This window comes from Variovorax sp. FW301-JW7 (assembly GCF_058788795.1).
Window position 1 is genome coordinate 391,868 of the sequence record NZ_JBYTBC010000004.1, and the last position, 55,719, is coordinate 447,586.

Below are 55,719 nucleotides of genomic sequence, written 5' to 3' on the forward strand. Positions count from 1 at the left end.
AGCCGGCAGCCTCCGCGTCGGCCGAGGGCGCGCTGCTGCACTGGAACCAGCCCGCCGTGCGCGCCAACTGCCCCGACCGCCCGGGCTTTCTCTGGGTGCAGGCGGTCGAAGGGCCGTCGTGCATCCGCTACTTCGCGAGCCGCGACATCGACGACGCGCGCATCGCCATCGTGCAGTTCTCGGGCGACCGCGACAGCGTGATGAACCAGTCGCCCACGCGCATTCCCGGCAACACCGAGCCGCTGCGCACGCTCGACGCACAGGCCGCGGGCGATCGCGCGGGCATGCCGTGGATCTTCATGGCGCGCCCCGGAACCTACGGCTCGTCGGGCGACCACCGCCGGCGGCGCGAGGCGGTGGAGTTCCATGCGCTCGATGCGGCCCTGGAGGCGCTGATGCAGCGCCACCGGCTGCAGCGCGTGGTGCTCTTCGGCCACAGCGGCGGCGCCACGGCCGGCGCCGCGCTGCTCACGCTCGGGCGCACGCGCGTGGCCTGCGCGGTGCTCACCTCGGGCGCGTTCGACCTGCTGGAGCGCGCGCGGCTGCTCGGCCGCTCGAAGGACGGGCGCACCGACACCACGGGCAGTTCGCAGGTCTACGACCCGCTGGACCATGTGGCCGGCATCCCGCGCGACCCGCAGCGGCGCATCGTGCTCATCGGCAACCCCGACGACCGCAACACGCCGTTCGCGCTGCAGCAGCGCTTTGCCGATGCGGTGCGCAAGGCAGGCCACCGCGTCGAGGTGATGACCTACGCGGCCGAGCCGCCGACCTTCCACGACTTGAAAGACCGCATCGGCCTGCGCACCGCGTCGCAGTGCGCGCGCGAGGCACTGCAGTCGCAAGAAGCCCGATGACCCTCACCTCGCGCCCCTTCGGCGCCATGCCCGACGGGCGTCCCGTCACCGAATACACGCTCGACAACGGCCACGGCCTGCGCCTGAGCGCCATCCACCTCGGCGGCATCGTCACCGCGCTGCACGTGCCCGACCGGCAGGGGCGCAGCGCGAACGTGGTGCTGGGCTTGCCGTCGCTGGCCGACTACCTGAAGCCGCACCCGCATTTCGGCACCATCGTCGGCCGTTACGCGAACCGCATCGCGGCGGGCCGCTTCACGCTCGATGGCACGGCTCACCAATTGGGCCTGAACGACGGTGTGAACACGCTGCACGGCGGCGCCACCGGCTTCGGCAAGCGCTACTGGGAGATCGTGCCGGTGCCTCACGAACTCGCCCTCGAACTGCGCTACACCAGCGCCGACGGCGAAGAGGGCTACCCCGGCGAGGTGCAGCTGACGGTGCGCTACACCTTGAGTGCCACCGCCAACACCTGGCGCATCGACTACCGCGCCACCACCGACCGGCCCACGGTGCTCAACCTGAGCCACCACGACTACTTCAACCTCGCCGGCAGCGGTTCGGTGATGGACCACGTGCTGACGCTGCCCGCGAGCCGCTACTGCCCGGTGGACGCCACGCTCATTCCGCTCGGGCTGGGCGAGGTGGCCGGCACGCCTTTCGATTTCCGCACGCCGACGCGCATCGGCGAGCGCATCCGCGAAGGGCACGAACAGCTGCTGCGCGCGCACGGCTACGACCACAACTGGGTGCTCGATCGCAGCGGTGCGGGGCTGGCCTTGGCCGCACGCCTCGCCCACGAGGCCTCGGGCCGCGTGATGGACGTGCACACCACCGAGCCCGGCGTGCAGTTCTATTCGGGCAACTTCCTCGACGGCAGCCTGCTCGGCAGCGCGGGCGCGAGCCTGCGCCAGGGCGACGGCCTGTGCCTGGAGACACAGCACTTTCCCGACGCGCCGAACCGGCAGGAGTTTGCGTCGACCGTGCTGCGCCCCGGCGAGGTGTTCGCCAGCGCGACCGAGCACCGCTTCGGCATCGGCTGACCACGGATCAGCGCTGCGGGCTCTGCACCGTCGCCGCGACGATCCGGCGCACCACCGGCAGCACCACGAGCAGCGACGGAAACGCGGCCAGCCACGACACGCCCCATGCGGCCATCCACATCTGGAAGAGGCCCGAGGCCAGCCCCACGCTCTTGAGCGTGGAGATGCCCGCCACGATGCACGACATGAAGATCGACAGCAGGAAGGGCATGGCGATGCCCGCATAGCGGGCCGGCAGTTTTCTTGTGGTCATGGTTGGGCAAGCTCCTGGATGTGGTTGTTCAAGGTGCGCGGACGGGGTTGCAGCCCCTCTGAGTCGTCGGCGCCGATCACCGGCACGGTGGGTCTGTGTCGTTGTTTCATGGAATGATTCCTTCGTTTGTGGCCATGCGGCCTGCGACCGCGAGGCCTCGAAGATACGAACGGCAGGCGCCATCGGGAAGCCACGCGCGCCGCCATAGACCTTCATCCAGACCGAGAGAATCCATGGACCAGATTCAGGACATCCGGGCCTTCGTGGCCATCGTCGACCACGGCAGCCAGAGCGCGGCGGCCCGGCACCTGGGGCGCTCGGTGCAGTCCATCAGCCGCTCGCTGAGCGTGCTCGAGCGCAGCCTCGGCGTGCAGCTCCTTCGCCGCACCACGCGGCAGTCGTCGGTCACCGAGGTGGGGTTGGCCTACCACCGCCGCGTGCAGGCCGCGCTGGCGGAGTTCGATGCGGCGGCCGTCGAGGCCAGCAGCCAGCTCGCCTCGCCGCGGGGCCTGCTGCGCGTGGCCGCGCCGGTGCAGTTCGCGCCGGCCTTCGTGGTGCCGCTGATCGGCGCGTTCATGCAGCGCTACCCGGACATGGAGGTCGAACTCACGGCTTCCGACCGTTTCGTGGACCTGATCGAAGGCGAGCTGGACCTGGCCATCCGCATCGGCGAGCTGCCCGATTCCGAACTGGCGGCCAAGCCGCTCGGCGAGCTGCGGCTGGTGGTGTTCGGCTCGCCGGCGTACTTCGCGCGGCACGGACGGCCGCAGCGGCCCGAAGACCTGGCCGACCACCAGTGTGTGGTGCGCACCACGCACGGCAGCGATGCGCACTGGCCCTTCACGGTCGACGGCACGCTGCAGCGCGTCAAGGTGACGGGGCGCTTCCGGGCCGACAACACGGCCGCGATCTATGCGGCGGTGCTGAGCGGGCTGGGCTTGTTCTTCACGCCGCTGTGGCAGATCCGCGACCTGCTCGACAGCGGGCAGGCCGAACTGGTGCTGACCGAGTTCGAGTCGCCGAGGATTCCGGTCCACGCGGTGTGGCCCTCATCCCGCGGCAGCTTTGCGCGGGCCCGGCTGTTCGCCGATTTCGCGGCGGCGCACCTGCCGTCGCTGCAGCCGCGCGAGGGCGCCTAACCGGCGAACAGCGCCGCCGGCACGCCCGGGCTGTCGATGCGCACCGAGAAGAGCCCACCGGCCAGCGGCTCGCCCTGCAGCTGCTCTTCGGTGCGGCCGTTGCGCGCCGTCGTGATGTAGAGCGTCTGCATGTCGGCGCCGCCGAAGGCGCAGTCGGTCACGTTGCTCGCGGGCAGCGCGATGCGGCACAGCTCGGCGGCGCTCACCGGGTCGTGGCAGGTGACGCAGGCGCCGTCCCAGTGCGCGATCCACAGGCGGCCGGCCGCGTCGGTGGTCATGCCGTCGGGCAGGCCGTCGCCCTTCGGGAAGCGGTGCCACACGCGCTTGTTCGACACCGTGCCGGCGTCCATGTCGAAGTCGTAGGCATACAGCTTGTTGATCGCCGTGTTGTTGAAGTACATGGTGCGGCCGTCGCCCGACCACGTCGGCCCGTTGGTCACCTCGAAGCCGTCGTCGTGCCGGGTGCAATGGCTGTCGGCGTCGAAGCGGTAGAGCGCGCCGGTGGGCGCCTTGCAGTCGAAGTCCATGCTGCCGGCCCAGAAGCGGCCGCGGCTGTCGCACTTGCCGTCGTTGAAGCGGTTGCCGGTGCGCTCGGGTTCGGGCTGGTGCAGGTAGCGCGGCTTCGCGGTGTCGCCGGGCGCGGTGGTGTCGAACAGCGCGAAGCCGCGGCGCAGCGTGAGGAACAGGCCCGGCGCCGATGCGCGCTCGGAAATCGCGGTGATCTCTTCGTCGAAGTGCCAGGTGCGCTGCGCGCCCGTGGCCGGGTCGTAGCGGAACAGGCGCGGCTGCAGGATGTCGATCCAGTACAGCGTCTGCTCGCGCACCGACCACAGCGTGCCTTCGCCGAGGTCGGCGGCGGCGGACCAGAGGCATTCGGGCGTGCCGAGCACGCGGGGCGCTGCGAGCGGCGAAGAAGGGGCGCTTGTCTCTTGCATGTTCATTTGTTCTTTCTGTAGGTCATGTCGCCTTGACGCGGCGGATCGTATCAAGGCATATTGATAATAGAAATGGAAAATAATTGCATTGATTGATATGTGTTTTGCAATGTCATGAGATGCCCCCTGGAGACCTTTTCTTGAATTCCCCCCAGCTTTCCATCCATCCCAGCCTGAAGGGCCGCACCGTGTTCGTCACCGGCGGCGGCAGCGGCATCGGCGCGGCCATCGTCGCTGCTTTCGCAGCGCAGGGCGCGCGCGTGGCCTTTGTCGATATTGCAGAAGCTGCCAGCGCGGCGCTCGCCGCGCAGATCGCCGGGGCCGGCCACGCCGCGCCGTGGTGGCGCGCCTGCGACGTGCGCGACATCGGCGCGCTGCAGCAGGCCGTGGCCGATGCGGCCGCCGAGCTCGGCGACTTCGCGGTGCTGGTCAACAACGTGGCCAGCGACGACCGCCACACGCTCGCATCGGTCACGCCCGACTACTACGACAACCGCATGGCCATCAACGAGCGGCCCGCGCTGTTCGCGATCCAGTCGGTGGTGCCGGGCATGAAGCGCCTGGGCTTCGGCTCGGTGATCAACCTCGGCTCCACGGGCTGGCAGACCAAGGGCTCGGGCTACCCTTGCTACGCGATCGCCAAGTCGTCGGTGAACGGCCTCACGCGCGGGCTCGCGGTGGAGCTGGGCCGCGATCGCATCCGCATCAACACCGTGTCGCCCGGCTGGGTGATGACCGAGCGGCAGGTGGCGCTGTGGCTCGACGACGAGGGCGAGAAGGCGCTGCACCGCAACCAGTGCCTGCCCGACAAGCTGATGCCGGAAGACATCGCGCGCATGGTGCTGTTCCTCGCGTCGGACGACGCGAAGATGTGCACCGCGCAGGAGTTCACCGTCGACGCGGGCTGGACCTGATCAGTCCATCTCGAGTTTGCGGCCGTAGACGCTCATGCTGGCGGTCTTCAGCGCCTTCATCATCACCTTCGCGGCCGGCGACAGCAGCCGGTCGGTGCGCGTGATGATGCCGAAGGCGTCCATGTGGCAGGGCATGTCCAGCGGCAGCAGCGACACGATGCCGTGCGCCGCGTAGTAGCGCGCCACGTCGGTCGCCAGCACCGCGACCATGTCGCTTTGCTGCAGCATGCGCGTGATGAACAGCAGCGCCGGGCTCTCGATGATGTTGCCCGGCGGCGCCAGGCCTTCCTCCTGGAACATCAGCTCGAAGCGGTGGCGCAGCACGCTGCCCGCGGGCGGCACGATCCAGCCGGCGCCCACCACGTCGCGCAGCGTGAGCCCGCTCACGCCCAGCAGCGGATGGCCGGGGCGCACCAGCGCGCACACGGGCTCCTCGGTGAGCGCCTCGTAGCGCAGCTGCGACTTGTCGTGCTCGGCGAACAGCCGCGCCACGAGGATGTCGAGCTTGCCCTGCTCGAGCCGCTCGAGCAGCACCGGGCTGGTCTCGATCTCCAGTGACACACGCAGGTCGGGCTGCTCGCGCTTGACCATCGCCACGGCCGGCGGCATCAGCGTGAGGCCCGGCGCGGTGATGGCGCCCACGTTCACCTGGCCGAGGCGTCCGGCCTTCAACGCGGTGAGCTCGTCGTGCGCCTGGTTCAGGCTGGCCAGCGCCACGCGGGCGTGGCGGATCATGGTTTCGCCGTACCAGGTGGGGCGCATGCCGCGCGGCAGCCGGTCGAACAGCGGCACCTCGAGCACGTCTTCCAGGTCTTTCAGCAATTTCGACGCGGCGGGCTGCGTCATGTTGAGCACCTGCGCCGCGCGGTGGATGTTGCCTTCCTCGGCCAGCGCCACCAGCAACAGCAGCTGGCGGGTCTTGAGGCGGGCGCGGATGAACCAGTGGTTGTAGGTGTTCATGAAGAGGCTGCGAACGAAGGTCTGACGGGGTTTTCCAGAATCCACCGATTGATATGCATTTTGTCTAAAAAACGATTGGATCGATATCGAAATCGTTTCTAGACTCCCGCCCCAGTCCCATCACAACAGAGACAAGGCAACGCCACGGTGATCCACGGCGAGCTTCGGCAGAGCGTGCGCCAGTACATCAACGGCCGCTGGGAAACCAGCGCGACCACCGGTGTCAGCGTCAATCCATCGGACACCAGCGAAGTGGTGGCCGAGTACGCACGTGCCGACCGGCGCCAGGTGGAGCTGGCGGTCCGCGCGGCCAGCGAGGCCTTCGTGCACTGGAGCCACAGCACGCCGCAGCGGCGCGCCGACGTGCTCGACCGCATCGGCGCCGAGCTGCTCGCCCGCAAGGACGAGCTGGGCCTGCTGCTGGCGCGCGAGGTCGGCAAGACGCTGCCCGAGGCCGTGGCCGAGGTGGCGCGCGCGGGCCAGATCTTCAAGTTCTTCGCGGGCGAGGCCCTGCGCGGCGGCGGGGGCGAGAACGTGGCCTCGGTGCGCGCCGGCGTGCAGGTCGACGTGACGCGCGAGCCGGTCGGCGTGGTGGGCCTCATCACGCCATGGAACACGCCCTTCGCGGTGCCGGCCTCCAAGATCGCCGCGGCGCTGGCGCATGGCAACAGCGTGGTCTTCAAGCCGGCCGAGCTGGTGCCGGCCTGCGGCTGGGCGCTCGCCGACATCATCGGCCGCGCCACGCTGCCGGCCGGCGTGTTCAACCTCGTGATGGGCAGCGGGCGCGAAGCGGGCCAGGCGCTGGTCGACAGCGCGCTGGTCGATGCGCTGAGCTTCACCGGCTCGGCCGCCAACGGCGAACGCGTGCTGCAGGCCGCCACCACACGGCGCGCCAAGGTGCAGCTGGAGATGGGCGGCAAGAACGCGCTGGTGGTGCTGGCCGATGCCGACCTCGACCGCGCCGTCGACTGCGCGGTGCAGGGCGCCTACTTTTCCAACGGCCAGCGCTGCACGGCGTCGAGCCGCCTCATCGTCGAAGCCGCCGTGCACGACGCCTTCGTGGCGCAGCTGCGCCAGCGCCTGAAGACACTGAAGATCGGCCACGCGCTGGAGCGCGGCATCGACATCGGCCCCGTGGCCGACGAAGAGCGGCTGGCGCAGAACCTCGCGTGGATCGACATCGCACGCGAGGAGGGCGCCGAGCACGTGTGGGGCGGCGAAGCGCTGCAGCGCGCCACCGCCGGCCACTACATGAGCCCCGCGCTCTTCCTGGCCCAACCCGAACACCGCATCGCGCGCGAAGAAATCTTCGGGCCGCTGGCCTGCGTGCTGCGCGCCGACGACTACGACGAAGCGCTCGCGCTGTGCAACGACACGCCCTTCGGCCTGTGCGCAGGCCTCTGCACCAACTCGCTGAAGCACGCGATGCACTTCAGGCGCCATGCCGTGGTCGGCATGACGATGGTCAATCTGCCGACCGCGGGGGTGGACTTTCATGTGCCCTTCGGTGGCCGCAAGGGGTCGGGCTACGGGCCGCGCGAACAAGGGCGCCACGCCGCGGAGTTCTACACGACGGTGAAGACCGGCTACATGCTGGCCTGAGCTGAAAGCCAACGGTTCTCGAACGGTTTCTTAAAAGCAAGTCAACAGAAGGAGACATCCCATGACCATGAATCGCCGCACCCTCAACACCGCGCTCGCCGCCGCAGCCCTGGGCAGCCTGCTGCCCGTGTCCGCCCTCGCGCAGAAGAAGCTCGTGCTGGGCTTCGCGCAGGTGGGCGCCGAGAGCGAATGGCGCACCGCCAACACCGAGTCGATCAAGTCCTCGGCCAAGGAGGCGGGCATCGAGCTCAAGTTCTCCGACGCGCAGCAGAAGCAGGAGAACCAGATCAAGGCCATCCGCTCGTACATCGCGCAGAAGGTCGACGTGATCGCGTTCTCGCCCGTGGTCGAGTCGGGCTGGGAAACCGTGCTGCGCGAAGCCAAGGCCGCGAAGATTCCGGTGGTGCTGACCGACCGCTCCGTGAACACCAAGGACGACTCGCTCTACGTGACCTTCATGGGCTCCGACTTCACCGAGGAAGGCCGCAAGGCCGGCCGCTGGCTGGTCGAGAAGATGAAGGACCAGAAGGGCGAGGTGAACATCGTCGAGCTGCAGGGCACCGTGGGCTCGGCCCCCGCCATCGACCGCAAGAAGGGCTTCGAGGAAATCATCAAGGCCGACCCGAAGTTCAAGATCACCCGCTCGCAGACCGGCGACTTCACGCGCGCCAAGGGCAAGGAGGTGATGGAAGCCTTCCTCAAGGCCGAGGGCAAGAAGATCAATGTGCTTTACGCGCACAACGACGACATGGCCATCGGCGCGATCCAGGCGATCGAAGAAGCCGGCATGAAGCCCGCGAAGGACATCACCATCATCTCCATCGACGGGGTGAAGGGCGCCTTCGAAGCCATGATCGCCGGCAAGCTCAACGTGTCGGTCGAATGCAGCCCGCTGCTCGGGCCGCAGCTCATGAGCGCGGTGAAGGACATCAAGGCCGGCAAGACGCTGCCCAAGCGCATCGTGACCGAAGAAGGCATCTTCCCCATGGAAGTCGCCGCCAAGGAATTCCCGAACCGCAAGTACTGAGGACCGACCGACATGAAACGCAACTTCCTCAAGGCCTCGCTCGCGGGCCTGGCCTTCGCCGTCGTCGGCTTCGCGCCGCTGGCCCACGCGCAGGACAAGGGCCTCATCGCCATCTCGATGCCCACCAAGTCGTCGGCGCGCTGGATCGCCGACGGCGCCAACATGGTCAAGTACTTCAAGGACAAGGGCTACAAGACCGACCTGCAGTACGCGGACGACGACATCCCGAACCAGCTCGCGCAGATCGAGAACATGGTGACGAAGGGCTCGAAGGTGCTGGTGATCGCGGCCATCGACGGCACCACACTCTCCGACGTGCTGCAAAAGGCCGCTGACAAGGGCGTGAAGGTCATCGCCTACGACCGGCTCATCAAGGGCTCGAAGAACGTCGACTACTACGCCACCTTCGACAACTTCCAGGTCGGCGTGCTGCAGGCGCAATCCATCGAAACCGCACTGGGCCTGAAGAGCGGCAAGGGCCCGTTCAACATCGAGCTGTTCGGCGGATCGCCCGACGACAACAACGCCTTCTTCTTCTACAACGGCGCGATGTCGGTGCTCGACCCGTACATCAAGAGCGGCAAGCTCGTGGTGCGCAGCAAGCAGATGGGCATGGACAAGGTCGGCACGCTGCGCTGGGACGGCGCAGTGGCGCAGGCCCGCATGGACAACCTGCTGTCGGCCTACTACACGAAGGACCGCGTCGATGCGGTGCTGTCGCCGTACGACGGCCTCTCCATCGGCATCCTGTCGTCGCTCAAGGGCGTGGGCTACGGCTCGGGCTCGCAGCCGATGCCGGTGGTGTCGGGGCAGGACGCGGAGATTCCGTCGGTCAAGTCGATCCTGCGCAAGGAGCAAAGCTCCACCGTGTTCAAGGACACGCGCGAGCTGGCCAAGGTGACGGTCTCGATGGTCGACGCCATGCTCTCGGGCAAGACGCCCGAGGTGAACGACACCAAGACCTACAACAACGGCATCAAGGTCGTGCCCTCGTACCTGCTCAAGCCGGTGAGCGTGGACGGCTCCAACTGGAAGCAGGTGCTGGTGGACAGCGGCTACTACAAGGAAAGCCAGGTCAAGTGAGCCCGGCCGGCGAAGCGCGCACGATCCTCGAGATGCGCGGGATCACCAAGACGTTCCCGGGCGTGAAGGCCCTGAGCAACGTCAACCTCGCCGTGCGCGCGGGGGAGATCCACGCGGTGGTCGGCGAGAACGGCGCGGGCAAGTCGACGCTCATGAAGGTGCTGAGCGGTGTCTACCCGTGCGACTCATACACCGGCGAGATCCATTTCGAGGGCGAGCTGCGCCGCTTCAAGGGCATCGCCGACAGCGAGAAGCTGGGCATCATCATCATTCACCAGGAGCTCGCGCTGGTGCCGCTGCTCTCGATTGCCGAGAACATCTTCCTGGGCAACGAGATCGCGAGCGGCGGCGTGATCGACTGGTTCGCCGCCTATGCGAAGACGCGCGAGCTGCTCGCCAAGGTGGGCCTGAAGGAGCCGCCCACCACGCTCGTGACCGACCTGGGCGTGGGCAAGCAGCAGCTGGTGGAGATCGCCAAGGCGCTGGCGAAGGAGGTGAAGCTGCTGATCCTCGACGAGCCCACCGCGAGCCTGAACGAGAACGACAGCGATGCGCTGCTCGCGCTGCTGCTCGAACTGAAGCGCCAGGGCATCGCGTCGATCCTCATCTCGCACAAGCTCAACGAGATCGCCAAGGTGGCCGATTCGATCACCGTGCTGCGCGACGGCGCGACGGTGGAGACCATGGACTGTCGCGGCGCGCCGATCAGCGAAGACCGCATCATCCGCGGCATGGTGGGCCGCGACATGGAACACCGCTATCCGCAGCGCTCGCCGAAGATCGGCGAGACGGTGCTGGAGGTGCGCGACTGGCGCGTGCACCACGCGCTGCATGCCGACCGCGAGCAGATCAAGGGCGTGAACCTGCAGGTGCGCCAGGGCGAGATCGTCGGCATCGCGGGCCTCATGGGCGCGGGGCGCACCGAGCTGGCGATGAGCGTGTTCGGCAAGTCGTACGGCCAGCGCATCAGCGGCTCGGTGCTGATGCACGGCAAGCCGGTGGATGTGAGCACCGTGCGCAAGGCCATCGACCACGGCATCGCCTACGTCACCGAAGACCGCAAGGGCCTCGGGCTGGTGCTGGAGGAGGGCATCCGCAAGAACATCAGCCTCGCGAACCTCGATGCGATTTCCGAACGCGCGGTGATCGACGACGGGCGCGAGTTCAAGGTGGCGAACGACTTCAAGAAGGCATTGAACATCCGCTGTTCGGGCGTCGAGCAGCTGGTGGTCAACCTGTCGGGCGGCAACCAGCAGAAGGTGGTGCTGAGCAAGTGGCTCTTCACCAAGCCCGAGCTGCTGATATTGGACGAGCCCACGCGCGGCATCGACGTGGGCGCCAAGTACGAGATCTACACCATCATCGACCAGCTCGCGAGCGAGGGCAAAGGCATTCTCATGATTTCTTCCGAACTGCCCGAGCTGCTGGGCATGTGCGACCGCATCTACGTGATGAACGAGGGGCGCTTCGTGGCCGAGTTCACCGCGGCCGAGGCGTCGCAGGAACGCATCATGCATGCCATCGTGAGCGCGGGGAGTTCTGTCCATGTCGCTGCCTGAAGCCAACGCGGTGCAGGGCGCCGCTCCCGTTGCCTCTCCGAAGCTGCACGTAGGCTTCCTGAAGAACAACCTGCGCGAGTACGGCATGCTGATCTCGCTGGTCGCGATCATGGTGCTGTTCCAGGTGCTGACCGACGGCACGCTGCTGCGGCCGCTCAACCTCACCAACCTGCTGCTGCAGAACAGCTACGTCGTCATCATGGCGCTGGGCATGCTGCTGGTGATCGTGGCGGGGCACATCGACCTGTCGGTGGGCTCGGTCTGCGGCTTCATCGGCGCGCTCGCGGCGGTGCTGATGGTGGAGTACGAATGGCACTTCATACCGACCGCGATCATCAGCATCGCGGCCGGTGCGGTGATCGGCGCCGCGCAGGGCTGGTTCGTGGCGTTCCGCAAGATCCCTTCGTTCATCGTCACGCTCGCGGGCATGCTGGTGTTCAAGGGGCTCACGCTGGCGCTGCTGGCGGGGCAGTCGGTGGGACCGTTTCCGGTCGAGTTCCAGCGCCTGAGTTCGGGCTTCATCCCCGATTCGCTCGGCGGCGACACGGTGCGCACCACCTCGCTGATCGTGGGCGCGCTGGCGGCTGCGGCGCTGGTGTTCTTCAAGCTGCGCGGGCGCGCCAAGCTCAAGGCGCATGGCATGGAGCAGGAGCCCTACGCCTTCTTCCTCGTGAAGAACCTGTTCTTCGCGGCGATCATTCTTTTCTTCAGCTACCTGCTCTCGACCTACAAGGGCCTGCCCAACGTGCTGGTGGTGATGGCGGTGCTGATCGTGGTGTACGACTTCGTCACCAACCGCACGACCATCGGCCGGCGCATCTATGCGCTGGGCGGCAACGAGAAGGCGGCGCGGCTGTCGGGTGTGAAGACGCAGCGGCTGGCGTTCCTCACCTTCGTGAACATGGGGGCGCTGGCGGCGTTGGCGGGGCTTGTGTTCGCGGCGCGCCTGAACACGGCGACGCCCAAGGCGGGCCTGGGTTTCGAGCTCGATGTGATTGCTGCCTGCTTCATCGGCGGCGCCTCGGCCTCGGGCGGCGTGGGCCGGGTAATGGGCGCGGTGATCGGCGCCTTCATCATGGGCGTGATGAACAACGGCATGTCGATCCTGGGCATCGGCATCGACTACCAGCAGGTCATCAAGGGGCTGGTGCTGCTGGCGGCAGTGTTCGTCGACGTCTACAACAAGAACAAGTGAACGCATGACCGACAGCGGCATCCCCCCCGTGCTGGAGTTGCGGGGCATCCACAAGCAGTTCGCCGGCATCCCGGTGCTCAACGGCGTGCAGCTGAAGCTCTACCCAGGCGAGATCCATGCGCTGATGGGGCAGAACGGCGCGGGCAAGTCCACGCTCATCAAGGTGCTCACGGGCGTGCTGCCGTCGAGCGGCGGAGAGATGTTTCTCGATGGCCAGGCCATCCGGCCCGGCTCGCCGCTGGAGGCGCAGAAGCTGGGCATCAGCACGGTCTACCAGGAGGTGAACCTGTGTCCGAACCTCTCGGTGGCGGAGAACGTGTTCGCGGGGCGCTATCCGCGCTGCGGCGCGATGCAGGGCTTTCGCATCGACTGGGCGGCGGTGAACCGCAGGGCTTCGGAGCTGCTGGCGCGCATCGGGCTCGACATCGACGTGACGCGCTTGCTGTCGAGCTATTCGGTCGCGGTGCAGCAGATGGTGGCGATCGCGCGGGCGCTCGGTGTGTCGTCGAAGGTGCTGATCCTCGATGAGCCGACTTCGAGCCTGGACGATGACGAGGTGGAGAAGCTGTTCGAGGTGCTGCGGCGCTTGCGCGGCGAGGGCCTTGCCATCGTCTTCGTGACGCACTTCCTGAACCAGATGTACGCGGTGTCCGACCGCATCACCGTGCTGCGCAACGGCAACTGGGTGGGCGAGTGGAAGGCGGTGGACCTCGGTCCGCAAGCCTTGATCGCGGCGATGCTGGGTCGCGAGTTGGCGGCGCAATCGGCACGACCTGCCGCGCTGCCTGCATTCGACGAGGCCGCGCCGGCGCTGCTGCAATCCGAAGGACTGGGGCAGGCGGGGCAGTTGCAGGCGACCGATCTGCGCGTGCGTGCCGGCGAGGTCGTCGGCATCGCCGGCCTGCTCGGCGCGGGCCGCACCGAACTGGCGCGCCTGCTGTTCGGGCTCGAATCACCCGACCGTGGCGTGCTGAAGATCGACGGTCGCTCCGTCAGTTTCTCGAACCCGGCCGATGCGATCCGCGAAGGCCTTGCGCTGTGCCCCGAAGAGCGCAAGACCGACGGCATCGTGGCCGAGCTGTCGGTGCGCGAGAACATCGCGCTCGCGCTGCAGGCCCGGCTCGGCACGCGGAAATTTCTCTCGCACGCCGAGCAGACCACGATGGCCGAGCGCTTCGTCGCCTCGCTGGGCATCAAGACCGCGAGCGTCGAAACGCCCATCGGCCTGCTCTCGGGCGGCAACCAGCAGAAAGCCATGATCGCGCGCTGGCTCGCGACCGAGCCGCGCCTCCTGATCCTGGACGAACCCACGCGCGGCATCGACGTGGCGGCCAAGCAGGAAATCATGGAAGAGATCCTGCGGCTCGCGCGCGCGGGCATGGCGGTGATCTTCATCTCGTCGGAGATGAGCGAAGTGGTGCGCGTGGCGCATCGCATCGTGGTGTTGCGCGACCGGCAGAAGGTGGGTGAGCTACCCGGTGGTTCGACTGAGGACGAGGTCTACGAAATGATTGCCGCCGCATGACGCGCCACGATCTCTCCTCTTGTTTCTCCCTCCCCTTCCGGGGGAGGGTCGGGGTGGGGGCTCGCGGCCTTCACCGCCGCGCAGCATCAGAGGCCGCGTGCCCCCATCCCAACCTTCCCCCGGAAGGGGAAGGAGCAAGGCGGAAGACATGACGCGCCTTTCATCCCTCATGCAGCATCGGCTTGCATGGCCGGTCATCACGCTGCTGCTCCTGCTCGCCATCAACACCGCGTTCAACGCGAGCTTCCTGCACCTCGAGTGGCGCGACGGCCATCTCTACGGCAGCCTGATCGACATCGTGAACCGCGCGGCGCCGCTGGTGCTGGTGTCGCTCGGCATGACGCTGGTGATCGCCACGCGCGGCATCGACATCTCGGTGGGCGCGGTGGTGGCCATCGCGGCGGCGGTCGCGGCCTGGATGATCGGCGGCTCGGTGTCCAGCGACGTGAGCCGCTTCCCGATGCCGCTCGCGATCCTCGCGGCGCTGGCCGTCGCGCTGCTGTGCGGCCTGTGGAACGGGTTGCTGGTCGCCAAGGTCGGCATGCAGCCGATCATCGCGACGCTGATCCTCATGGTGGCGGGGCGCGGCATCGCGCAGCTGGTCGCAGACGGGCAGATCATCACGATCTACTACAAGCCCTTCTTCTTCCTCGGCAGCGGCTACCTGCTGGGGCTGCCGTTCTCGCTGTTCATCGTGGCGGCGGTGTTCGCGCTGCTGTACCTGGCGATCACGCGCACGGCGCTCGGCCTGTTCATCCAGGCGGTGGGCATCAACCCGACGGCCGCGCGCGTGGCGGGCATCCAGGCGCGGCGGCTGGTCGTCGGGGCGTATGCGTTCTGCGGCGTGTGCGCGGGCGTGGCGGGGTTGCTGATCAGCTCGAACGTGAAGAGCGCGGACGGCAACAACGCGGGCCAGCTGCTGGAGTTGGATGCAATCCTCGCGGTCACGCTCGGCGGCACGGCGCTCACGGGCGGTCGCTTCAGCCTCGTGGGCAGCGTGATCGGCGCGCTCATCATCCAGACGCTGACCTACGCGATCTACTCGCTGGGCGTGCCGCCGGAAATCAATCTCGTGGTGAAGGCGGTGGTGGTGTTCGTGGTGATGCTGATGCAGTCGCCGGAGTTCCGGGCGGAGGTCCGCACGCTGGTGCAGCGGCCGGCGCATGACGGGGGCAGGGCATGAGCGCGGTGATCGACGCCAACGCGGCACCCTCACCCCAACCCGCTCCCGCAAGCGGGAGCGGGGGCAAGAAGGGGCTCAATCCGAAGTACCTGCCGCTCACCGCGACCATCTCGCTGTTCGTGCTGATGGCGACGCTGGGCTCGGTGTTCTACGACGGCTTCTTCTCGGCGCAGGTGTTCCTCAACCTGCTGATCGACAACGCCTTCCTCATCGTCGTCGCGGTCGGCATGACCTTCGTGATCCTGTCGGGCGGCATCGACCTGTCGGTGGGATCGGTGATTGCGCTCACCACGATGGTGTCGGCCTCGCTGGTCGAGAAGCACGGGTGGAGCCCGGCGGTGGTGATTCCGCTGGTGCTGGCGATGGGTACGGCGTTCGGCGCGTTCATGGGGCTGCTCATCGAACGCTTCCGGCTGCAGCCCTTCATCGTCACGCTCGCGGGCATGTTCCTCGCGCGGGGTCTGTGCTACCTCATCAGCATCGACTCGATCAGCATCACCAACGCGTTCTATTCGGAGGTCTCGCAGATCCGCATTCCCATCTGGGGCGAGGCCTCGGTGTCGGTCAGCGCGGTGATCGCCATCGCCGTGCTGCTGGCCGCGGTGTTCATCGCGCACTGCACGCCGTTCGGGCGCGCGGTGTATGCCATCGGCGGCAGCGAGCATTCGGCCATGCTCATGGGCCTGCCGGTGCGCCGCACGCTCGTGGGCGTGTACACGCTCTCGGGTTTCTGCTCGGCGCTGGCCGGCGTGATCTTCACCTTCTACATGCTCTCGGGCTACGGCCTGCATGCGCTCGGGCTGGAGCTCGACGCCATCGCGGCGGTGGTGATCGGCGGCACGCTGCTCACGGGCGGCGTGGGCTACGTGGCGGGCACGCTCTTCGGCGTGCTGATGCTCGGAATCATCCAGACGCTGATTTCCTTCGACGGCACGCTGAGCTCGTGGTGGACGCGCATCGTGGTCGGCGCGCTGCTCTTCGTGTTCTGCCTGCTCCAACGCTTCTTCACCTCGCGCGCCCCGCGCCGCTGACCATTTCCCCATGACAAAGAAACTGCGCTCGACCGAATGGTTCGGCTCCGCCGACAAGAACGGCTTCATGTACCGCAGCTGGATGAAGAACCAGGGCATCCCCGACCATGAGTTCGACGGCCGCCCCATCGTCGGCATCTGCAACACCTGGTCGGAACTCACGCCCTGCAACGCGCACTTCCGCAAGATCGCCGAGCACGTCAAGCGCGGCATCTCGGAGGCGGGCGGTTTTCCGGTCGAGTTCCCGGTGTTCTCGAACGGCGAATCGAACCTGCGGCCCACCGCGATGCTCACGCGCAACCTCGCGAGCATGGACGTGGAAGAAGCGATCCGCGGCAACCCGGTCGATGCGGTGGTGCTGCTCACGGGCTGCGACAAGACCACGCCCGCGCTGCTGATGGGCGCGGCCAGCTGCGACATCCCGGCCATCGTGGTCACGGGCGGGCCGATGCTCAACGGCAAGCTCGACGGCAAGGACATCGGCTCGGGCACGGCCGTGTGGCAGCTGCATGAATCGCTGAAGGCGGGCGAGATCAACCTGCACCAGTTCCTCTCGGCCGAGGGCGGCATGTCGCGTTCGGCGGGCACCTGCAACACGATGGGCACGGCCTCCACCATGGCCTGCATGGCCGAGGCGCTGGGCACCTCGCTGCCGCACAACGCGGCGATTCCGGCGGTTGATGCGCGGCGCTACGTGCTGGCGCAGATGTCGGGTGCGCGCGCGGTGCAGATGGCCAAGGACGGGCTCACGCTGTCGAAGATCCTCACGCGCGAAGCCTTCGAGAACGCGATCCGCGTGAATGCGGCCATCGGCGGATCGACCAATGCGGTGATCCACCTGAAGGCGATCGCGGGGCGCATCGGCGTCGAGCTCGAGCTGGAAGACTGGACGCGCATCGGCAGCCACACGCCGACCCTCGTGGACCTCATGCCTTCGGGGCGCTTCCTCATGGAAGAGTTCTATTACGCGGGCGGCCTGCCCGCCGTGCTGCGCCGCCTCGGCGAGCACGGGCTGTTGCCGCACCCCGGCGCGCTCACCGTCAACGGCCAGTCGCTCTGGGACAACGTGCGCGAGGCGCCGAGCCTGAACGACGAGGTGATCCGCCCGCTCGACAACCCGCTGATCGCCGACGGCGGCATCCGCATCCTGCGCGGCAACCTGTCGCCGCGCGGCGCGGTGCTCAAGCCCTCGGCCGCCACGCCCGAGCTGCTGAAGCACCGTGGCCGCGCCGTGGTGTTCGAGAACCTGGAGCACTACAAGGCACGCATCGTCGATGAAGACCTCGACATCGATGCGAGCTGCGTGATGGTGCTGAAGAACTGCGGCCCCAAGGGCTACCCCGGCATGGCCGAGGTCGGCAACATGGGCCTGCCGCCGAAGCTGTTGCGCCAGGGCGTGAAGGACATGGTGCGCATCTCCGACGCGCGCATGAGCGGCACGGCCTACGGCACGGTGGTGCTGCACGTCGCACCTGAAGCGGCCGACGGCGGGCCTTTGGCTGCGGTGCGCGATGGCGACTGGATCGAGCTCGATTGCGATGCGGGGCGGCTGCACCTGGACATCAGCGACGAGGAACTGGCGTCGCGGCTCGCGTCGTTGTCCGCCTCCGATGCGCAGCCGATGAGCACGCGCGGCGGCGGCTACCAGAAGCTCTACGTGAACCACGTGCTGCAGGCCGACGAAGGCTGCGATTTCGATTTCCTGGTCGGCTGCAGAGGCTCGGCCGTTCCCCGTCACTCCCACTGATCACACGTCATGACCCCCCGATACCGCGGCATCTTCCCGGTGGTGCCCACCACCTTCACCGAACAGGGCGCGCTCGATCTGGAGAGCCAGAAGCGCTGCGTCGATTTCATGATCGACGCGGGCTCCGACGGCCTGTGCATCCTGGCGAATTTCTCCGAGCAGTTCGTGCTGTCCGACGAGGAGCGCGAGGTGCTCACGCGCACCATCCTCGAGCACGTGAAGGGCCGCGTGCCGGTGATCGTGACCACCACGCACTACAGCACCCAGGTCTGCGCCGAGCGCAGCCGCCGCGCGCAGGCGATGGGCGCGGCGATGCTGATGGTGATGCCGCCGTACCACGGCGCGACCTTCCGCGTGCCCGAGCCGCAGATCCACGAGTTCTACGCGCGGTTGTCGGATGCGGTGACGATTCCGATCATGGTCCAGGACGCACCCGCGAGCGGCACAGTGCTGTCGGCACCGTTCCTCGCGCGCATGGCGCAGGAGATCGAGCAGGTTGCGTATTTCAAGATCGAGACGGCCGGTGCCGCGTCGAAGCTGCGCGAGCTGATCCGCCTGGGCGGCGACGCCATCGAAGGGCCCTGGGACGGCGAAGAGGCCATCACGCTGATGTCCGACCTCGATGCCGGTGCGACCGGTTCGATGACCGGCGGCGGCTACCCGGACGGCATCCGTCCGATCATCGAAGCGCACCGTGCGGGCGACCGCGACAAGGCTTTCGCGCTGTACCAGCAGTGGCTGCCGCTCATCAACTATGAGAACCGGCAGGCGGGCCTGCTGGCTTGCAAGTCGCTCATGAAGGAGGGCGGCGTGATCGTTTGCGAGGCGCCGCGGCATCCGCTGCCGGCGATGCACCCCGCAACGCGCGCGGGCCTGATCGAGACGGCGAAGCGGCTCGATCCGCTGGTGCTGCGCTGGGGACGATAGCGAGTTTGCTGTCCTCCACGAAGTACGGTGTGAGGATCTCCGTCAGCCAGTTCATCACGGCGAGCACGCGCGGCGCGAGCTGGCGCCGGTTGACGTACACCAGCGACACCGGCATCGGGCGCGCGCTGAACGCCGGCATCACCTGCACGAGCGAGCCGGCCGCAAAGCCGCGCAGCAGGCCGGCGATCGGCGCCTGGATCAGCCCGAGGCCCGCGACCGCCGCGGCGTTGTAGGCGTCGGTGCCGTTCACCGTGACGGTGGCGCGCACCGGCTGCATCCGGTAGCGGCCCTGGGCCGCGTCGAAGTACTCCCAGCCTGCGTCGTTCGGCGAAAGGGTCTGCGCGAAATGCACGATGCGGTGCTGCGCGAGGTCGGCGAGCGTCTGCGGCGTGCCGTGCGCCTGCAGGTAGGCGGGACTCGCGGCGTTGGCCATGCGCATGAACCCGAGCGGTCGGGCGACGAGTTCGGAGTCGCCCAGCACCCCCACGCGCAGCACGCAGTCGAAGCCCTCGTTCACGAGGTCGACGCGGCGGTCGGTGGTGCTGATGCCGATCTCCAGCGCGGGATGCCGCGCGAGGAATTCGGGCAGGCGCGGAATGACGAGGTCGCGCGCCACGGTGGCCGGCAGATCGATGCGCAGACGCCCCGTGAGGCCGCCGGTGTTCGCGCGGAACATGGTGGCCAGTTGCTCGCCTTCGGCCAGGTGGTCCTTGCAGCGCTCGAGAAAGCGCGTGCCGTCTTCCGTGAGGCGCACGCTGCGCGTGGTGCGCTGCAGCAGCCGTGTGCCCAGGCGCTCTTCCAGTTGCTGCACGGCCACCGAGACGCGGGCACGGGTCAGGCCGAGCTGGTCGGCGGCGCGGCTGAAGCTCGCGAGTTCGGCGACCCTCGCGAAGATGCGCAGTTCGTCGGTGCTCATGGCGGCGGATTGTTTCGTTTTTGAATAACAGTGTGCGTAGTCTGGCGGAATTTATCTTTCTGCCGGTAATTTTTAAAGTCCTCCCATCGATTCACCGATCAACCACCGAGGACTTTGAAATGACCGCTTCCAGCAGCCCCAACGCATCGCGCATCGCACTCATCACCGGCGGCAGCCGTGGCCTGGGCCGCAGCGCCGCGCTGGCGCTCGCCGCCGACGGCGTCGATGTGATCCTGACCTACGTGTCGAACGAAGCCACCGCACAGGCGGTGGTGTCGCAGATCGAGGCGAAGGGGCGTCGCGCCGTTGCGCTGCAGCTCGACGTCGGCGACAGCACGGCCTTCGCCGCGTTCGCAGCGTCAGTGAAGACGGCGCTGGCCGCCACGTGGCAGCGCGAGCGCTTCGACTTCCTGGTGAACAACGCCGGCGTGGGCCTGCATGTGAACTTCGAGGACATGACCGAAGCGCAGTTCGACACGCTCTACAACATCCACTTCAAGGGCACGTACTTCCTCACGCAGAAGCTGCTGCCGCTGATCAACGACGGCGGGCGCATCGTCAACGTGTCGTCGGGGCTGACGCGCTTCGCCATGGAAGGCGCGTCGGCCTATGCCGCGATGAAGGGCGCGGTGGAAGTGCTGACGCGCTACCTCGCCAAGGAACTCGGCAAGCGCGGCATCGCGGCGAACACGATCGCACCGGGTGCGATCGAGACCGACTTCAGCGGGGGCAGGGTGCGCGACAACGCACAGGTGAACGCGATGGTCGCGAGCTTCACCGCGCTCGGACGTGCGGGCCAGCCCGACGACATCGGCGGTGCGATCGCGGGCTTGCTGGGGGAGGGGAGCCGCTGGGTGAATGCCCAGCGCATCGAGGTGTCGGGCGGGATGTTCGCCTGAGCACCGCGTGCCCGGCGAGGGTCAGCTCTTCTCGAGCTCGGTGACTTGCAGCGACAGATCGAACAGCTTGGACTTGCTGGCGTAGTAGCGGTCCAGGCGCCACTCCTTCAGGATGTCCATCGCAAGCTGGAAGCTCTTGTAGTCGAGGCTGTAGAGCGTGATCAACTCGAAGCTGCGTTCGGCTTCGAGCGCCAGCACGAGTTGGGCAAGGATCTTGGCCGATTCGTTGGCCGGGTCCGTTTCGATGAATCGGCGAGCGACCTTGATGGCATTCATGGGAAAGTGTTCCTCGGTTGGCAGGGACCGGGAACTATAGCTAGCACATGCCTGTATTTTGTGACGATTTGATGACAAATGAGGGTATCGCCCGTGAACGCGGCGTCGGTGTTATCACCAACACGCGCTTGCGGGCGAGGCGCTCATCGGCACGTCATTGCATCGGCGCGTTGCGCGGCACCGGCATCGGCATGGGGTCGGGCATCCGCGGCGGCAGCGTCGCGGCCGGCACGGGCACCATGACGGTGGAGACCGACTCGCGGATCACGCCGCCGCCCATCACGCTGCCGTCGACATTGCTGCGGATGTTGCCTGCGCTGCCCAGCACGCGGGCCTCGCAGTCGGCGCGCTCGGCCGGCGGCTGCAGGCTGCAGCGGGCCACGGCGTTGGCGCGGTAGTCGGGCGCGGAGGTCAGGCCGCCGCGGGCCGCAGCCTGGCGCGCGGCGCCGGCTTCGCGGATGCAGGCGGCACGGTCCTGCTGGTTGTGGCCGCAGACGGCCACTTCCTGCTGGTAGATGCCGCCGCCGCCGTCCCCGCGGGCGGCCGCGGCGATGGTGGAGGTGGCCAGCCCGCTGATCGCGAGCAGGGCGAAGATCATCGAACGCACGTTGTTTGGCATGGTGTGCTCCTTGTGGCGTATCGGGACGAAAGACCGCAAGGGTTGGACCGGCCATGCGCGGTCGAGTTCATGGCCGGGTGCGGTCAGCGCACAGGCTGCGGCGGCAGCGGGGTGACGGTTTCGCGGATCACGCCGCCGCCCATCACGCTGCCTTCGGTGGTGGTGCGCGCACCGCCGCGTATGCGCGCTTCGCAGTCCGCGCGGTCGGCCACGGGCTGTTCGCTGCAGCGCGCCATCGCGTTGGCGTCTTCACGCGCGGCACCGGGGGCGGTCAGGCCGTTGCGCCCGGTTTCCTGGCGCGCGGCGCCGGCTTCGCGCAGGCAGGCCGCGCGGTCCTGTTGCACGCCGTCACACGTGGCACGTTCTTTTTGCATCCGCGCGTCGCTGCCCGGCGCCTGGGCCGAGGCCAGCGGCGCGCCGGCCATGAAGAAGCCGCCGACGGCCACGAGGGCGGCCGTCGAGAGCGTGGAACGGAAGGTGTGGATCGTCATCGGGGCTCCTGAAGCGGCGCGCCGTGCGAACAGAGAACAGAAAACAAAAGAACGCAGGCCGCGACCGGTGCCCCAGTGTGGGCCGGGGGGCCGCGGCGGGCTGTGGGACAAGCCGCGCGCCGTGGAGCGGGCCGGACGCGCCCCTGCGTGTGGGACACGTCCGTCAGCGCCAGGAGGGCGGGCCTCCCGCGCTGCGGGGCGGGCGGATCAGCCCTGCGCGATGCGCTGCGCGAGGTGGGCCAGCGCCTCTTCGACCTGGTCGACGAGGATCAGCGACAGGTCGCCCGGCTGCAGCCGCGCCAGCGCGGTGTCGATGGCGACGAACTCGCCGCGGATCTCGTCGATCTGGCGCGTGCGCGAGGCACCCTGCAGGCCCTGGCGCAGCAGCGCCATGACTTCGCCGTCGGCCCGGCCGCGCTGCGCCGCGTCCTGGTACAGGATCACGTCGTCGAAGGCCTGGCCGAGGATCGCGGTCTGGTCGCGGATGTCGGAGTCGCGCCGGTCGCCCGCGCCGCTGATGACCACCGAGCGCTTGTTGGCGGGCATGGTGTCCACGGCCGACACCAGCGCCTTCATGGCGTCGGTGTTGTGGCCGTAGTCGGCGATCACGGTGGCGCCGCGGTAGTCCATGACATTGAAGCGCCCGGGCACGCCGGCCGCGTCGTTCATGAAGCTCGACAGGCCGCTGCGGATGGTGTCCCAGTCCAGGCCCACGGCCCACGCGGCGGCCACCGAGGCCATCACGTTGTCGACCTGGAAGCCGATGGTGCCGCCGCGCGTGATGGGCACGTCGCGCAGCGCGATGCGTTCGCGCCACGAGCCTTCGGCGGCCACCAGCGTGTCCTGGTCGACGTACACGGTGCGCTTGCCCTGCGCGCGGTGCGTGGCCATCACCGGGTGCATGCGGTCGGCGGTGAAGAAGATGACGTTGCCGGGGCAGCCGGCCGCCATGGCGGCGACGTTCACGTCGGCCGCGTTGAGCACCGCGTAGCCGTCGGGGGCCACGTTGCGCACGATCACGCGCTTGAGCACCGCCAGGTCTTCCACCGTGGTGATGTAGTTCAGGCCCAGGTGGTCGCCGCTGCCGATGTTGGTGACCACGGCCACCTCGCAGCGGTCGAAGCCCAGGCCCTCGCGCAGCACGCCGCCGCGGGCCACTTCGAACACGGCCGCGTCGACGTCGGGGTGCATCAGCACGTTGCGCGCGCTCTTGGGGCCGCTGCAGTCGCCGCTGTCGGTCTGGCGGCCGTTGACGTACACGCCGTCGGTGTTCGTCATGCCGGTGCGCAGGCCGCTGGAGGCAATGATGTGGTTGATCAGGCGCGCGGTGGTGGTCTTGCCGTTGGTGCCGGTGACGGCCACCACGGGAATGCGGCCGTCGTCGCCGGGGGCGAACAGCGTGTCCATCACCGCTTCGCCGACCGCGCGGCCGCGGCCGAACGAGGGCGAGATGTGCATGCGCAGGCCGGGCGCGGCGTTCACCTCGACCACGCCGCCGTGTTGTTCTTCGAGCGGGCGCAGCACGTTCTCGCAGACCATGTCGACGCCGCAGATGTGCAGGCCGACCATCTGCGCCGCATCGACGGCGCGCGCGGCCACTTCGGGGTGCACGGTGTCGGTGACGTCGGTGGCGGTGCCGCCGGTCGAGAGGTTGGCGTTGTTGCGCAGCACGACGCGCTGGCCCAGCTCGGGCACGCTCTCGGGCGTGAGGCCCTGCGACTCGAGCCGGCCGATGGCGATGTCGTCCAGGCGGATCTTGGTGAGCGAGGTGGCGTGGCCCTCGCCGCGGCGCGGGTCGAGGTTCACGGTGTCGACCAGCTGGCGCACGGTGGAACTGCCGTCGCCGATCACCTGCGGCGGGTCGCGGCGCGCGGCGGCCACGAGGCGGTCGCCCACCACCAACAGGCGGAAGTCGAAGCCGGGCAAAAATTTCTCGACCATCACCTCGCCGTACACGGCGGCCGAGTCGTAGGCCGAGTTCAGCTGCTCGCGCGTGGTGATGTTCACCGTCACGCCCTTGCCCTGGTTGCCGTCCTGCGGCTTCACCACGACCGGCAGGCCGATTTCTTCGGCGGCGGCCCAGCCGTCGTCGGCGCTGCTCACGGGGCGGCCCAGCGGCACCGGCACGCCGGCGGCGTTGAGCAGCTGCTTGGTGAGTTCCTTGTCCTGCGCGATCGATTCGGCCACGCCGCTGGTGCTGTCGATCTCGGCGGCCTGGATGCGGCGCTGCTTGGAGCCCCAGCCGAACTGCACCAGGCTGCCGCTGGTGAGGCGGCGGTACGGAATGCCGCGCGCCACGGCGGCGTCGACGATGGAGCCGGTGCTCGGGCCCAGGCGCTCCGATTCGTCGAGGTCGCGCAGCTCGGTGATGGCGGCGTCGGCGTCGAAGGGGGTGTCGGCCAGCGCGGCCCGGATCAGCGCTTCGGCCAGCGCGAGGGCGCGGCGGCCCACGTCTTCCTCGGTGTACTGCACGGTGACCTGGTAGACGCCTTCGTCCGTCGTCGGCGCGGTGTTGCCGAAGTTGACGGCGCAGCCGGCCTGGGCCTGCAGCGCCACGGCGGCGTTCTCGAGCACGTGGGCCAGCGCCAGCGGCTGGCCGAGCACCATCGGGTGCAGCTCGCCGATGGTCGGGAAGCGGGCGCGCAGGCGGGCTTCGAACCCGTCGAGCTTGCCGACGGCGTTCTCGTCGCCTTCGCAGGCCACGACGGCCTCGATGGTGGTGTGGCGGCTCCAGAGATTGGGGCCGCGCAGGGCGCGGATGCGGGTGACTTTCATGGGGCTACGGCACGGGGCGCGCGGTTGCGGTGATCTTGCGGTGTGACCTGGGCGCCGGCCCCGCGGGTGGCGGGGCGGCGCATCGTGTCATGCCAATTGTTGTTGGGGCGAAAGGGGCGAGGCCTGCGACAGCTGCAGCGAGGCCAGAGCCGCCTGCAGGTCGGCTTCGAAGGCTTCGACGCCGGCGCCGATCAGGTTGAGCGGAATGCCCATGGCCCAGCCGGCGGCCACCGCGGCCAGCAGGCTTTCGAGGCTCACGCCGACGTGGGTCGCGCGCCAGATGGTCAGGCGGCCCAGGCCGGGCAGGAACGATTCGCTCGTGCCGTTGGCCAGCACCACGCGGTCCTGGCGCACCAGCACGGCCTTGCCGCCGGCGGCCTGGTGCGCGGACAGCGCGGCGGCCTGCGGGTCGGCCGCATAGAGGATGACCGAGCCGTCGCACAGCGGCGCCAGCGCGGCGATGCGCGGCTCGTCGGCGTTCAGCACGGCCGTGCCTTCGCCCAGCACCACGTCGACCTGGGTGCGCAGCACCTTGACCATCTGGTCGCTCTCGGTGATGTCGTAGTCGGCCAGGGCTTCGGAGCCTTCGAGGTCGGTCACGATGCCGACTTCGCAGCGGTCGTAGGCCAGGCCGTCGCGCAGGATGGTTTCGGCGCCGTTCTCGATCACCACGGCCTCGACGGCGCGGTTCACGAGCAGGCGGTGGCCGGCGTCCCAGTTGGCGCTGTCGCGTGCGTCGACGCGGCGGCGCTCCAGGAACAGGCCGTCGCGGCAGGCCAGGCCGGTGTGGCGCCCGCCGAGGTTGATGAGCCAGGCCACCAGCCGCGCGAGCACGGCGGTGTCGCGCGAGCCGGCCACGCCCACCACGGGGATGCGGCCGGGCGCGTCGTTCGGGAACAGGTGGTCGCAGATGGCGCGGCCCACGGGGCGCGGCGAGCCGATGGCCGGCTTCAGGTGCATCAGCAGGCCGGGGCCGGCGTTCACTTCGACGATCGCGCCGCCCTGCGGGCCCAGCGGCTTGGAGATGTCTTGCGCGACCATGTCGATGCCCGCGATGTCCAGGCCGACCACGCGGGCGGCGAGCACGGCGGCGTGCGCCACCTCGGGGTGCACGAGGTCGGTGCAGTCGTAGGCCATGTTGCCGTTGCGCTGGATCGTCACCACGCGGCCGGCGGCGGGCACCGAGGTGCCGTCCAGCTCCTGGCGCTTGAGCTCCAGCTGCAGCTTGGCGTCGGTGGCCAGCACGATCACGTCGAGCGGGAATTCTTCTTCGGCGCCGCGGCGCGGGTCGCTGTTGAGCTGCTTGTCGATCAGCCCGGCCACGGTGTTCGTGCCGTCGCCGGTCACGGTGATGATCTCGCCGCGCGCGGCCGCCACCACCTCGCCGCCCACCACCAGCAGGCGGTGTTCGTGGCCGCGGATGAAGCGCTCGACCATCACGTCGCTGCCCTCGGGCTCGGCGACCGCGAAGGCGGCCATGACTTCCTCGCGCGTGGTCAGCTCGAGCGACACGCCGCGGCCGTGGTTGGCGTCCGAGGGCTTCACGACCACGGGCAGGCCGATGTCCTCGGCGGCTTCCCAGGCTTCTTCGGGCGACTCGACCACCTGGCCATGCGGCACGGGCACGCCGCAGCTGGCGAGCAGCGACTTGGTCAGTTCCTTGTCGCTGGCGATCGATTCGCCGATGGCGCTGGTGTAGTCGGTCTCGGCGGTCCAGATGCGCTGCTGATTGGCGCCGTAGCCCAGCTGCACCAGGTTGCCGCTGTTCAGGCGCATGTGCGGAATGCCGCGGTCGGTGGCGGCGGACACGATGGCCGCGGTGCTCGGGCCGAGGTAGCAGTCTTCGACCTTGGCCTTGACGGCCTCGACGGCGGTCTGCACGTCGGCGGCGGTGAACGGGTCGTTGTTGATGGCCGCCATCAGCAGGCGGTGGCCTTCGGCCAGCGCCACCCGGGCGACCTGCTCGTCACGGGCCCGGAACACCATGCGGTACACGCCGTGCTCCGAGGTGCTGCGGGTCTGGCCGAAGCCGGTCGGCATGCCGGCCAGGTTCAGCAGCTCGATCACGACGTGCTCCAGCACGTGGCCCGACCAGGTGCCTTCGGTGAGGCGCTGGATGAAGCCTCCGCGCTCGCCCACGCCGCAGTGGTGCTCGATGAGCGCCGGCAGCAGGGTGGTCAGCCGGTCGGTGAAACCGTCGATCTTGTTGGAGGGGAAGTCCTCGAGCTTGCCCAGGTCGAGCCAGACTTCGAGCACCGGACGGTAGGTCCAGAGGTTGGGACCGCGCAAATAGTTGATGCGCAGCAATTGGATGTCGTCGAAACGGGTCATGCAAACGTTCGATGTGCTTTGGCCGAGCACCACGGCGCCTTCAAGCGCTCCCATGGCGATCGGTCAGAATCGGCGCCCGACCAAGGGCGCCATGACGCGGTCCCTGCGGCCCGCGACGGGCAAGAGTCAAATAAACACAATGCAACATCACGATCCAGTCGGCGCCCAGGCGGGCGAAACGGAGGCGGTCTCAGGCGTGCTGAAAAGCCGACTCGCAGGCACTGAAAACGTTTCGGTAACACTTGCGGTTGACCTCGACGACCAACTTCGCTTCGCCACGGGCCTCGTCGCCCTGACCGACCAGCGCCTCATTGCCCTGGAACCCGGTGGTGAGTGGCGTGAGTGGCCACTCACTGAGCAGGCCTTGGAAATGCGTCTTTCCGACCACGCAGGTGTCGGAACCCTCGACCTCATCGGCCCCGCCGGACAGCTCGCCCGCTGGCGCTACACCCTGGCCGGCCAGCCGGCGGCGCTGAAGCTGCTCAAGTTGTTCGGCCAGCGCGCCGCACCGGCTGTCACAAAGGCGACAGAAGAGGTGCCCGAAGGTCTCGAGGCCGAAGGCACCGACACCGAGCTCCAGACCCCGCCTTCGACCTGGGTGCTGCTGCGCCTGGGCCGCTTCGCCGGGCCGTACCGCAAGCAGCTGATCCTCGGGTTTGTTCTGACCCTCATTTCCACCGCCGCCACGCTGGTGCCGCCGTACCTGACCATCCCGCTGATGGACGACATCCTGATTCCGTTCCAGAACGGGCAGAAGATCGATTCCGGCCGGGTCGGCCTGTACCTGGGCGGCCTGCTGATCGCGGCGCTGGTCGGCTGGGGGCTCGGCTGGGCGCGCACCTACCTGCTGGCGCTGGTGTCCGAGCGCATCGGCGCCGACCTGCGCACCACCACCTACGAGCACCTGCTGACCCTGCCGCTGGACTATTTCGGCGGCAAGCGCACCGGCGACCTCATGGCGCGCATCGGCTCGGAAACCGACCGCATCAACGTCTTTCTGTCGCTGCATGCGCTCGATTTCGCGAACGACGTGCTGATGATCGTCATGACGGCGGTCATCCTGTTCTCGATCAACCCGCTGCTGGCCGTGGTCACGCTGGTGCCGCTGCCCTTCATCGCCTGGATGATCCACGTCGTGCGCGACCGCCTGCGCACCGGCTTCGAGAAAATCGACCGCGTCTGGTCCGAAGTGACCAACGTGCTGGCCGACACCATCCCCGGCATCCGCGTGGTCAAGGCCTTCGCGCAGGAGCGTCGCGAAGCCGAGCGCTTCCGCGTCGCCAACGCCTACAACCTGCAGGTCAACGACAAGCTCAACCGCACGTGGTCGCTGTTCACGCCGACCGTGTCGCTGCTGACCGAAATCGGCCTGCTCGTGGTCTGGGCCTTCGGCATCTGGCAGGTGGCGCGCGGCCACATCACGGTGGGTGTGCTCACCGCGTTCATCGCCTACATCGGCCGCTTCTACACACGGCTCGACTCGATGAGCCGCATCGTCTCGGTCACGCAGAAGGCCGCGGCCGGCGCCAAGCGCATCTTCGACATCCTGGACCACGTGAGCAACGTGCCCGAGCCGGCCAACCCCGTGAAGGTGGAGCGCGTGCAGGGCCGCATCGAGATGAGCGGGCTGGGCTTTCGCTACGGCTCGCGCGCCGTGATTCACGACCTCGACCTGACCATCGAGCCCGGCGAGATGATCGGCCTCGTGGGCCACAGCGGCTCGGGCAAGAGCACGCTGGTCAACCTGATCTGCCGCTTCTACGACGTGACCGACGGCGCCATCAAGGTCGACGGCACCGACATCCGCCGCTTCGCCGTGGCCGACTACCGCCGCCACGTCGGGCTGGTGCTGCAGGAGCCGTTCCTGTTCTTCGGCACCATCGCGCAGAACATCGCCTACGGCAAGCCCGACGCCACGCGCGAAGAGGTGGTGGCCGCAGCCCGCGCGGCCCACGCGCACGACTTCATCCTGCGCCTGCCGCACGGCTACGACTCGTTGGTCGGCGAGCGCGGCCAGGGCCTGTCGGGCGGCGAGCGCCAGCGCATCAGCATCGCGCGCGCACTGCTCATCGACCCGCGCATCCTGATCCTCGACGAGGCCACTTCGGCCGTCGACACCGAGACCGAGAAGGAAATCCAGAAGGCGCTCGACAACCTCGTGCAGGGCCGCACCACCATCGCCATCGCCCACCGTTTGTCCACGCTGCGCAAGGCCGACCGCCTCGTGGTCATGGACCGCGGCGAGGTGGTCGAGGTCGGGCCGCACGACGCGCTCATGGCCAAGCAGGGCGCCTACTGGCGCCTGTACCAGGCGCAGCTGCGCCAGGGCGACGATGACGACGTGAGCGAAGGCGCCGCCGACGAGCGCGCCAACGCCCAGGCACCGCTGGCCGTGAGCCACGCGGCCCATCCGGCAGGGGACGTGTGATGAGCAGCAACAACAACAACTTCGAATTGGCCCGCGACACCTTCGGCCGCCTCGTGCTGACCGACGCACAGGGCGAGCGCCACGTGGGCGTGACGCCCGTGCGCGCCTTTCCGCTGAGTGCGCCCAACGAGGGCGTGTCGCTCGTCGGCAGCGAAGGCCGCGAACTCGTGTGGGTCGACCGCGTCGACCAGTTGCCCGCACCCACGCAGGTGCTGCTGACCGAGGAACTCGCGGTGCGCGACTTTGCGCCGACGCTGCTGAAGCTGCACCGCGTGTCGAGCTTCGGCGTGCCCAGCACCTGGACCGTGAGCACCGACCGCGGCGACACCAGCTTCGTGCTCAAGGCCGAGGAAGACATCCGCCGCCTCGAGGGCGGTGCGCTGCTCATCGCGAGCGCGCACGGCGTGCAGTTCCGCATCCCCGATGCGAAGGTGCTCGACCGCGCCTCGCGCAAGCTGCTCGAGCGCTTCCTCTAAGAAGTACCAGGGCCTGTTCACGCTGTTTCCGGCGACGCCGGAAATAGCGTGCACAAGCCCTAATCCAGCAGGTCCGAGTAGTCGCCGCGCGCGTAGCTTTCGACCTGCTGCCACGGCAGCACCTTCGGCGCGGCGATGGCCGAGGCGGTCATCACGTTGAGCGAGGTGCCGTGCGCGTCGCGCTGCTCGATCTTGCGCGCATAGCGGCCCGCCACGTCCCAGTCGACGCGCAGCGTGCGTTCGCCTTGCGGCAGCTCGTAGCGCTGCACGCCACCGCGCGCCGTGCCGAGCGCCTTCATGCGCGGCAGGCTGGCCGGGTCGATCAGCCAGTAGGCGTTGGCCCACGAGCCGCTGTAGCCGACGTTGCCGTAGTTGGCCGCGTCCACCTCGATCACCTTGCGCTGTTGGCGCAGCACCATGTTCACCTGCACCGTGCCGGCCGCATCGCGGCGCAGCCACAGCGGCGCGGCCGTGTTGTCGGCGTGCGCGTGGCCGATGTGCACCTTGCCTTCGCTGGCCTCGTGGTCATGGCCGGCGCGCAGCGCGGGCGGCAGCTCGCGCTCGATCCACACCGTGCCGGCGCGGCGCACCATGCGGTCGGCGTAGCGGCTTTCGCGCTGCACGCCGTCCTTGCCGATCGACATCACGTGGTGCGTGATGCGCAGGGTCTGGTCGGGCGCGGCGGCATCGCCTGCCGCGCCGGCTGCCAGCGGAAGGGCCGCGAGGGCCGCCGCCGCCAGCAGCGTCTTGAGCGTCACGGCAGCGTTCACAGGCCCGCCGCTTCCTTGACCTTGTTGAACACCTTGATGTTCTCCACGGTGCCCTTGAAGAGCTTCGCGCCCGCGCCGCCCGCGAACAGCATCACGTCGCCGCCGCCGTGCGTTTCCGAACCCGGCGTGCCCAGGTTGATGCCGACTTCCTGCAGGAAGTTGTCGTCCGTGGTGTCCATCGCGGTCTGGTCGTCGCGCGAGGCGCCGCGCGCCGGCGCGATCCACGGCTTGTTGTTGTCTTCCGGGTTGATCTGGCTGGCGGCCGTCGCGTTGGGCCGTCCGCCGTTGCCGAACACCAGCGTGGTGTAGGGCTTGCCGTCCGCCGCCTTCGAGGGCTTGCCGTCGGCGTAGCCGTTGACCTTGCCCAGGATCGGGTTGCCGATCTTCGGGTAGCCGTTGAAGGCGATCGCGTGGTCGTGGTCGACCGTGACCACCACCAGCGTGTTCTTCAGGCCCGGGTCCTTCTTGTTCATGTAGTCCAGCGCGGTCTGGATGGCCGTGTCGAAGGCCAGCGTGTCTTCCAGCGCGCGCTTGGCGTTGGTGCCGTGCAGCGCGTGGTCGATGCGACCGCCTTCCACCATGAGGAAGAAGCCCTTGTCGTTCTTGCTGAGCACGCCCAGGGCCTTCTCGGTCATTTCCGACAGGCTGGGCTGGTCGAGGTTCTGCTTCACGCGGTCGAGTTCGTAGGCCATTTCGCTCGGCGTGAACAGGCCCAGCAGCTTGCCCGTGGCGCCCGCGTCGACGGCGCGCAGCTTGGTGCCGGTGTCGACGTAGGTGTAGCCCTTGGCCTGCATCGCCGTCACCAGGTTCACGCCGTCGGTGCGCTTGCTGCCTGCCAGCACCGTGGTCGGCAGGTAGTTGCGCTGGCCGCCGCCCAGCAGCACGTCCACGCCGTCGAGCAGCTTGGGGTTGTAGTTGGCGTGGCCCGGCACGCTCTGCTCGGCGATGGTGTTGTAGCCGTTGCGGTTGCAGATGTGCGCGTAGGTGGTGGCCGGCGTGGCATGGCCGACGCGCGTGGTCGACACCGCGCCGACCGCACGGCCCTTGGCCTTGGCGAGCTCGAGCAGCGTGTCGGCGGCCTGGCCGTTGGTCGGCGGGCAGGTGGTGTTCTCGCCGTTGATGTACTGCTTGCCGGTGCTGTCGACGGCGACCGTGTCGCTGGACATCGAGATCACCTCGTTGCGCATCTTCACGCCGGTCATGTAGGCGGCCATCGAGGGCGCGCTGTCGGTGGTCTGGCCGTCGAGCGAGAAGGTCTTCACGCGCGCCGCATACGGCAGCGACTGCATCGTGAGGTTCGCGCGCTCGGGGCTCACCAGCGAGCCGGGCTTGGCGGCCAGCTGCTTCTCGCCCTTGTAGATGCGCGCGGCGGTCACGGTGACGGGGCCCATGCCGTCGCCGAGGAAGAAGATCACGTTCTTGGCTTCGCCGGCGGCGTGGGCGCCGGTGGCGAGCATGCCGGCGGCGGCGCAGACGAGCGCGGCGGCCAGGCGGGGGGTGAGGAGGGTGCGGTTCATGGTCGTGTGCATGGTTGTGTTCGTCCGTGAGTGGCTGCCGCCCTTCACAGGCCGACCGCCTTCCTGATCAGGCCGAACACGTCGGTGTTGGTGATCACGCCCGAGAAGTTGTCGGCGCCCAGGCCCTGCGCGCCGAGGAACACGTCGGCGCCGCCGTGGGTTTCGGAATCGCTCGCGGGGTCCATCGGCACCACGGCTTCCTGGCGGTAGTCGGGCAGCTCCAGGTCCGCCTCGCTGATGGCGATGTCGCGTGCCGTGCGGTGCGGGCCATTGCCGAAACCGATGATGGTGTAGGGCATGCCGTTCACGTCCTTGCTGGTCTTGCTGGTGTCGACGTAGTCCTTCACCAGGCCGAGCACGCCGGGCTTGCCCGACTCGGTCTTGCCGGTGCGTGCGGCATAGCCGTTGAGCTGCAGCGTGTGGTCGTGGTCGGCCGTGACCACCACCAGCGTGTTCTTCAGGCCCGGGTCGATGGCCTGCATCTTCTGCAGCGCCAGCTTGATGGCGTCGTCGAAGGCGCCGGTGTCCTGCAGCGCACGGCGCGCGTTGGTGGCGTGCAGGGCGTGGTCGATGCGCCCGCCTTCCACCATCAGGAAGAAGCCCTTCTTGCGCGCGGCCAGCGCGTCGATGGCCTTGCCCGTCATCTCGGCCAGGCTGGGTTCCTTGGTCGGGTTGCGGTCCAGGTCGTAGGCCATGTGGCTCTTGGTGAAGAGGCCGGCGATCTTGGTGGCGCCGTCGGCCGGCAGCTTGTCGAACTCGGCCCGGCTGGCGGCGAAGCTGTACTTGGCGGTCTTCAGCTCGGCGATCAGGTCGCGCTTGTCGTTGCGCTTGCCGCCGGCTTCCTTGGCCGTGAAGTAGTCGGTGCCGCCGCCGAAGAACACGTCGACGCCGTCGCCCAGCTTGCCGTTGTAGCCGGCGCCGCCCGGCACCAGCGCGGCAGCGATGGTGTTCTCGGCGTCGCGGTGGCACACGTGCGAATAGGTGGCGGCGGGCGTGGCGTGCGTGATGCGCGTGGTCGTGACCACGCCGGTCGCGTAGCCCTTGGCCTTGCTCTGCTCGAGCAGCGTGTCGACGGCCTGGCCGTTGCCCGAGGGGCAGGTGCTGTCGAAGTTGAGGTGGTAGGCCTTGCCCGCAGCGTCGGTGGCGCGGGTTTCGGCACTCATCGAGATGACCTCGTTGTTCATCTTCACGCCGGTCATGTAGGCCGACATCGAGGGCGCGCTGTCGGTCACCTGCGCGTCGTTCGAGTAGGTGTGGACGAAGGCGGTCTCGGGCAGCGTGTCGATCGTCAGGTCGCCGTCCTCACCGACCTTGTAGATGCGCGCAGCGGTCAGCGTGGTGATGCCCATGCCGTCGCCCAGGAAGAAGAGGATGTTCTTCTGTGCCTGCGCGGCCGGCGGCGTGGTGGGTGGCGGAAGGAACGGCAGCGACGGGCTGTTGTTGTTGCTGCCGCCGCAGGCGGACAGCATCAGTGAAGCGCCCAGCAGCGCCGGGGCGATCAAACGGTGATTCATGCAACGGACTCCCTCGAAGGTCGTGACGTTCGGCGCGCGTGCTGCGCACCGACTCAGGGAGTGCAATCTAGAGACCTCCGGTGACTCGGCCGTGACGATGCGGGCCGGCCGCGAAAGTTCAGTCTTTGTTTGCTCGTGACTGTCTTGCGCGTGTCACGTTGCTGCGCAGGGCCAGCGCGCCCGCACCGGCGGCCACGCCGCTCACGAGCGTGCCCCAGGCCATGTCGATGAACGACAGCGCCAGCGGCCAGTCGCGGATCGTCGCGAGGTTCGTCAGGTCGTAGGTGCCGTAGCAGAAGAGGCCGAACAGGCTGCCGAGCAGTGCGGCGCGCAGCACGCCCTGCGCTTGCAGGCCTGGCACGATGGCGAAGACCAGCAGGCCGATCGGATAGAGCAGGTAGAACGCCGTCGCCACGCCCAGCCGCGGGTCGGGCGCCATCAGGTTGCCCATCTCTCGCTGGTAGAGGCCGTCGGCGACGAAGCCCAGCCAGAGCGTGTCCAGGGCCAGAAGGACCGCGAAGGTGGCGGCCCATGCGGCAAGGGATCTGGTGTTCATGCGCGGCATCGTATCCGGGTGTCGGCGCGCTGAATAAAATCAGCCCGCCATGGTCAATCTCTACCTCGTCTCCAGTGCCCTCAACACGAAGATCGGGGTGTTCGACAGCGACCAGCGCCTGGCGCAGACGCTGTACACCCTGGCCAGCATCCGCCTGCAGGACCCGGGCGCCCGCATCTACCTGGTCGAGATGGGCGCCGTGCCTTACAACGACCTCCAGCGCGTCGTGCTGGCGCGGGCGGTCGACCGGGTGCTCGACTTCTCGGGCGACGGCGAGGTGCAGCGGATCGCCGCGGGTTACGACCTCAGCATCGTCAAGAACCTGACCGAGACCCTCTGCCTGGAGGTCATGTTCGGTTTCCTGCGTTCCGAAGGCCTGCTGGCCGACGTGTCGCGCGTCTTCAAGGTCAGCGGTCGCTACCAGCTCACCGAGCGTGCCGACATCGGCCGCTATGCCGATGAACGTTTCGCGGGCAAGGTGGTGTTCGCCCAGCGGCGCCCGCCGGGCACCGTCACCGCGGTCGTCGGCATTCCGGGGCAGTACATGAGCCGCCTGTGGAGCTTCGACGCCGTGCTGATCGACCACGTCGTGACCGTCTACCAGCAGATCCTGGCGCACATGCTGGCCGTGGTCCATGCCGGGGAGTACATCGACATCGAGCATTGCCTGTGCAAGTTCTTCCCGGCGGAGCAGATCGCCGAGGTCGAGGCCGTCGGCGTGCGCGGCCCCTCCGGCGGCAGCGGCATCCTGCTCGAAGATTGACCGGGCGCGCCGGCCGCTTTTTCTTTTTTTCCTATTTCCCGGAGGCTCCATGCCCCTGCACACTACCGCCCTCGTTCTGTTTTCCGGCGGCCAGGACTCGGCCACCTGCCTGGCCGAGGCCCTGTCCAAGTACCAGCGGGTCGAAACCCTGGGCTTCGACTACGGCCAGCGCCACCGCGTCGAACTCGACGTGCGCGGCACCGTGCTCGCCAAGATCCGCGAGCGCTTTCCCGAATGGGCGCCGCGCCTGGGCGAAGACCACGTGCTCACGCTGGCCGCGCTGGCCCAGCTCGGCGGCTCGTCGCTCACCGAGGAAGTCGCCTTCGCCATGCAGGCCGACGGCCTGCCCAACACCTTCGTGCCGGGGCGCAACCTGCTGTTCCTCACGCTCGCGGGCGCGCTGGCCTACCGGCGCGGGCTGCAGGTGATCGTCACCGGCGTCTGCGAAACCGACTTCTCGGGCTACCCCGACTGCCGCGACGACACCATGAAGGCCATGCAGCTCGCGCTGTCGCTCGGCCTGGAGCGCCGCCTCGTCATCGAGACGCCGCTCATGTGGATCGACAAGGCCGAGACCTGGGCGCTGGCCCACCGCCTGGGCGGCCAGCCGCTGGTCGACCTGATCGTGGAAGAAACCCACACCTGCTACCTCGGCGACCGCGAACACCGCCAGGCCTGGGGCTACGGCTGTGGCGAATGCCCGGCCTGCGACCTGCGCAAGAAGGGCTGGGAGCGCTACGCCGCAGCGGGCTGAGCGGCCGTGTTCAAGCGGTAGCGCGCACCACCGTCTCCCGCTGTGCCACCGGTTCGCGGCACCAGCGTCCACCGCTGGTTGTGGAAATCGCCCACGGCCGCGCGGTGCGCAATCGACACCATCGCCCCGCCCGCGGCCTGCACCGTGGCGGCGAGGCGCTTGTACAGCACGCTTTCGGCCTCGGCATCGAGCGCGCTCGTGATCTCGTCGGCGAACAGCCATGCCGGCTTTCTCAGCAGCACGCGGGCTATGGCCAGTCGCTGTTGTTCGCCGCCCGAGAGCTTCTGGCTCCACGCGTCGCTGTCGTCGAGGCGGCTGGCAAGGTCCGGCAGCAGGGCATCGGCGAGCGCCTGGCGCAACTGGTCGTCGCTGTAGTTCGAGGCCGGATTCGGATACGTCAGCGCATCGCGCAGCTTGCCGTCGGGCACGTAGGGGCGCTGCGGCATGAACATCGCGTCGCCGGGCACTTGCACATGCCCGCGCGAGAACGGCCAGATGCCCGCGAAGGAGCGGAACAGCGTCGACTTGCCGCTGCCCGAAGGCCCCTGCAACAGCACGCTGTCGCCGGGCGCCACGGACAGGGCGGCACCGGCAAGCAGCGCCGTGCCGTTGGGCAGGGCCACCCCGAGGTCGTCGGTGTGCAGGACTGCGGCCGGAGCGCGCTGCAGTTCGTTGTCGCGCGTCGCGTGGGCCTTCATGGCGTCGTCGAAGCTGGTCAGGCGGTCGGTGGTGGCGCGCCACACGGCCACGCTGTCGTAGTTGTCGACGAACCAGCTCAGCGACTCCTGCACCTTGCCGAAGGCCGAGACGATCTGCATCAGGTGGCCGAGCTGGATCGAGCCGCCGAAATACTGCTGCGCCCCGACGATGAACGGAAAGATCACCGCCGCCTGGCCGAAGAACGAGGTGAAGGTCACCAGGTTCTTCTGCTGCTTGATCAGCAGCAGGTAGTTGCGCAGCACGTCGCCGAAGCGCAGGTTGAGCTGGCCGCTCTCGACCTTCTCGCCATGGTCGAGCGCAATGGCTTCGCTGTACTCGCGCACGCGCACCAGGTGATGGCGGAAGTCGGCCTCGAAGCGCTGTTGCCGGAAGTTCAGTCCGATCAGCGGGCGGCCGATGAAATGCGTGACCACGGTGCCCACGATCGAATACCCCAGCGCCAGCCAGACCATCGCGCCGACGATCTGGTAGGTGGTGCCGCCGGCCGTGAACGAGAAATTGCCCGACAGCGTCCAGAGCAGGCCGATGAAGCTCAGCAGCGTGACCACGGCGTTCAGCAGGCCCATCGAGAGCGACATCGTGGCGCTGGTGAACATCTGCATGTCTTCCTGGATACGCTGGTCGGGGTTGTCCGGCGCGGTGCCGTCCTTGCCGGCGTAGCGCGCCAGTTCCAGGTGATAGAAGGTGCGGTCCGCCATCCAGCGCGACAGGTAGCTGCGCGTCATCCAGGTGCGCCAGCGCAGTTGCAGCAACTGCGTCACATAGAACTTGAGCACCTGCACCGCGATGTTGAAGAAGGCGATCCAGCCGAACACCCGCACCTCGCGCCAGAAGGCGACCACGTCCTTGTTCTGCAGTGCGTCGTAGAAGCGCCCGTACCACTGGTTGCCGAGCACCGCCACATAGACGTAGAAAAGGTTCAGGGCAATGATCCCCAGCAGCATGGCACGTGCCCGCCATTTCTCCTCGGACCGGAAGTAGGGCGCCGCGAGCGTGAAGACGCGGCGCAGGACCTGGATGAACGAGCTGGCGCGCGCCGTGACGGATAAAGACATTCGGGTTTCCTCGCAGGCGCGGGTGCGCCGGTCATCGTGAGGAACCCATCGTAGACAAATGTTTCTTAAACGGAACTGAAATTCCGCCAGAGGTGCCCGATGCACCTGAAATGCCAGAACTGCCCGGGGCGCAGGTCCGCCCGCTCAGCGCAGCATGATCCGCGCAGCGGTCGCCAGGAAGTGCGCCAGCGCTGGCGTCTTGAGCCCTTCGACCTTCGCTGCTTCGTCCCACAGCCGCAGCCGCACCGCGTCGCCCGACCACGGCAGGCCGGCAAAGCGCTGCGCCGCGTCGTCGTCCATCACGCCGCCCTGCAGCGCCAGGCTGCGCACCGAATCGGGCGAGAGCTTCGACACGTAGCCCGGCCGCGTCGCGCACAGGTAGCGCTTGGCGTCCACGTGCAGGCGGATCGGCTCGCGCACCGCCACGTCGAAGGCGCCGCGCAGCAGCGGCAGCGCGATGTACTGGTGGCGGTCGTCGATGCCCAGTTCGGTGGGCGAGTGCGACAGCGTCTGGTGCTCGGCGATCAGCAGGTGCCCCAGGTCGTGCAGCAATGCAGCCGTCACGAGCGTGTCGCCGGCGCCGGCCTGTTCGGCCAGCCAGGCGCATTGCAACGCGTGTTCGAGCTGCGACACCGGCTCACCCGCGTACGCCAGCCCGCCGCGTTCGGCGAACAGGCGGGCGATCTCGGCGAGGTCGAGTGTCATGGGATTGCAAAAGAACGGGTGCGACAGCCTGTACAGGCTCGCGCCGCGCGATGACAGCCGTGTGACGAAAGTGCAAACGCCGCGGCGCGGGTACGGCCATGTGACAAACCTTTGTCACATACCGCTGCGAGCATCGCTGCGTTCACGGCCCCGGCCGTGTTTTCTTTTTGCGTACACCGCCTGTTCTTACCTCGAGGGAATCTCCCATGCTGCATCGTCGTCTGATGTGGGCCGCCGTGCCCGCCGCCTTGTTCTCGCTGGCTTTCGCCGCCTCGGCCCAGGGCCGCACCGAGCTGCTGGTCTACACCGCGCTCGAAGCCGACCAGGTGCAGGCCTACAAGGCTGCCTTCGAAAAGGAGAACCCCAACATCGAACTGAAGTTCGTGCGCGACTCCACCGGCATCGTCACCGCCAAGCTGCTGGCCGAAAAGGCCAACCCGCAGGCCGACGTGGTGTGGGGCCTGGCCGCCACCTCGCTGATGCTGCTGGACAAGGAAGGCATGCTCCAGCCCTACGCCCCCAAGGGCCTGGACGCCATCAAGCCCACCATGCGCGACACGGCCAACCCGCCCAAGTGGGTCGGCATGGACGTGTGGTCGTCGGCCATCTGCTTCAACACCGCCGAAGCCACGAAGAAGAACCTGCCCAAGCCCACCAGCTGGGCCGACCTGACCAACCCGGTCTACAAGGGCCAGATCACCATGCCCAACCCGGCGGCCTCGGGCACCGGCTACCTCATGGTGTCGGGCTGGATCCAGATGATGGGCGAGGACAAGGCCTGGAAGTACATGGACGCGCTGCACCAGAACATCGGCGTGTACAGCCTGTCGGGCAGCAAGCCCTGCCGCCAGGCCGGTGCCGGCGAGTTCGCGCTGGGCATGTCCTTCGAATACCGCGCCAACAAGACCAAGCGCGACGGCGCCCCCATCGACATCGTGCTGCCCAAGGAAGGCCTGGGCTGGGACATGGAAGCCACCGGCATCATGAAGACCAGCAAGAAGCAGGACGCCGCCAAGGCCCTGGCCGACTGGGCCGTGACGAAGCAGGCCAACGAGCTGTACGCGAAGAACTTCGCCGTGCTCGCGCTGCCGGGCATCCAGGAAAAGCTGGAGTTCGTGCCGGGCGACGTCGAGAAGCTGCTGGCCAAGAACGACTTCAACTGGGCTGCCGCGAACCGCGACCGCATCCTGACGGAATGGTCGAAGCGCTACGACGCCAAGGCTGAAAAGAAACCCATGTAATGGGCTCTCCCCCAGTCTTCGCGCACTTCGTGTCGCTACGCCAACCCCCTCACCGGGGGCAACACCAGCGGCCCGGCAAAGCCGGTTCCGCGGTGTTTCTCGACTGGGGCCACTGAACATGACCAGCTTTCTTTCTCTTCGCGGCATCGGCAAGTCCTTTGGCGCCACGCGCGTGCTCGACGGCATCGACCTGGACATCGAGCCCGGCGAGTTCGTCTGCCTGCTCGGTCCTTCGGGCTGCGGCAAGACCACGCTGCTGCGCATCGTGTGCGGCATCGAGCGCGCCGACAGCGGGCAAATCTTGCTCGGCGGCCAGGACATCGCGGGCCTGCCGCCCGCGGCGCGCGGCTTCGGCGTGGTGTTTCAGTCGTATGCGCTGTTCCCCAACCTCACGGCGGCGCAGAACATCGCCTACGGCCTGCACCCCACGGGCGCCCTGGCGCGCGAGATGGCCAAGCGCTCGCGCGAAATGCTCGACCTTGTCGGGCTCACCGCGCATGCCGACAAGTACCCGGTGCAGCTCTCGGGCGGCCAGCAACAGCGCATCGCCTTGGCGCGCGCGCTCGCACCCAACCCGCGCCTGCTGCTGCTCGACGAGCCGCTCTCCGCGCTCGACGCGCAGGTGCGCGCCACGCTGCGCAGCGAAATCCGCGCGCTGCAAAAGCGCCTGGGCATCGTCACCATCATGGTCACGCACGACCAGGAAGAAGCCCTCTCGATGGCCGACCGTGTGGTGCTGATGCACAACGGCCGCATCGAACAGGCCGGCACGCCCGACGAGCTGTACCGCAAGCCGCGCACCCGCTTCGTGGCGGGCTTCGTGGGCCGCATGAACATGCTGCCCGCGACCGTGTTGGCCGACGGCAAGGTGCGTGTGCGCGACAGCGAACTGTTCTGCGCACCGGGCAACCTGAGCGTCGGTTCGCAAGCCACCGTGGGCATCCGGCCCGAGCATGTGGTGGTGAAACGCTTCGGTTCCGAGCTCGGCACCAACAGCTTCGCCGCGCGCCTGCTCGACACCGAGTTCTTCGGTAACCGCACCTCGGCGCGTCTGGCCTGCGAGCCGCTCGGCATCGAGATCGAGGCCGAGCTGCCCGCCGATGCGCGCAGCGGTGGCGAAGAGCCGCTGGTGCCCAGCAGCATGGTGCACATCCAGCTTCCCTTGAACGCGCTGTCGGTCCTGGCGCAATGAGATGACGTCGCGTGTGCGAGGTCCTTGTCGCGCGGGGCGCAGCCATCCAGGGCGCGCTCCCGCCGACGGGGTACCTTGCTCCGCGAATGTCCCCCGCCCTTCGGGCTCCTCCTTGATTTCGCTGCGCAAGGCACCCCATCAGCGTGAGCGTTGTTCGCAACGAGCGTTCATCGGCCGCAAACCGACAGCGTGCCCTGGTGCGCAGGGCACTGGGTGCTCCCCGCAGCGAAATCAAGGAGGAGGCCGCAGGCCGGGGGACATTCGCGGAGGGGAGTACCCGGTGTCCTGTGCACACGCCCCGAACAACGACATCAAAAGAACAACAACATGAGCACCCCTTCCGAAGCCCTCGCCCCGATTGCCATCCCGCGTTCGAATCACTTCGACCGCGAACGCTGGCTCACCGGCGCCGCCGTGCTGCTCGTCGTGCTGCTGCTCGTCGTGATCGTCGCGCTCCCCGTCGGCGCGCTGGTCGGCCAGAGCTTCTACGACCGCGCGGGCAGCTTCGTCGGCCTGACCAACTTCGCGCGCTACCTCGAGAGCCCCGCGCTCGTGCAGTCGGCCTTCAACAGCGTGCTGCTCGCGGTGATCAGCGCCGTGCTGTGCACCGCCATCGCCTACGTGTACGCCTACGGCCTCACGCTCTCGTGCATGCCCGCCAAGGGCCTGCTGCGCGCCGTGGCGCTCATGCCGCTGCTCGCGCCCTCGCTGCTGCCGGCCATCAGCCTGATCTACCTGTTCGGCAACCAGGGCCTGTTCAAGGGGCTGCTGGGCGACCTGTCGATCTACGGGCCGCTGGGCATCGTGCTCGGCTCGGTGTTCTGGACGCTGCCGCATGCGCTGCTGATCCTCACCACCGCCATGGCCACGTCCGACGGGCGTTTGTATGAAGCCGCCCAGACCCTGGGCGCCTCGCGCTGGCGCATCTTCCGCACCGTCACGCTGCCCTCGTCGCGCTACGGCCTCATCGTGGCCGCGATGGTCGTGTTCGTGCTCGTCATCACCGACTTCGGCGTGCCCAAGGTCGTGGGCGGCCAGACCGGCGTGCTCGCGACCGACATCTACAAGCAGGTGGTCGGCCAGCAGAACTTCCAGATGGGCGCGGTGGTCGGCCTCGTGCTGCTGATTCCGGCCGTGCTGTCGTTCCTCGTCGAGCGGCGCGTGCGCCGCAAGCAGGCCGCGGCGCTGTCGGCGCGCGCCACGCCGTACCAGCCCGAGCCGGTGAAGTCGCGCGACCGCGCACTGCTCGTGTTCTGCACGCTCACCGCCATCGCCATCGTCGTGATGATCGGCATGGCCGTGTTCGCCTCGCTCGCCAGCTACTGGCCCTACAAGCTCACGCCTTCGCTGAAGAACTACGACTTCAGCAACATGGACGGCGGCGGCTGGGGCAGCTACGGCAACTCGCTGCGCCTGGCGCTGTGCGCGGCCGTGGCGGGCGCGTTCGCCACCTTTGTGTCGGCCTACTTCGTGGAGAAGCCGCGCCACTTCGGCCTGCTGCGCGAGCTGCTCAACCTGCTGGCCAACCTGCCGCTCGCCGTGCCGGGGCTCGTGCTCGGCGTGGGTTACATCTTCTTCTTCAACTCGGCCTCGAACCCGCTGCACGGCCTCTACGGCGGCATGGCGATCCTCGTGATCTGCACCGTGGCGCACTTCTTCTCGGTGGCGCACCTCACCTCGCTCACCGCGCTGCGCCAGCTCGACCGCGAGTACGAGCTGGTGTCCGAATCGATGGGCGTGCCGTTCTGGCGCACGCTGTGGCGCGTGCACCTGCCGGTGGCGCTGCCCACCGTGCTCAACGTGGCCGGCTACTTCTTCGTCAACGCGATGACCACCGTGTCGGCCGTCGTGTTCCTCTATTCGCCAAAGACCACGCTGGCCGCCATCGCCGTGCTCAACATGGACGATGCCGGCGACGTGGCACCCGCCGCCGCCATGGCCTCGCTCATCATGCTCACGGCCGCCGTCGGACGCGGCCTGTTCGCGCTGGCCGGGCACTGGGCGCTGAAGCGCACGCAAGCCTGGAGACAACGGTGATGAACCCCAGCATGTCTGTCGACAGCTTCGATGTGATCGTGGTCGGTGCCGGCATCGTCGGCCTGGCCCATGCCTACACCGCCGCGCAGCGCGGCCTGCGCGTGTGCGTGGTCGAGCGCGATGCCGCGTGCCTGGGCGCATCGATCCGCAACTTCGGCTTCATCACCGTCACCGGCCAGGCGCCGGGCGACATGTGGCGCCGCGCCATGCATTCGCGCGACGTGTGGCAGGCCGTCGCGCCGCAGGCCGGCATCGACATCGTGCACCGCCACCTCTGGCTCGCGGCCTACCGCCCCGAGGCGCATGCCGTGCTCGAAGCCTTCCTGCGCACGCCGATGGCCGAGGCCTGCGCGCTCATCGACGCCGTGGACGCGCAGGAGCGCGCGCCCGGCCTCAACCTCGCGCAGGCGCGCTCGGTGCTGTTCAGCCCGCACGAGCTGCGCGTCGAATCGCGCACCGCCGTCGGCCTGCTCGCGCGCTGGCTGGCCGAGGTGCACGGCGTGGTGTTCCGCTTCGGCGAAACCGTGCACGAGGTCGAAACCCCGCGCGTGCGCACCTCGCGCGGCACCTTGCGCGGCGAGCGCGTGGTGGTCTGCACCAACACCGAGCTGCACGGCCTGTTCGCCGGCCGCATCGCCGCGCACGACCTCAGGCTGTGCCGCCTGCAGATGCTGCGCGTGCAGCCCGAGGCGGGCTTTCGGCTGCAGGGCGCGGTCATGACCGACCTGAGCCTGGTGCGCTACGAGGGCTACAGCAGCTTGCCCGAAGCGGCGGCGCTGCGCGAGCGGCTGATGCAGGAAGAGCGTGCTTCGCTCGAGCACGGCATCCACCTCATCGTGGTGCAGAGCGCCGACGGCTCGCTGGTGGTCGGCGACTCGCACCACTACGGCGACGCACCCGAACCCTTCGCCATCGAAGCGGTCGACCAGCTCATCCTGCGCCACCTGCGCAGCACGCTCAACCTCGAGACCGCGCAGGTCACCGAGCGCTGGACCGGCGTGTACCCGTCGTCCAAGACCACGCCCTGCGTGATCGACGCGCCCGACGACGCCACGCGCGTGGTGCTGGTCACCAGCGGCAGCGGCGCGAGCACCGGCTTCGGCATTGCCGCCGACGTGTTCGACGCGTGGTGAGCGCCGCCACCTTCCTGACCTTTCCTCCCTTTTCGCCATGAACGCCCACCACCATTCCAAGCTGCAAGCCGTCGTCTTCGACTGGGCCGGCACCATCCTCGACTTCGGTTCCTGCGCGCCGATGGGCGCCTTCGTGAAGCTGTTCGAACAGTTCGGCATCGGCATCACCATCGACGAAGCACGCGCCCCGATGGGCATGGCCAAGTGGGACCACATCAAGGCCCTGGGCACGCAGCCGCGCATCGCCGCGCAGTGGGAGGCGAAGCACGGGCATGCCTTCAGCGACGCCGACGTCGACCGCCTGTACGAGGTGTTCACGCCCATGAACGCAGCCAGCGTGCGCGACCACACCGACTTCATTCCGGGCGCCCTCGAGGCCGTCAACGCGGCGCGCGAACGCGGCCTGAAGATCGGCTCCACCACCGGCTACAACCGCCCGATCATGGAGGTCGTCACGCCGCTCGCGGCGGCCGGCGGCTACGAGCCCGACAACCTCGTGTGCGCGGGCGACCTTGCGGCAGGGCGCCCGTCGCCGCTCATGATGTACCGCTGCTTCGCCGACCTCGGCGTGTGGCCGCCGCACACCGTCGTCAAGGTCGACGACACCGGCGTGGGCCTGCAGGAAGGCCTCAACGCCGGCACCTGGGCCGTCGGCGTGTCGGTCAGCGGCAACGTCAACGGCCTGACGCTGGCCGAGTGGCAGGCGCTCGACGCCGACAGCCAGCAGGCCCGCCGCGCCCGCGCCACCGCCGAGCTGCAAGCCGCCGGCGCGCACTACGTGATCGACAGCGTGGCCGACCTGCCGAACGTGCTGGAAGACATCGAACGCCGCCTGCAGGCCGGCGAGCGGCCGGAAGTCCTCTTGCGCTGAAGCAGAAAGCTCGCTTCACCGACGGTGGCTGGCGCTGCCGTCCGACTTGACGCGCCACTTCGCGGGCTTAGCATGCGCCGCATGCGAAGCACAGCCTTTGTTCTTCTGCTCTGTCTCGGCCTGCTGACTGCGGCCTGCGACGGCAAGCGCAAGCCCGGCACTCCGATGCCGAAGGCCTTCTTGTCGTCAAGTGTCGTGGTGATGATGGCGCCTGCGCCGTGCGTGGGCTGAGGCTGCCGGGGCGTTCAGCGCACCGGCCGCGGCGAACGTCTCAGGACGGGACGTACGCCAGCACTTCATCGCCCGCTGCATCGAATTCGCCCGTGGGCTTCCAGCCCAGGTGCCGGTAGAACCCGTGCGAGCGCACCTGCGGATCGGGCGAGCAGCCCAGGAAGAGCCGCTGGAAGCCCAGCCCTTTGAGCTCCTCGACCATCAGCGCGAGCAGCGCCTTGCCGATGCCCTGGCCTTCGTACGCAGGCAGCAGCGCCAGCACGCCGATCTCGCCGGTGTCCCGCTCGCCGAAGCAGTAACCGGCCAGCACGCCATCGACGAGGGCCACGTAGCCGGGCAGGGTGCCGTCGGCGATGCCGGCTTGCCAGCTTTCCAATGTGATGCCGATCGCTCTCAGGTCTTCGACCGAGAAGGCGTTCTCTCGCGTGCGGCCTCGCAGGTCGAGGCACGCGGGCGTGTCTTCGGGAATGGCTTGTCTGTAGGTAATTGGCATGCGTCGGATGCTCGAGGGCGCACGCAGCAGGCGGCGCGGCCTTCCGCGAGAATGCCACACGACGTGCGCCACCCGATGCACGCGTGGAGACAAGAAGAATGAAGACGACCCAAGCGACAACCATCGTCCACCAGCCCGACTCGCGCTACGCCATGGTGCGCCTGGCGCTCACGCTGCTGGTCATGACGGTCGGCAGCAGCGGCATGTACGTGGTGTCGGTCATGCTGCCCGCCGTGCAGGCCGAGTTCGGCGTGGCGCGCGCCGACGCCTCCATGCCCTACACGCTGCTGATGCTGGGCTTCGGTTTCGGCGGCGTGCTCATGGGCAAGCTGGCCGACCGCATCGGCGTGATGAAGCCGCTGCTGATGGGCTCGGTCTTCCTGGCCGCCGGCTACATCGCCACGGGTCTGTCGCAAGGCATCGTGTCCTTCACCATCGCGCAGGCGCTGCTGGTCGGCCTGCTCGGCAGTTCGGTGGCCTTTGCGCCGCTGGTGGCCGACACCTCGCTGTGGTTCGTCAAGCGGCGCGGCATCGCGGTGGCGGTGTGCGCCAGCGGCAACTACCTCGCGGGCGCGGTGTGGCCGCCCATCGCGCAGCACTTCGTCGAGCAGGTGGGCTGGCGCCAGACCTACATCGGCATGGGCATCTTCTGCGGCCTGACGATGGCGCTGCTCGCGCTGTTCTTCCGCGCACGGCCGCCGGCACTGGTCGAGGCGGCGCCGGTGTCGCACGCCTCGGGCGGCAGCACGCGGGTGCGCGACATGACGCGCCCCTTCGGCCTGAGCATGGGCACGGCGCAGGGCCTGCTGTGCGTGGCGGGCGTGGCCTGCTGCGTGGCCATGGCGATGCCGCAGGTGCACATCGTGGCCTACTGCGGCGACCTGGGCTACGGCCCGGCGCAGGGCGCGATGATGCTGTCGCTGATGCTGGGCTTCGGCATCGTGAGCCGGCTGGTGTCGGGCGCCATCTGCGACCGCATCGGCGGGCTGCGCACGCTGATGCTGGGCGGCGTGCTGCAGTGCGTGGCGCTGCTGCTGTTCCTGCCCTTCGACGGGCTGGTGCCGCTGTACGTGATCTCGGCGCTGTTCGGCCTGTTCCAGGGCGGCATCGTGCCCTCGTACGCGATCATCGTGCGCGAGCACTTTCCGCCGAAGGAAGCCGGCGCACGCGTGGGCACGGTGCTGATGTTCACGCTGTTCGGCATGGCGCTGGGCGGCTGGATGTCGGGCAAGGTGTTCGACCTGACGGGCAGCTACCACGCGGCCTTCCTGAACGGCATCGGATGGAACCTGGTGAACGTGAGCATCGCGGCGTTCCTGTTGTTCAGGGTGCGCCGGATGCGGCGGGGTGGGGTGGCGGTGGCGGCCTGAGGCCGCGAAAGATCGCGCCGCCTAGCTTTCGCACCACGTGATCGATTCGGGCCGCGCGCCGTTGCGGTCGCGGAAATCGACGAGGGCCTGGTGGCACTGTGCAAGATCGATGCACCACGCGCGCGGGTACTCGTCGACCTGTCCGTTGCCCAGCGTGAAGGCTTCCACGCCCGGCCGGTGCGTGTCGCCCGACGACCTGAAGCCGCTGTCGCCCGGCTCCCGCAGGTACATGAGCCATGCGCTCTCGCCGTTGCGCAGCATGCACATCGAAGGGCCGTCCGGCACGCAGACCCACAACTCGAACCGGGACGTCGACCGGACCAGGTCCAGTGCCAAGGCCCATGCGCCCGGCGACGCGAGGTCGAGGGAGCGGTCGTCGAGGGTCATCTGAATCACGTGCGTCATCTCGCGGGGGCGCCTCGGGGCAGGCGCTTCATCGGTGTCCTGCCTCGCTGCGGGAGGCGGCCCCGCGCATTGTGACCCGCCCGCGCGCACCACTCGCCCACCCGGTACGTAGTTCCCCTCGCGCCCGCGTCAGATTCCGATCAGCTTGCGAAAAGAGCATCGATCCGTCCGGAACTTCCCTCCGGGCGGAGACACGCCCGCGCCCGTTCCGCCGGTCGCGGGCGCATTCGAATCACAACATTACGTGAGCGTATGAATGAAAAATAGAAACCTTGTCAGAGGTCTGTTCCTCATGGCGATCGCGCTGGGCTTCGGCCTGACCGCGCTGAGCTATCCCATCGGCGACTTCAGCCGGGCGGGGCCGGGCCTGTTCCCCGTGATGGTGAGCAGCCTGCTGCTGCTGATCGGCGTGGCCACGGTGGTCCGGTCGTTCGTGGTGGCGCCGGTGGCGCTGAACCTGAACTTCAAGAACATCGGCCTCATCCTGTCGAGCCTGTGCGGGTTCGCGCTGATCTCGATGTACGTGAACATGATCGCGGGCATCGTCTTCATGGTGTTCTGTTCGGCCTTCGCGGGCAGCTCCAACTCGTGGGTGCGCAACGTGAAGATCTCGGCGGGCCTGATCGCCATGGCGCTGGCGCTGCAGAAGCTGCTCGGCCTGAACCTGCCGCTTTTCTGAGGTCACGACCATGACGGAAGTTTTGAACAACCTGGCGTTCGGTTTCTCGCACGCCCTGACACTCCACAACCTGATGTACTGCGCCATCGGCTGCACGGTGGGCACGCTGGTCGGCCTGCTGCCGGGCCTGGGCCCGCTGGCCACCATCAGCCTGCTGCTGCCGCTGACGTACTCGATTCCCACCACCGGCGCGCTCATCATGCTGGCCGGCATCTACTACGGTGCGCAGTACGGCGACAGCGTGAGCGCGATCACGATGAAGATCCCGCACGCCAGCAGCATCGTGGCCTGCATCGACGGCTACGCGATGACGCTCAAGGGCCAGACAGGGCTGGCGCTGTTCACGGCCGGCTTCTCCAGCTTCATCGGCGGCACGGTGGCGATCCTGGTGCTGTCGTTCCTGGCGCCGACGCTGGGCGAGGTGGCCTTCCTGTTCGGCCCGGCGGACTACGTCGCGATGATGCTGGTGGGCTTCGTGTGCGTGAGCTTCGTGACCACGGGCAGCCTGCTGAACGGGCTGGCGATGTGCATGATCGGCGTGCTGCTGGGCACCATCGGCACCGACGTGAACAGCGGCATGGCGCGCTTCACGATGGACATGCCGTTCCTGACCGACGGCGTGGGCATCGTGAGCATTGCGCTGGGCTGCTTCGGCATCGCCGAGATCACCAAGAACCTCGACTCGCGCGAGGAGCGCTCGCCCTTCAACGGCAAGATCAACCTCATTCCGACCTGGGCGGAGTTCAAGCGGATCATTCCGAGCGCGCTGCGCGGCAGCGTGGTCGGCTCCATCCTGGGCATCCTGCCCGGCGGCGGCCCGACCATTGCGCAGTTCGCGGCGTACGCGCTGGACAAGAAGGTCAGCAAGTACAAGCACGAGATCGGCACCGGCTGCATCGAAGGCGTGGCCGGCCAGGCCGCAGCCGACGAAGCGGCGGCGCGCACGAGCTTCATTCCGCTCATGAGCATCGGCATTCCCGAGAACGCGGTCATGGCGCTGATGCTGGCGGCCTTCATCATCAAGGGCATCCAGCCGGGCCCGAACATGATCGCCAGCCACCCCGAGCTGTTCTGGGGCCTGGTGGCCAGCATGTGGATCGGCAACGTGTTCCTGCTGGTGCTGAACGTGCCGCTGGTGCGTTACTGGCTCTCGGTGTTCAAGATCCCGTACAGCGTGCTGTTCCCGTCGATTTTGTTCTTCTGCTGCATCGGCACCTACAGCGTGAACAACAACCTGCAGGACGTGTTCATCACCGCCGCGTTCGGCTTCATGGGCTACATGTTCATGCGGCTGGAGCTCGATGCCGCGCCGCTCATGCTGGGCTTCATCCTCGGGCCGATGCTCGAGGAGAACTTCCGCCGCGCGATGTTGCTCAGCCGCGGCAGCTTCGGCACCTTCGTCTCGCGGCCCATCAGCGGCACGCTGCTGGGGCTGATCGCGGTCTTCGTGCTGTGGCAGCTGGTGGCGTTCGTGCTGCAGGCGCGCAAGAAGAACGGGGCGCCGGCGCCGGTGGCGCTGGAACCGCAAGAGTAGGTCGACATGAACGAACAACGCCCGCCCCTTCGGCGGGCGTTGTCGTTTCAGCTCGCTTCGGCCACCAGCCGCCCCAGCGTCTGCAGCGCCTGCTCGCTGTGCGCGTCCCACGCGTGGCCGTAGTTCAGCCGCAGGCAGTTGGCGAACGCACGCGTGGCCGAGAAGATCGGCCCGGGCGCGACGCTGATGCCGCGCTCCAGCGCCAGGCGATGGATCTCCAGCGCATCCACCTGCGCCGGCAATTCGACCCACAGGAAGTACCCGCCCAGCGGCCGCGTGGCGCGCGTGCCCGCCGGAAAGTAATGACCCACGGCCTGCGCGAAGCTGGCCTGCTGCATCGCCAGCGTCTGGCGCAGCTTGCGCAGGTGCTTGTCGAAGCCGCCCTTCTCGAGGTAGTCGGCCAGCGCCAGCTGCGCGGGCACCGAGGTGCTGAGCGTGGTCGTGAGCTTCTGGCGCGCCACCTTGCGCGCGAAGCGCCCGGCCGAGGCCCAGCCGATGCGGTAGCCGGGTGCGAGGCTCTTCGAGAACGACGAGCAGTGCAGCACCAGCCCCTGCGTGTCGAAGGCCTTGGCCGGCGGCGGGCGGCGCTCGCCGAAGTAGAGCTCGGCGTACACGTCGTCCTCGATCAGCGGCAGTTCGTGGCGCGCGAGCAGTTCGACCAGCGCCTTCTTCTTCGCGTCGGGCATCAGGCTGCCCAGCGGGTTCTGGAAGGTGGTCATGAGCCAGCAGGCGGTCGGCTTGTGCGCGGCGATGGCCTGCGCCAGCGCGTCGAGGTCGATGCCTTCGCCCGGGTGCGTCGGCACCTCGATGGCGCGCAGGCCCATGCGTTCGAGCGCCTGCAGCGCGGCATAGAAGGTGGGCGACTCGACGATCACCGCGTCGCCCGGCCGCGTCACGGCCGAGAGGCACAGGTTGAGCGCTTCGAGCGCGCCGTTGGTGACCACGATCTCCTCGGCCGGCACGGGCAGGCCGTCGGCCAGGTAGCGCAGCGCGATCTGCCGGCGCAGGGCGGCGCTGCCGGGCGTGAGGTCGTCCACGGTGCGCCAGGGGTCGAGCGCCTTGGCGCTGGCCGCCATGAACTGGCCCAGCCGCGCCAGCGGAAACAGCAGCGGGCTCGGGAAGGCCGAGCCGAAGGGCACGACCTGGCGCGACATGCTGGCTTCGAGGATGTCGAACACCTGGTCGCTCACCTCGAGCGCGCGCGGGCCTTCGGCGGGGCGCGAGGTCAGGGTGGTCTCGGGCGGCGCGTCGCGCAGGCCGCCGCCGGCCACGTAATAGCCCGAGCGGTCGCGCGCGCGCACCAGCCCGCGCGCCTCCAGCAGGTAGTAGGCTTGGAACACGGTGGAGGCGCTCACGCCGCGGCTGCTGCCCGTGTGGCGCACGGAGGGCAGGCGGTCGCCGGTCTTGAGGGTGCCGTTGCGGATCGAGGCCTCGATGTCCGAGGCCAGGGCTTCATAACGCTTCATCGGTGGGCCGTTGTCATTCGCGGGGACTCTAATCTGATATGGTGAATCGAGCTGGATCTGCATCTGTTTTTTTTGACCCGTTTGCGCGACAGTGGACCCATGTTCAATCTGATGCGCGCGGTGCGCGCCGTACTCTGGAGCTTCATCGGGCTGGGTGGTCGCCGGGCCGACGCCGACAAGCGGACCGCCCAACTGGGCATCCTGCCGCTGATCGGCGTGGGGCTGTGCATGGCCCTGCTGCTGATCGCGGGCCTGCTGGCCCTGGCGCATTTCGCGGCAGGCACGTGATGAAGGCCGTGCTCCACCGGGCAGCGCTGGCCCTGGCGCTGCTGTGGCCGCTTGCGCCCATCGCCGCGCAAGCTGCCACTACCACCGTGCCCGACACCATCGAGCAGCGCGTGGCCGCCTGCATCGCCTGCCACGGGCGCGAGGGCGCCACCACCAACGCCGGCTTCTTCCCGCGCCTGGCGGGCAAGCCGGCGGGCTACCTGTTCAACCAGCTCGTGAGTTTTCGCGACGGGCGCCGCTTCAACAGCGACATGACCTACATGGTCCAGCACCTGTCGGACGACTACCTGCGCGAGATGGCCGAGTACTTCGCCAACCTGGCGCTGCCGTACGCGGCGATCTCGCCGCAGAGCGACGCTTCGCCCGAGCAGCTGCGCCGTGGCCGCCAGCTGGCGCTCGAAGGCGATGCCGCGCGCCAGATCCCGGCCTGCGTGCAGTGCCACGGCGCGGCGCTCACGGGCGTGCAGCCGGCCATTCCGGGCCTGCTGGGCCTGCCGCGGCTGTACGTGTCGTCGCAGCTCGGCGCCTGGCTCACCAAGGAGCGCCACGCGCCCGCGCCCGACTGCATGGCGCAGATCGGCCAGCGCATGACCACCGCCGACATCAACGCCGTGGCCAGCTGGCTGGCCGTGCAGCCGATGCCGGCCGACACCCGCCCGGCGGCCTCGCTGCCCGCGCCGCTGCCCGTGACCTGCGGCGGCATGCCCACCGCGGCGAAACCCTGAGAACCCGATGACCGCGCGACTGAGACATTTCGGCTGGGCCCTGCTGGGCCTGGTCACCCTGGCGGCCGTGCTGGCCGGCGTCGTGCTGGCGCTGAACCTGCGCGGCGAAGACCCGCTGCCCGAACACGCTGAAGCCTTCGAGGCCACGCCGCAGCTGGTCGAGCGCGGGCGCTACCTTGCGCTGGCGGGCAACTGCGCCGGCTGCCACACCACGCGCGGCGGCCAGCCCTATGCGGGCGGCGTGCCGCTCGAAACGCCGTTCGGCACCATCTACGCGACCAACCTCACGCCCGATGCGACGCACGGCATCGGCGGCTGGAGCAGCGCGCATTTCTGGCGCGCCATGCACAACGGCCGCAGCAAGGACGGGCGCCTGCTGTACCCGGCCTTCCCATACCCGAACTTCACGCAGGTCACGCGCGAAGACTCCGACGCCCTGTACGCCTACCTGCGCAGCGTGGCGCCGGCCGACACGGAAAACCAGGCGCACCGCCTGCGCTTCCCGTACGACACGCAGGCCGCGCTCGCGGTGTGGCGCGCGCTCTCGTTCAAGCCGCAGCCCTTCGTGGTCAACGCGAACAAGCCGGCCGAATGGAACCGTGGCGCCTACCTCGTGGGCGGGCTGGGCCACTGCATCGCCTGCCACGGCAGCCGCAACTCGCTGGGCGCGACCGAAACCAAGCTCGGGCTGTCGGGCGGCCTGATCGCGGTGGAGAACTGGTACGCACCCTCGCTGGCCGATCCGCACGAAGCGGGCGTGGCCGACTGGCCCGCGGCCGACGTCGTGGCGCTGCTCAAGAGCGGCACCGCCCCGCGCGGCTCGGTGATGGGCCCGATGGCCGACGTCGTGTTCCGCAGCACGCAGTACCTGAGCGACGCCGACCTGGGCGCGATGGCCATCTACCTGAAGGACCTGCCCGAGGCTGTGAAGAAGGACGCCCCCGAAGCAACCAAGGCCCCCGCCGCGCCGGTGCGGCGCGATGCCGGCACGATGGTGCGTGGCGCCAAAATTTACGACCAGCGCTGCGCCTACTGCCACGGCGACCAGGGCCAGGGCGCGGCCGGCGCCTACCCGCCGCTCGCGGGCAACCGCGCGGTGACGATGGCGCGGCCCACCAACCTGATCCAGGTGGTCGCGCACGGCGGCTTCCTGCCCGCGACGGCCGGCAACCCGCGCCCCTACGGCATGCCGCCGTTCGGGCACGCGCTCGACGCCACCGAGGTGGCCGAGGTGCTCACCTACATCCGCGGGTCGTGGGGCAACAACGCCGCGCCCGTCACGCAGCTGGACACGATGCGTCGCTGAGCGGCGCCCGCTTCAGATGTTCGTGCTCGAAGGAATGCGGCTCGGCAGCAGGTGCTCGTAGGGCCGCGCACGCGCAGTGTTGCGCTGGCAGATGGTGGCTTCGATGCCAACCAGCGCGGTGCGAAAGCGCTCCAGCGGCCCGCCGGGCCCGGCAATCGCCGGGTCGAGCAGCACCGGCAGGTGCGGGAACGCGTTGTCCTTGTACTCGCCCAGCGGCCGGTAGTACACGCCGCCCAGGATGTGGAACAGCAGGATCTGCTCCTGCGCCGCCAGCCGTGACGGCAGCATCTGCGACCAGCTTGCTTCGCTCTGCCCCGCGCTGCCCGTCGGCGCCGGCACGCCGGCCGCGCCTGCGCTGAAGGGCGCATAGGTCATCACCGAATACTGCGGGAAGTTCACGGCCGCATGCTGCGCGCTGGCGTTGAAGATGATCGCGGTCAGCACGTCGGCCAGTTGCGCGCGCGTGGTGATCGGCCGGAAGCCGTGCACCTTGCCGCTGGTCGCGAGCTCGGTGGCCCAGGCCTTGAGTTCGTAGTCACCGGTCACGTCGGCGTCGCTCAGGTAGTAGGTGCCGACGTAGTCGCCCACCCACTGCGCGATGGCGTTCCACACCAGCAGCGCATCGTCGCGGTAGGGGTAGTCGGGCAGTGCCGCGGCGTCGTCCACGCCGCGCGTGCGCAGGTCGTTGGGCAGCATCATGCGGTCGTAGAAGTCGTAGGCCAGCCGGTCGCGCCCGCACTGCTGCTGCAGCGTCTCGATGGGCGCGGCCAGGATCACGTCGCCCGTGGTCAGCGGCGCCATGATGATCAGCGTCGCGAACTCGTTGATGAACATCGCGCCCTCCAGGTGCGGCGACAGCAGCCGGCTCAGCGGGTGCGCGGTCGCGAGCTGGCGCTGCGTGGCCATCGCGAAGGCCTCCGACATCAGGTGCGTGCGGCCCAGGTGCACGAACATCTCGTGGTAGTTGAAGTCGGCCACCTGCACGGCGGTCTTGGCCGATTGCCAGGCCCAGTAGGCGCCGGCGTCGGCCGTGTCGTCCACGCGCAGGAAGATCGGGTTGAGCGTCGGGTCCTGCCCGCACTGGATGGCCACCGGCACCAGCGAGCGGCCGGTCTTCGGCCGCGCGAACAAGGCAATGGGCGCATGGATGTAGGCCGTGCCCGTGAGCGGCTTGCTCACCGGGCCCGCCGGCGCCATGTCGCCCAGGCCTTCGTAGTCCAGCAGGTAGAGCCGGCCCGAGGCGGCGGCGTCGGCCAGGCTGTCGCCGGCGCCCATCACCTGGCGGTACTGCGTGTCGCCCAGCGGGAACTTGGTGGGCAGCGCGGTCGCGCGCTGGAGCAGCATCGGGTTGGGCCCGGCCACGCGCATCGCCGCGAACAGGTCGTTGTCGTGCAGCAGCTGCGCGATGGCGGGCTTCTCGATGGTGACGAACAGCGCGTCGTACTGCGCCACCGTCTTCGGTCCGTTCAGCGCGCCCAGCGGGCCTTGCGACAGCAGGTCGTGGTGGATCTGCCTGAGCTGCGTGGCGATGTCGCCCGCCGTGCCCGTGAGCGTGCCCAGCAGGTTCAGCACCGCGGCCGGCAGCGTGGCCAGCCCGCCGTTGGCGGCCAGCAGCTGCTCGAAGCTGGCCTGCAGGCCGGCCAGGCGTGTGCGCAGGGTGTCGAGCGACTGCAGGCTGCCCGAGGCCAGCGCGCTGGTGGCGAACGAGGCCGCGAAGTTGGTGACGGCCTCCAGCGCCTTGGCGATGGTCTTGAGCTGGTGCTCCAGCGCCGGCAGCTCGGTCGGTGGCACCACCGCGCCCATCGGCACGCCGGCCAGGTTGATGTGCGATTCGGTCCAGAGGTAGGCCGACTGCCGCCCCAGCAACTCGAGCCGCCGCAGGGTGGCGCTGATCGGGTCGATCTTCTGCGGCAACGTGGGCCTGGGCACAGGCAGGGCCGCCGAGGCGGTGGAGGTCTTGCCGGCCAGCAGGCCCAGGCCGCCCGCCGAGGCGGACCATTTGAGGATGTCTCTGCGCTTCATCGGAAATTTCCCTGTCGTTATGCATCTGGGGAAGGCCGACGGGGGTGTCCCGCCACGAAATAGAACGCTCGTTCTATTTGGTGGGCGGATTCTGCGGAGGGGCTCTGGCGTTGGCAATGAGGGTTGCTGCCTACCTCGAAGGTGCACATCCGGCGGGGCCGGAATGGGGTCAGGTCGTGGT

Annotated in this window: 49 protein-coding genes and 1 pseudogene (2 of these 50 only partly in view); 30 read left to right on the forward strand and 20 right to left on the reverse strand. The window is 68.5% G+C overall.

The genetic code is table 11. From position 1 onward, the window contains the following. On the forward strand, positions 1-857 hold the 3' portion of the coding sequence (locus AC3WQM_RS13685) for an alpha/beta hydrolase family protein (RefSeq protein WP_492679379.1). It extends 103 nt beyond the left edge of the window; 857 of the gene's 960 nt are visible here — the last part of the coding sequence; its start codon lies beyond the left edge, outside the window; it ends in the stop codon at positions 855-857. Further along, positions 854-1,900, forward strand: a complete 1,047-nt coding sequence (locus AC3WQM_RS13690; RefSeq protein ID WP_492679381.1) for an aldose epimerase family protein — start codon at positions 854-856, stop codon at positions 1,898-1,900. The genes AC3WQM_RS13685 and AC3WQM_RS13690 overlap by 4 nt, the downstream gene beginning before the upstream one ends. 7 nt (positions 1,901-1,907) lie before the next feature. On the opposite strand, the gene AC3WQM_RS13695 is transcribed toward AC3WQM_RS13690, so the two are convergent. Next, complete coding sequence (locus AC3WQM_RS13695; protein WP_070060049.1) at positions 1,908-2,153, reverse strand: DUF2798 domain-containing protein; 246 nt, start codon at positions 2,151-2,153, stop codon at positions 1,908-1,910. Positions 2,154-2,386: 233 nt separating this feature from the next. Between AC3WQM_RS13695 and AC3WQM_RS13700 the strand changes: the two genes are divergently transcribed. Beyond that, complete coding sequence (locus tag AC3WQM_RS13700) at positions 2,387-3,292, forward strand: LysR family transcriptional regulator (RefSeq protein WP_489059180.1); 906 nt, start codon at positions 2,387-2,389, stop codon at positions 3,290-3,292. Here the strand turns inward: AC3WQM_RS13700 and AC3WQM_RS13705 are convergent. After that, positions 3,289-4,233: an SMP-30/gluconolactonase/LRE family protein gene (locus tag AC3WQM_RS13705; RefSeq protein WP_492679383.1), complete on the reverse strand. Its 945-nt coding sequence runs from the start codon at positions 4,231-4,233 to the stop codon at positions 3,289-3,291. The genes AC3WQM_RS13700 and AC3WQM_RS13705 overlap by 4 nt on opposite strands. Positions 4,234-4,346: 113 nt before the next feature. On the opposite strand from AC3WQM_RS13705, the gene AC3WQM_RS13710 reads away from it, so the two are divergent. Further along, entirely contained in the window at positions 4,347-5,141 is a 795-nt protein-coding gene (locus AC3WQM_RS13710) for an SDR family NAD(P)-dependent oxidoreductase (RefSeq protein WP_492679385.1), read from the forward strand. Here the strand turns inward: AC3WQM_RS13710 and AC3WQM_RS13715 are convergent, their stop codons facing one another. Then, the gene (locus AC3WQM_RS13715; protein ID WP_489059174.1) at positions 5,142-6,101 is read right to left on the reverse strand and encodes a LysR family transcriptional regulator; all 960 of its coding nucleotides are present in this window, start codon (positions 6,099-6,101) and stop codon (positions 5,142-5,144) included. Positions 6,102-6,248: 147 nt separating this feature from the next. On the opposite strand from AC3WQM_RS13715, the gene AC3WQM_RS13720 reads away from it, so the two are divergent. From AC3WQM_RS13720 to AC3WQM_RS13765, 10 genes are all read left to right on the forward strand, one after another. Beyond that, complete coding sequence (locus tag AC3WQM_RS13720; RefSeq protein WP_492679387.1) at positions 6,249-7,703, forward strand: aldehyde dehydrogenase family protein; 1,455 nt, start codon at positions 6,249-6,251, stop codon at positions 7,701-7,703. A 61-nt stretch (positions 7,704-7,764) separates the two neighbouring features. After that, on the forward strand, positions 7,765-8,730 hold the full coding sequence (locus AC3WQM_RS13725) for an ABC transporter substrate-binding protein (protein WP_492679389.1): 966 nt from the start codon (positions 7,765-7,767) through the stop codon (positions 8,728-8,730). 12 nt (positions 8,731-8,742) lie between these two features. Then, on the forward strand, positions 8,743-9,813 hold the full coding sequence (gene chvE / locus AC3WQM_RS13730) for a multiple monosaccharide ABC transporter substrate-binding protein (protein ID WP_492679391.1): 1,071 nt from the start codon (positions 8,743-8,745) through the stop codon (positions 9,811-9,813). Positions 9,814-9,845: 32 nt separating this feature from the next. Next, on the forward strand, positions 9,846-11,372 hold the full coding sequence (gene mmsA / locus AC3WQM_RS13735) for a multiple monosaccharide ABC transporter ATP-binding protein (RefSeq protein WP_492679792.1): 1,527 nt from the start codon (positions 9,846-9,848) through the stop codon (positions 11,370-11,372). Beyond that, positions 11,359-12,567: a multiple monosaccharide ABC transporter permease gene (gene mmsB / locus AC3WQM_RS13740; RefSeq protein ID WP_492679393.1), complete on the forward strand. Its 1,209-nt coding sequence runs from the start codon at positions 11,359-11,361 to the stop codon at positions 12,565-12,567. Before mmsA ends, mmsB begins: the two co-directional genes overlap by 14 nt. Positions 12,568-12,571: 4 nt before the next feature. Further along, positions 12,572-14,092 carry a sugar ABC transporter ATP-binding protein gene (locus AC3WQM_RS13745; protein WP_492679395.1) on the forward strand — a complete coding sequence of 507 codons (1,521 nt, stop codon included), beginning with the start codon at positions 12,572-12,574 and terminating at the stop codon, positions 14,090-14,092. Between the two features lie 148 nt (positions 14,093-14,240). Further along, positions 14,241-15,275 (forward strand): ABC transporter permease, encoded by a 1,035-nt coding sequence (locus AC3WQM_RS13750; RefSeq protein ID WP_492679397.1) that lies wholly within the window; start codon positions 14,241-14,243, stop codon positions 15,273-15,275. Next, a complete protein-coding gene (gene yjfF, locus AC3WQM_RS13755; RefSeq protein WP_492679399.1) occupies positions 15,272-16,306 on the forward strand; it encodes a galactofuranose ABC transporter, permease protein YjfF in 1,035 nt (344 codons plus the stop codon). The genes AC3WQM_RS13750 and yjfF overlap by 4 nt, the downstream gene beginning before the upstream one ends. 10 nt (positions 16,307-16,316) lie before the next feature. Continuing rightward, on the forward strand, positions 16,317-18,053 hold the full coding sequence (locus AC3WQM_RS13760; RefSeq protein ID WP_492679401.1) for an IlvD/Edd family dehydratase: 1,737 nt from the start codon (positions 16,317-16,319) through the stop codon (positions 18,051-18,053). Between the two features lie 9 nt (positions 18,054-18,062). Then, complete coding sequence (locus AC3WQM_RS13765) at positions 18,063-18,980, forward strand: dihydrodipicolinate synthase family protein (RefSeq protein WP_492679403.1); 918 nt, start codon at positions 18,063-18,065, stop codon at positions 18,978-18,980. A gap of 49 nt (positions 18,981-19,029) precedes the next feature. On the opposite strand, the pseudogene AC3WQM_RS13770 reads toward AC3WQM_RS13765, so the two are convergent. Beyond that, positions 19,030-19,896: pseudogene (locus AC3WQM_RS13770) on the reverse strand (LysR family transcriptional regulator); the annotation flags it as partial. A 119-nt stretch (positions 19,897-20,015) separates the two neighbouring features. Between AC3WQM_RS13770 and AC3WQM_RS13775 the strand changes: the two are divergent. Further along, a complete protein-coding gene (locus tag AC3WQM_RS13775; protein WP_492679405.1) occupies positions 20,016-20,795 on the forward strand; it encodes an SDR family NAD(P)-dependent oxidoreductase in 780 nt (259 codons plus the stop codon). Positions 20,796-20,816: 21 nt separating this feature from the next. Here the strand turns inward: AC3WQM_RS13775 and AC3WQM_RS13780 are convergent, their stop codons facing one another. From AC3WQM_RS13780 to AC3WQM_RS13800, 5 genes are all read right to left on the reverse strand, one after another. Beyond that, positions 20,817-21,071 (reverse strand): hypothetical protein, encoded by a 255-nt coding sequence (locus AC3WQM_RS13780; protein ID WP_492679407.1) that lies wholly within the window; start codon positions 21,069-21,071, stop codon positions 20,817-20,819. A 154-nt stretch (positions 21,072-21,225) separates the two neighbouring features. Continuing rightward, on the reverse strand, positions 21,226-21,690 hold the full coding sequence (locus tag AC3WQM_RS13785; protein ID WP_492679409.1) for a hypothetical protein: 465 nt from the start codon (positions 21,688-21,690) through the stop codon (positions 21,226-21,228). Positions 21,691-21,773: 83 nt separating this feature from the next. After that, positions 21,774-22,181: a hypothetical protein gene (locus AC3WQM_RS13790; protein ID WP_492679411.1), complete on the reverse strand. Its 408-nt coding sequence runs from the start codon at positions 22,179-22,181 to the stop codon at positions 21,774-21,776. 207 nt (positions 22,182-22,388) lie between these two features. Then, positions 22,389-24,956, reverse strand: a complete 2,568-nt coding sequence (cphA, locus tag AC3WQM_RS13795) for a cyanophycin synthetase (protein WP_492679413.1) — start codon at positions 24,954-24,956, stop codon at positions 22,389-22,391. Positions 24,957-25,043: 87 nt separating this feature from the next. Further along, complete coding sequence (locus AC3WQM_RS13800) at positions 25,044-27,287, reverse strand: cyanophycin synthetase (protein ID WP_492679415.1); 2,244 nt, start codon at positions 27,285-27,287, stop codon at positions 25,044-25,046. Positions 27,288-27,426: 139 nt separating this feature from the next. Here AC3WQM_RS13800 and AC3WQM_RS13805 point away from each other — a divergent pair, with 139 nt between their 5' ends. Together AC3WQM_RS13805 and AC3WQM_RS13810 are read left to right on the forward strand one after the other, a co-directional pair. After that, a complete protein-coding gene (locus AC3WQM_RS13805; protein WP_492679417.1) occupies positions 27,427-29,715 on the forward strand; it encodes a cyanophycin metabolism-associated ABC transporter in 2,289 nt (762 codons plus the stop codon). Further along, positions 29,715-30,191, forward strand: coding sequence for a cyanophycin metabolism-associated DUF1854 family protein (locus tag AC3WQM_RS13810; protein ID WP_492679419.1), 477 nt, complete (start codon positions 29,715-29,717; stop codon positions 30,189-30,191). The genes AC3WQM_RS13805 and AC3WQM_RS13810 overlap by 1 nt, the downstream gene beginning before the upstream one ends. Before the next feature lie 59 nt (positions 30,192-30,250). Here the strand turns inward: AC3WQM_RS13810 and AC3WQM_RS13815 are convergent, their stop codons facing one another. The 4 genes from AC3WQM_RS13815 to AC3WQM_RS13830 form a co-directional block, all read right to left on the reverse strand. Further along, a complete protein-coding gene (locus AC3WQM_RS13815; RefSeq protein ID WP_492679421.1) occupies positions 30,251-30,961 on the reverse strand; it encodes a hypothetical protein in 711 nt (236 codons plus the stop codon). Beyond that, on the reverse strand, positions 30,958-32,490 hold the full coding sequence (locus AC3WQM_RS13820) for an alkaline phosphatase (RefSeq protein WP_492679423.1): 1,533 nt from the start codon (positions 32,488-32,490) through the stop codon (positions 30,958-30,960). Before AC3WQM_RS13820 ends, AC3WQM_RS13815 begins: the two co-directional genes overlap by 4 nt. Before the next feature lie 32 nt (positions 32,491-32,522). Then, positions 32,523-33,992, reverse strand: a complete 1,470-nt coding sequence (locus AC3WQM_RS13825) for an alkaline phosphatase (RefSeq protein WP_492679425.1) — start codon at positions 33,990-33,992, stop codon at positions 32,523-32,525. Positions 33,993-34,110: 118 nt separating this feature from the next. Then, on the reverse strand, positions 34,111-34,548 hold the full coding sequence (locus tag AC3WQM_RS13830) for a DUF2177 family protein (RefSeq protein WP_492679427.1): 438 nt from the start codon (positions 34,546-34,548) through the stop codon (positions 34,111-34,113). 49 nt (positions 34,549-34,597) lie between these two features. On the opposite strand from AC3WQM_RS13830, the gene AC3WQM_RS13835 reads away from it, so the two are divergent. After that, the gene (locus tag AC3WQM_RS13835; RefSeq protein WP_492679429.1) at positions 34,598-35,311 is read left to right on the forward strand and encodes a hypothetical protein; all 714 of its coding nucleotides are present in this window, start codon (positions 34,598-34,600) and stop codon (positions 35,309-35,311) included. Between the two features lie 49 nt (positions 35,312-35,360). Continuing rightward, positions 35,361-36,065: a 7-cyano-7-deazaguanine synthase QueC gene (gene queC / locus AC3WQM_RS13840; protein ID WP_489059139.1), complete on the forward strand. Its 705-nt coding sequence runs from the start codon at positions 35,361-35,363 to the stop codon at positions 36,063-36,065. On the opposite strand, the gene AC3WQM_RS13845 is transcribed toward queC, so the two are convergent. Further along, positions 36,047-37,840 (reverse strand): ABC transporter ATP-binding protein/permease, encoded by a 1,794-nt coding sequence (locus AC3WQM_RS13845; protein ID WP_489059137.1) that lies wholly within the window; start codon positions 37,838-37,840, stop codon positions 36,047-36,049. The two genes, queC and AC3WQM_RS13845, sit on opposite strands and share 19 nt — an antisense overlap. A gap of 144 nt (positions 37,841-37,984) precedes the next feature. After that, positions 37,985-38,545: a phosphonate degradation HD-domain oxygenase gene (locus AC3WQM_RS13850; protein WP_492679431.1), complete on the reverse strand. Its 561-nt coding sequence runs from the start codon at positions 38,543-38,545 to the stop codon at positions 37,985-37,987. A gap of 206 nt (positions 38,546-38,751) precedes the next feature. Here AC3WQM_RS13850 and AC3WQM_RS13855 point away from each other — a divergent pair, with 206 nt between their 5' ends. From AC3WQM_RS13855 to phnX, 5 genes are all read left to right on the forward strand, one after another. Beyond that, the gene (locus tag AC3WQM_RS13855; RefSeq protein ID WP_492679433.1) at positions 38,752-39,786 is read left to right on the forward strand and encodes a putative 2-aminoethylphosphonate ABC transporter substrate-binding protein; all 1,035 of its coding nucleotides are present in this window, start codon (positions 38,752-38,754) and stop codon (positions 39,784-39,786) included. Between the two features lie 118 nt (positions 39,787-39,904). Then, entirely contained in the window at positions 39,905-40,978 is a 1,074-nt protein-coding gene (locus tag AC3WQM_RS13860; RefSeq protein WP_492679435.1) for an ABC transporter ATP-binding protein, read from the forward strand. A 327-nt stretch (positions 40,979-41,305) separates the two neighbouring features. Beyond that, entirely contained in the window at positions 41,306-43,015 is a 1,710-nt protein-coding gene (locus AC3WQM_RS13865) for a putative 2-aminoethylphosphonate ABC transporter permease subunit (protein ID WP_492679437.1), read from the forward strand. After that, positions 43,015-44,148, forward strand: a complete 1,134-nt coding sequence (locus tag AC3WQM_RS13870; protein WP_492679439.1) for a TIGR03364 family FAD-dependent oxidoreductase — start codon at positions 43,015-43,017, stop codon at positions 44,146-44,148. The genes AC3WQM_RS13865 and AC3WQM_RS13870 overlap by 1 nt, the downstream gene beginning before the upstream one ends. 37 nt (positions 44,149-44,185) lie before the next feature. Continuing rightward, the gene (gene phnX / locus AC3WQM_RS13875) at positions 44,186-45,019 is read left to right on the forward strand and encodes a phosphonoacetaldehyde hydrolase (RefSeq protein WP_492679441.1); all 834 of its coding nucleotides are present in this window, start codon (positions 44,186-44,188) and stop codon (positions 45,017-45,019) included. 271 nt (positions 45,020-45,290) lie between these two features. Here the strand turns inward: phnX and AC3WQM_RS13880 are convergent, their stop codons facing one another. After that, positions 45,291-45,743 (reverse strand): GNAT family N-acetyltransferase, encoded by a 453-nt coding sequence (locus AC3WQM_RS13880; protein ID WP_492679443.1) that lies wholly within the window; start codon positions 45,741-45,743, stop codon positions 45,291-45,293. Between the two features lie 98 nt (positions 45,744-45,841). Here AC3WQM_RS13880 and AC3WQM_RS13885 point away from each other — a divergent pair, with 98 nt between their 5' ends. Then, positions 45,842-47,113: an MFS transporter gene (locus AC3WQM_RS13885; protein ID WP_492679445.1), complete on the forward strand. Its 1,272-nt coding sequence runs from the start codon at positions 45,842-45,844 to the stop codon at positions 47,111-47,113. A 21-nt stretch (positions 47,114-47,134) separates the two neighbouring features. Here AC3WQM_RS13885 and AC3WQM_RS13890 read toward each other — a convergent pair whose 3' ends face one another. Further along, positions 47,135-47,518, reverse strand: a complete 384-nt coding sequence (locus AC3WQM_RS13890; RefSeq protein ID WP_492679447.1) for an Imm1 family immunity protein — start codon at positions 47,516-47,518, stop codon at positions 47,135-47,137. 256 nt (positions 47,519-47,774) lie between these two features. On the opposite strand from AC3WQM_RS13890, the gene AC3WQM_RS13895 reads away from it, so the two are divergent. Then, positions 47,775-48,197, forward strand: coding sequence for a tripartite tricarboxylate transporter TctB family protein (locus AC3WQM_RS13895; RefSeq protein WP_489059118.1), 423 nt, complete (start codon positions 47,775-47,777; stop codon positions 48,195-48,197). Positions 48,198-48,207: 10 nt separating this feature from the next. Further along, positions 48,208-49,731 (forward strand): tripartite tricarboxylate transporter permease, encoded by a 1,524-nt coding sequence (locus AC3WQM_RS13900; RefSeq protein WP_492679449.1) that lies wholly within the window; start codon positions 48,208-48,210, stop codon positions 49,729-49,731. 47 nt (positions 49,732-49,778) lie between these two features. Here AC3WQM_RS13900 and AC3WQM_RS13905 read toward each other — a convergent pair whose 3' ends face one another. Next, positions 49,779-51,197 (reverse strand): aminotransferase-like domain-containing protein, encoded by a 1,419-nt coding sequence (locus AC3WQM_RS13905; protein WP_492679451.1) that lies wholly within the window; start codon positions 51,195-51,197, stop codon positions 49,779-49,781. Between the two features lie 99 nt (positions 51,198-51,296). On the opposite strand from AC3WQM_RS13905, the gene AC3WQM_RS13910 reads away from it, so the two are divergent. The 3 genes from AC3WQM_RS13910 to AC3WQM_RS13920 are packed head-to-tail and all read left to right on the forward strand — an operon-like array spanning position 51,297 to position 53,516. After that, entirely contained in the window at positions 51,297-51,485 is a 189-nt protein-coding gene (locus AC3WQM_RS13910; RefSeq protein ID WP_056573062.1) for a DUF2970 domain-containing protein, read from the forward strand. After that, the gene (locus tag AC3WQM_RS13915) at positions 51,485-52,210 is read left to right on the forward strand and encodes a c-type cytochrome (protein WP_492679453.1); all 726 of its coding nucleotides are present in this window, start codon (positions 51,485-51,487) and stop codon (positions 52,208-52,210) included. Before AC3WQM_RS13910 ends, AC3WQM_RS13915 begins: the two co-directional genes overlap by 1 nt. A 7-nt stretch (positions 52,211-52,217) precedes the next feature. Continuing rightward, positions 52,218-53,516 (forward strand): c-type cytochrome, encoded by a 1,299-nt coding sequence (locus AC3WQM_RS13920; RefSeq protein WP_492679455.1) that lies wholly within the window; start codon positions 52,218-52,220, stop codon positions 53,514-53,516. Between the two features lie 12 nt (positions 53,517-53,528). Here AC3WQM_RS13920 and AC3WQM_RS13925 read toward each other — a convergent pair whose 3' ends face one another. After that, positions 53,529-55,538, reverse strand: coding sequence for a lipoxygenase family protein (locus tag AC3WQM_RS13925; RefSeq protein WP_492679457.1), 2,010 nt, complete (start codon positions 55,536-55,538; stop codon positions 53,529-53,531). A gap of 180 nt (positions 55,539-55,718) precedes the next feature. Next, position 55,719 carries a 1-nt sliver of an 8-oxoguanine deaminase gene (locus AC3WQM_RS13930; RefSeq protein WP_492679459.1) on the reverse strand. 1,436 nt of this gene lie beyond the right edge of the window, so a 1-nt sliver of its 1,437-nt coding sequence is all that appears in the window; its start codon lies off the right edge, out of view; the stop codon is cut by the window's right edge — 1 of its three bases falls inside, at position 55,719.

What these genes read in the sequence shown, in the direction of transcription:
- AC3WQM_RS13850 (WP_492679431.1), bottom strand. Translation starts at nt 38,545, where the DNA reads ATGACACTCGACCTCGCCGAGATCGCCCGCCTGTTCGCCGAACGCGGC.
- AC3WQM_RS13805 (WP_492679417.1), top strand. Translation starts at nt 27,427, where the DNA reads ATGCAACATCACGATCCAGTCGGCGCCCAGGCGGGCGAAACGGAGGCG.
- AC3WQM_RS13885 (WP_492679445.1), top strand. Translation starts at nt 45,842, where the DNA reads ATGAAGACGACCCAAGCGACAACCATCGTCCACCAGCCCGACTCGCGC.
- AC3WQM_RS13865 (WP_492679437.1), top strand. Translation starts at nt 41,306, where the DNA reads ATGAGCACCCCTTCCGAAGCCCTCGCCCCGATTGCCATCCCGCGTTCG.
- AC3WQM_RS13845 (WP_489059137.1), bottom strand. Translation starts at nt 37,840, where the DNA reads ATGTCTTTATCCGTCACGGCGCGCGCCAGCTCGTTCATCCAGGTCCTG.
- AC3WQM_RS13835 (WP_492679429.1), top strand. Translation starts at nt 34,598, where the DNA reads ATGGTCAATCTCTACCTCGTCTCCAGTGCCCTCAACACGAAGATCGGG.
- AC3WQM_RS13895 (WP_489059118.1), top strand. Translation starts at nt 47,775, where the DNA reads ATGAAAAATAGAAACCTTGTCAGAGGTCTGTTCCTCATGGCGATCGCG.
- AC3WQM_RS13825 (WP_492679425.1), bottom strand. Translation starts at nt 33,992, where the DNA reads ATGAATCACCGTTTGATCGCCCCGGCGCTGCTGGGCGCTTCACTGATG.
- AC3WQM_RS13715 (WP_489059174.1), bottom strand. Translation starts at nt 6,101, where the DNA reads ATGAACACCTACAACCACTGGTTCATCCGCGCCCGCCTCAAGACCCGC.
- AC3WQM_RS13725 (WP_492679389.1), top strand. Translation starts at nt 7,765, where the DNA reads ATGACCATGAATCGCCGCACCCTCAACACCGCGCTCGCCGCCGCAGCC.
- AC3WQM_RS13870 (WP_492679439.1), top strand. Translation starts at nt 43,015, where the DNA reads ATGAACCCCAGCATGTCTGTCGACAGCTTCGATGTGATCGTGGTCGGT.
- AC3WQM_RS13760 (WP_492679401.1), top strand. Translation starts at nt 16,317, where the DNA reads ATGACAAAGAAACTGCGCTCGACCGAATGGTTCGGCTCCGCCGACAAG.
- cphA (WP_492679413.1), bottom strand. Translation starts at nt 24,956, where the DNA reads ATGAAAGTCACCCGCATCCGCGCCCTGCGCGGCCCCAATCTCTGGAGC.
- chvE (WP_492679391.1), top strand. Translation starts at nt 8,743, where the DNA reads ATGAAACGCAACTTCCTCAAGGCCTCGCTCGCGGGCCTGGCCTTCGCC.
- AC3WQM_RS13830 (WP_492679427.1), bottom strand. Translation starts at nt 34,548, where the DNA reads ATGAACACCAGATCCCTTGCCGCATGGGCCGCCACCTTCGCGGTCCTT.
- phnX (WP_492679441.1), top strand. Translation starts at nt 44,186, where the DNA reads ATGAACGCCCACCACCATTCCAAGCTGCAAGCCGTCGTCTTCGACTGG.
- AC3WQM_RS13780 (WP_492679407.1), bottom strand. Translation starts at nt 21,071, where the DNA reads ATGAATGCCATCAAGGTCGCTCGCCGATTCATCGAAACGGACCCGGCC.
- AC3WQM_RS13925 (WP_492679457.1), bottom strand. Translation starts at nt 55,538, where the DNA reads ATGAAGCGCAGAGACATCCTCAAATGGTCCGCCTCGGCGGGCGGCCTG.
- AC3WQM_RS13800 (WP_492679415.1), bottom strand. Translation starts at nt 27,287, where the DNA reads ATGACCCGTTTCGACGACATCCAATTGCTGCGCATCAACTATTTGCGC.
- AC3WQM_RS13905 (WP_492679451.1), bottom strand. Translation starts at nt 51,197, where the DNA reads ATGAAGCGTTATGAAGCCCTGGCCTCGGACATCGAGGCCTCGATCCGC.
- AC3WQM_RS13765 (WP_492679403.1), top strand. Translation starts at nt 18,063, where the DNA reads ATGACCCCCCGATACCGCGGCATCTTCCCGGTGGTGCCCACCACCTTC.
- AC3WQM_RS13810 (WP_492679419.1), top strand. Translation starts at nt 29,715, where the DNA reads ATGAGCAGCAACAACAACAACTTCGAATTGGCCCGCGACACCTTCGGC.
- AC3WQM_RS13790 (WP_492679411.1), bottom strand. Translation starts at nt 22,181, where the DNA reads ATGACGATCCACACCTTCCGTTCCACGCTCTCGACGGCCGCCCTCGTG.
- AC3WQM_RS13860 (WP_492679435.1), top strand. Translation starts at nt 39,905, where the DNA reads ATGACCAGCTTTCTTTCTCTTCGCGGCATCGGCAAGTCCTTTGGCGCC.
- yjfF (WP_492679399.1), top strand. Translation starts at nt 15,272, where the DNA reads ATGAGCGCGGTGATCGACGCCAACGCGGCACCCTCACCCCAACCCGCT.
- AC3WQM_RS13690 (WP_492679381.1), top strand. Translation starts at nt 854, where the DNA reads ATGACCCTCACCTCGCGCCCCTTCGGCGCCATGCCCGACGGGCGTCCC.
- AC3WQM_RS13785 (WP_492679409.1), bottom strand. Translation starts at nt 21,690, where the DNA reads ATGCCAAACAACGTGCGTTCGATGATCTTCGCCCTGCTCGCGATCAGC.
- AC3WQM_RS13820 (WP_492679423.1), bottom strand. Translation starts at nt 32,490, where the DNA reads ATGCACACGACCATGAACCGCACCCTCCTCACCCCCCGCCTGGCCGCC.
- AC3WQM_RS13705 (WP_492679383.1), bottom strand. Translation starts at nt 4,233, where the DNA reads ATGAACATGCAAGAGACAAGCGCCCCTTCTTCGCCGCTCGCAGCGCCC.
- AC3WQM_RS13900 (WP_492679449.1), top strand. Translation starts at nt 48,208, where the DNA reads ATGACGGAAGTTTTGAACAACCTGGCGTTCGGTTTCTCGCACGCCCTG.
- AC3WQM_RS13745 (WP_492679395.1), top strand. Translation starts at nt 12,572, where the DNA reads ATGACCGACAGCGGCATCCCCCCCGTGCTGGAGTTGCGGGGCATCCAC.
- AC3WQM_RS13890 (WP_492679447.1), bottom strand. Translation starts at nt 47,518, where the DNA reads ATGACGCACGTGATTCAGATGACCCTCGACGACCGCTCCCTCGACCTC.
- AC3WQM_RS13880 (WP_492679443.1), bottom strand. Translation starts at nt 45,743, where the DNA reads ATGCCAATTACCTACAGACAAGCCATTCCCGAAGACACGCCCGCGTGC.
- AC3WQM_RS13855 (WP_492679433.1), top strand. Translation starts at nt 38,752, where the DNA reads ATGCTGCATCGTCGTCTGATGTGGGCCGCCGTGCCCGCCGCCTTGTTC.
- AC3WQM_RS13710 (WP_492679385.1), top strand. Translation starts at nt 4,347, where the DNA reads ATGCCCCCTGGAGACCTTTTCTTGAATTCCCCCCAGCTTTCCATCCAT.
- AC3WQM_RS13920 (WP_492679455.1), top strand. Translation starts at nt 52,218, where the DNA reads ATGACCGCGCGACTGAGACATTTCGGCTGGGCCCTGCTGGGCCTGGTC.
- mmsB (WP_492679393.1), top strand. Translation starts at nt 11,359, where the DNA reads ATGTCGCTGCCTGAAGCCAACGCGGTGCAGGGCGCCGCTCCCGTTGCC.
- queC (WP_489059139.1), top strand. Translation starts at nt 35,361, where the DNA reads ATGCCCCTGCACACTACCGCCCTCGTTCTGTTTTCCGGCGGCCAGGAC.
- mmsA (WP_492679792.1), top strand. Translation starts at nt 9,846, where the DNA reads ATGCGCGGGATCACCAAGACGTTCCCGGGCGTGAAGGCCCTGAGCAAC.
- AC3WQM_RS13750 (WP_492679397.1), top strand. Translation starts at nt 14,241, where the DNA reads ATGACGCGCCTTTCATCCCTCATGCAGCATCGGCTTGCATGGCCGGTC.
- AC3WQM_RS13775 (WP_492679405.1), top strand. Translation starts at nt 20,016, where the DNA reads ATGACCGCTTCCAGCAGCCCCAACGCATCGCGCATCGCACTCATCACC.
- AC3WQM_RS13910 (WP_056573062.1), top strand. Translation starts at nt 51,297, where the DNA reads ATGTTCAATCTGATGCGCGCGGTGCGCGCCGTACTCTGGAGCTTCATC.
- AC3WQM_RS13695 (WP_070060049.1), bottom strand. Translation starts at nt 2,153, where the DNA reads ATGACCACAAGAAAACTGCCGGCCCGCTATGCGGGCATCGCCATGCCC.
- AC3WQM_RS13700 (WP_489059180.1), top strand. Translation starts at nt 2,387, where the DNA reads ATGGACCAGATTCAGGACATCCGGGCCTTCGTGGCCATCGTCGACCAC.
- AC3WQM_RS13915 (WP_492679453.1), top strand. Translation starts at nt 51,485, where the DNA reads ATGAAGGCCGTGCTCCACCGGGCAGCGCTGGCCCTGGCGCTGCTGTGG.